General features: G+C 71.7%; 48 protein-coding genes (1 of these 48 running past the window's edge). 21 read left to right on the plus strand and 27 right to left on the minus strand.

From position 1 onward, the window contains the following. Positions 1-119: 119 nt before the first annotated feature. Positions 120-3,200 carry a hypothetical protein gene (locus tag VIS07_03970; GenBank protein HEY8514654.1) on the minus strand — a complete coding sequence of 1,027 codons (3,081 nt, stop codon included), beginning with the start codon at positions 3,198-3,200 and terminating at the stop codon, positions 120-122. Between the two features lie 285 nt (positions 3,201-3,485). Here VIS07_03970 and VIS07_03975 point away from each other — a divergent pair, with 285 nt between their 5' ends. The 3 genes from VIS07_03975 (at position 3,486) to VIS07_03985 (ending at position 6,064) form a co-directional block, all read left to right on the plus strand. Beyond that, positions 3,486-4,244 carry an SDR family NAD(P)-dependent oxidoreductase gene (locus VIS07_03975; GenBank protein ID HEY8514655.1) on the plus strand — a complete coding sequence of 253 codons (759 nt, stop codon included), beginning with the start codon at positions 3,486-3,488 and terminating at the stop codon, positions 4,242-4,244. A 115-nt stretch (positions 4,245-4,359) separates the two neighbouring features. Beyond that, positions 4,360-4,947, plus strand: a complete 588-nt coding sequence (locus VIS07_03980; GenBank protein ID HEY8514656.1) for an acyloxyacyl hydrolase — start codon at positions 4,360-4,362, stop codon at positions 4,945-4,947. 112 nt (positions 4,948-5,059) lie between these two features. Then, positions 5,060-6,064 (plus strand): hypothetical protein, encoded by a 1,005-nt coding sequence (locus VIS07_03985; GenBank protein HEY8514657.1) that lies wholly within the window; start codon positions 5,060-5,062, stop codon positions 6,062-6,064. Between the two features lie 78 nt (positions 6,065-6,142). Here VIS07_03985 and VIS07_03990 read toward each other — a convergent pair whose 3' ends face one another. Then, positions 6,143-8,473, minus strand: a complete 2,331-nt coding sequence (locus tag VIS07_03990; protein HEY8514658.1) for a hypothetical protein — start codon at positions 8,471-8,473, stop codon at positions 6,143-6,145. Between the two features lie 571 nt (positions 8,474-9,044). On the opposite strand from VIS07_03990, the gene VIS07_03995 reads away from it, so the two are divergent. Then, positions 9,045-10,058 (plus strand): NAD(P)H-dependent glycerol-3-phosphate dehydrogenase, encoded by a 1,014-nt coding sequence (locus VIS07_03995; GenBank protein ID HEY8514659.1) that lies wholly within the window; start codon positions 9,045-9,047, stop codon positions 10,056-10,058. Between the two features lie 27 nt (positions 10,059-10,085). Here the strand turns inward: VIS07_03995 and VIS07_04000 are convergent, their stop codons facing one another. Further along, positions 10,086-10,748 carry a hypothetical protein gene (locus tag VIS07_04000; protein ID HEY8514660.1) on the minus strand — a complete coding sequence of 221 codons (663 nt, stop codon included), beginning with the start codon at positions 10,746-10,748 and terminating at the stop codon, positions 10,086-10,088. A 197-nt stretch (positions 10,749-10,945) separates the two neighbouring features. Between VIS07_04000 and VIS07_04005 the strand changes: the two genes are divergently transcribed. The 3 genes from VIS07_04005 to VIS07_04015 are packed head-to-tail and all read left to right on the plus strand — an operon-like array spanning position 10,946 to position 12,815. Beyond that, the gene (locus tag VIS07_04005; GenBank protein HEY8514661.1) at positions 10,946-11,953 is read left to right on the plus strand and encodes a prenyltransferase; all 1,008 of its coding nucleotides are present in this window, start codon (positions 10,946-10,948) and stop codon (positions 11,951-11,953) included. Positions 11,954-11,955: 2 nt separating this feature from the next. Beyond that, the gene (locus VIS07_04010; GenBank protein HEY8514662.1) at positions 11,956-12,480 is read left to right on the plus strand and encodes an MmcQ/YjbR family DNA-binding protein; all 525 of its coding nucleotides are present in this window, start codon (positions 11,956-11,958) and stop codon (positions 12,478-12,480) included. Then, the gene (locus tag VIS07_04015) at positions 12,477-12,815 is read left to right on the plus strand and encodes a transporter (protein ID HEY8514663.1); all 339 of its coding nucleotides are present in this window, start codon (positions 12,477-12,479) and stop codon (positions 12,813-12,815) included. The genes VIS07_04010 and VIS07_04015 overlap by 4 nt, the downstream gene beginning before the upstream one ends. A 64-nt stretch (positions 12,816-12,879) precedes the next feature. On the opposite strand, the gene VIS07_04020 is transcribed toward VIS07_04015, so the two are convergent. From VIS07_04020 to VIS07_04035, 4 genes are all read right to left on the minus strand, one after another. Continuing rightward, positions 12,880-16,137 (minus strand): ELWxxDGT repeat protein, encoded by a 3,258-nt coding sequence (locus tag VIS07_04020; protein HEY8514664.1) that lies wholly within the window; start codon positions 16,135-16,137, stop codon positions 12,880-12,882. Between the two features lie 136 nt (positions 16,138-16,273). Continuing rightward, positions 16,274-17,398 carry a hypothetical protein gene (locus tag VIS07_04025; GenBank protein HEY8514665.1) on the minus strand — a complete coding sequence of 375 codons (1,125 nt, stop codon included), beginning with the start codon at positions 17,396-17,398 and terminating at the stop codon, positions 16,274-16,276. 13 nt (positions 17,399-17,411) lie between these two features. Then, positions 17,412-18,527, minus strand: coding sequence for a hypothetical protein (locus VIS07_04030; GenBank protein ID HEY8514666.1), 1,116 nt, complete (start codon positions 18,525-18,527; stop codon positions 17,412-17,414). A gap of 10 nt (positions 18,528-18,537) precedes the next feature. After that, positions 18,538-19,296, minus strand: a complete 759-nt coding sequence (locus tag VIS07_04035; protein ID HEY8514667.1) for a glucose 1-dehydrogenase — start codon at positions 19,294-19,296, stop codon at positions 18,538-18,540. A gap of 176 nt (positions 19,297-19,472) precedes the next feature. Here VIS07_04035 and VIS07_04040 point away from each other — a divergent pair, with 176 nt between their 5' ends. Further along, positions 19,473-21,287 carry a glycoside hydrolase family 15 protein gene (locus VIS07_04040; GenBank protein ID HEY8514668.1) on the plus strand — a complete coding sequence of 605 codons (1,815 nt, stop codon included), beginning with the start codon at positions 19,473-19,475 and terminating at the stop codon, positions 21,285-21,287. Between the two features lie 13 nt (positions 21,288-21,300). Further along, positions 21,301-22,107 carry a hypothetical protein gene (locus tag VIS07_04045; GenBank protein ID HEY8514669.1) on the plus strand — a complete coding sequence of 269 codons (807 nt, stop codon included), beginning with the start codon at positions 21,301-21,303 and terminating at the stop codon, positions 22,105-22,107. Positions 22,108-22,162: 55 nt separating this feature from the next. Here the strand turns inward: VIS07_04045 and VIS07_04050 are convergent, their stop codons facing one another. The 6 genes from VIS07_04050 to VIS07_04075 all read right to left on the minus strand — a co-directional run bounded on the left by VIS07_04050 (position 22,163) and on the right by VIS07_04075 (position 27,189). Further along, complete coding sequence (locus tag VIS07_04050; GenBank protein ID HEY8514670.1) at positions 22,163-22,540, minus strand: DoxX family protein; 378 nt, start codon at positions 22,538-22,540, stop codon at positions 22,163-22,165. A gap of 119 nt (positions 22,541-22,659) precedes the next feature. Continuing rightward, positions 22,660-22,869, minus strand: a complete 210-nt coding sequence (locus tag VIS07_04055; GenBank protein ID HEY8514671.1) for a dodecin family protein — start codon at positions 22,867-22,869, stop codon at positions 22,660-22,662. A gap of 124 nt (positions 22,870-22,993) precedes the next feature. Further along, positions 22,994-23,704: a nitroreductase family protein gene (locus VIS07_04060; GenBank protein ID HEY8514672.1), complete on the minus strand. Its 711-nt coding sequence runs from the start codon at positions 23,702-23,704 to the stop codon at positions 22,994-22,996. A gap of 6 nt (positions 23,705-23,710) precedes the next feature. Continuing rightward, on the minus strand, positions 23,711-24,730 hold the full coding sequence (locus tag VIS07_04065) for a hypothetical protein (protein HEY8514673.1): 1,020 nt from the start codon (positions 24,728-24,730) through the stop codon (positions 23,711-23,713). A gap of 51 nt (positions 24,731-24,781) precedes the next feature. Next, positions 24,782-25,651, minus strand: coding sequence for a response regulator (locus VIS07_04070; GenBank protein ID HEY8514674.1), 870 nt, complete (start codon positions 25,649-25,651; stop codon positions 24,782-24,784). After that, positions 25,603-27,189: a PAS domain S-box protein gene (locus tag VIS07_04075; GenBank protein HEY8514675.1), complete on the minus strand. Its 1,587-nt coding sequence runs from the start codon at positions 27,187-27,189 to the stop codon at positions 25,603-25,605. Before VIS07_04075 ends, VIS07_04070 begins: the two co-directional genes overlap by 49 nt. A 91-nt stretch (positions 27,190-27,280) precedes the next feature. Here VIS07_04075 and VIS07_04080 point away from each other — a divergent pair, with 91 nt between their 5' ends. The 3 genes from VIS07_04080 (at position 27,281) to VIS07_04090 (ending at position 31,423) form a co-directional block, all read left to right on the plus strand. Next, a complete protein-coding gene (locus VIS07_04080) occupies positions 27,281-27,817 on the plus strand; it encodes an ACT domain-containing protein (GenBank protein ID HEY8514676.1) in 537 nt (178 codons plus the stop codon). Positions 27,818-27,832: 15 nt separating this feature from the next. Continuing rightward, entirely contained in the window at positions 27,833-29,509 is a 1,677-nt protein-coding gene (locus VIS07_04085) for an acyl-CoA dehydrogenase family protein (GenBank protein HEY8514677.1), read from the plus strand. Positions 29,510-29,587: 78 nt separating this feature from the next. Then, a complete protein-coding gene (locus VIS07_04090) occupies positions 29,588-31,423 on the plus strand; it encodes a HAMP domain-containing sensor histidine kinase (GenBank protein HEY8514678.1) in 1,836 nt (611 codons plus the stop codon). An 18-nt stretch (positions 31,424-31,441) separates the two neighbouring features. On the opposite strand, the gene VIS07_04095 is transcribed toward VIS07_04090, so the two are convergent. Beyond that, entirely contained in the window at positions 31,442-32,431 is a 990-nt protein-coding gene (locus VIS07_04095) for a glutathione S-transferase family protein (GenBank protein ID HEY8514679.1), read from the minus strand. Between the two features lie 101 nt (positions 32,432-32,532). On the opposite strand from VIS07_04095, the gene VIS07_04100 reads away from it, so the two are divergent. Both VIS07_04100 and VIS07_04105 read left to right on the plus strand, forming a co-directional pair. Beyond that, entirely contained in the window at positions 32,533-33,117 is a 585-nt protein-coding gene (locus VIS07_04100; GenBank protein HEY8514680.1) for a DNA-3-methyladenine glycosylase I, read from the plus strand. Positions 33,118-33,170: 53 nt separating this feature from the next. Continuing rightward, positions 33,171-34,082 (plus strand): class I SAM-dependent methyltransferase, encoded by a 912-nt coding sequence (locus VIS07_04105; GenBank protein ID HEY8514681.1) that lies wholly within the window; start codon positions 33,171-33,173, stop codon positions 34,080-34,082. Here VIS07_04105 and VIS07_04110 read toward each other — a convergent pair whose 3' ends face one another. From VIS07_04110 to VIS07_04150, 9 genes are all read right to left on the minus strand, one after another. Beyond that, positions 34,083-34,940 (minus strand): heme-dependent oxidative N-demethylase subunit alpha family protein, encoded by an 858-nt coding sequence (locus VIS07_04110; GenBank protein HEY8514682.1) that lies wholly within the window; start codon positions 34,938-34,940, stop codon positions 34,083-34,085. Between the two features lie 146 nt (positions 34,941-35,086). After that, on the minus strand, positions 35,087-35,911 hold the full coding sequence (gene otsB, locus VIS07_04115; protein HEY8514683.1) for a trehalose-phosphatase: 825 nt from the start codon (positions 35,909-35,911) through the stop codon (positions 35,087-35,089). Next, complete coding sequence (locus tag VIS07_04120; GenBank protein HEY8514684.1) at positions 35,908-36,783, minus strand: glycerophosphodiester phosphodiesterase family protein; 876 nt, start codon at positions 36,781-36,783, stop codon at positions 35,908-35,910. Before VIS07_04120 ends, otsB begins: the two co-directional genes overlap by 4 nt. A 53-nt stretch (positions 36,784-36,836) precedes the next feature. Next, on the minus strand, positions 36,837-37,121 hold the full coding sequence (locus tag VIS07_04125; protein ID HEY8514685.1) for a DUF427 domain-containing protein: 285 nt from the start codon (positions 37,119-37,121) through the stop codon (positions 36,837-36,839). Positions 37,122-37,219: 98 nt separating this feature from the next. After that, complete coding sequence (locus VIS07_04130) at positions 37,220-38,506, minus strand: hypothetical protein (protein HEY8514686.1); 1,287 nt, start codon at positions 38,504-38,506, stop codon at positions 37,220-37,222. Next, positions 38,503-39,465, minus strand: a complete 963-nt coding sequence (locus VIS07_04135) for an alpha-L-glutamate ligase-like protein (protein ID HEY8514687.1) — start codon at positions 39,463-39,465, stop codon at positions 38,503-38,505. Before VIS07_04135 ends, VIS07_04130 begins: the two co-directional genes overlap by 4 nt. Further along, entirely contained in the window at positions 39,462-41,162 is a 1,701-nt protein-coding gene (locus VIS07_04140) for a UUP1 family membrane protein (GenBank protein HEY8514688.1), read from the minus strand. Before VIS07_04140 ends, VIS07_04135 begins: the two co-directional genes overlap by 4 nt. 36 nt (positions 41,163-41,198) lie before the next feature. Then, entirely contained in the window at positions 41,199-42,617 is a 1,419-nt protein-coding gene (sthA, locus tag VIS07_04145) for a Si-specific NAD(P)(+) transhydrogenase (GenBank protein HEY8514689.1), read from the minus strand. Between the two features lie 6 nt (positions 42,618-42,623). Continuing rightward, positions 42,624-43,112 (minus strand): hypothetical protein, encoded by a 489-nt coding sequence (locus VIS07_04150; GenBank protein ID HEY8514690.1) that lies wholly within the window; start codon positions 43,110-43,112, stop codon positions 42,624-42,626. A gap of 290 nt (positions 43,113-43,402) precedes the next feature. Between VIS07_04150 and VIS07_04155 the strand changes: the two genes are divergently transcribed. Both VIS07_04155 and pdxH read left to right on the plus strand, forming a co-directional pair. After that, positions 43,403-43,819 carry an NUDIX domain-containing protein gene (locus VIS07_04155; GenBank protein HEY8514691.1) on the plus strand — a complete coding sequence of 139 codons (417 nt, stop codon included), beginning with the start codon at positions 43,403-43,405 and terminating at the stop codon, positions 43,817-43,819. A 79-nt stretch (positions 43,820-43,898) separates the two neighbouring features. Continuing rightward, a complete protein-coding gene (gene pdxH / locus VIS07_04160; GenBank protein HEY8514692.1) occupies positions 43,899-44,474 on the plus strand; it encodes a pyridoxamine 5'-phosphate oxidase in 576 nt (191 codons plus the stop codon). Between the two features lie 141 nt (positions 44,475-44,615). Here the strand turns inward: pdxH and VIS07_04165 are convergent, their stop codons facing one another. Further along, positions 44,616-44,918, minus strand: coding sequence for a hypothetical protein (locus tag VIS07_04165; GenBank protein ID HEY8514693.1), 303 nt, complete (start codon positions 44,916-44,918; stop codon positions 44,616-44,618). 67 nt (positions 44,919-44,985) lie between these two features. Here VIS07_04165 and VIS07_04170 point away from each other — a divergent pair, with 67 nt between their 5' ends. Continuing rightward, complete coding sequence (locus VIS07_04170; protein HEY8514694.1) at positions 44,986-47,079, plus strand: lytic transglycosylase domain-containing protein; 2,094 nt, start codon at positions 44,986-44,988, stop codon at positions 47,077-47,079. A gap of 31 nt (positions 47,080-47,110) precedes the next feature. Here the strand turns inward: VIS07_04170 and VIS07_04175 are convergent, their stop codons facing one another. After that, positions 47,111-48,547, minus strand: a complete 1,437-nt coding sequence (locus VIS07_04175) for a sulfatase (GenBank protein HEY8514695.1) — start codon at positions 48,545-48,547, stop codon at positions 47,111-47,113. Between the two features lie 172 nt (positions 48,548-48,719). On the opposite strand from VIS07_04175, the gene VIS07_04180 reads away from it, so the two are divergent. Then, a complete protein-coding gene (locus VIS07_04180) occupies positions 48,720-51,002 on the plus strand; it encodes a hypothetical protein (GenBank protein HEY8514696.1) in 2,283 nt (760 codons plus the stop codon). On the opposite strand, the gene VIS07_04185 is transcribed toward VIS07_04180, so the two are convergent. Then, positions 50,972-52,240 carry an APC family permease gene (locus VIS07_04185; GenBank protein HEY8514697.1) on the minus strand — a complete coding sequence of 423 codons (1,269 nt, stop codon included), beginning with the start codon at positions 52,238-52,240 and terminating at the stop codon, positions 50,972-50,974. The genes VIS07_04180 and VIS07_04185 overlap by 31 nt on opposite strands. A gap of 181 nt (positions 52,241-52,421) precedes the next feature. Here VIS07_04185 and VIS07_04190 point away from each other — a divergent pair, with 181 nt between their 5' ends. The 3 genes from VIS07_04190 to VIS07_04200 all read left to right on the plus strand — a co-directional run bounded on the left by VIS07_04190 (position 52,422) and on the right by VIS07_04200 (position 56,300). Further along, positions 52,422-53,318 (plus strand): GGDEF domain-containing protein, encoded by an 897-nt coding sequence (locus tag VIS07_04190; GenBank protein HEY8514698.1) that lies wholly within the window; start codon positions 52,422-52,424, stop codon positions 53,316-53,318. Between the two features lie 178 nt (positions 53,319-53,496). Beyond that, entirely contained in the window at positions 53,497-55,860 is a 2,364-nt protein-coding gene (ppk1, locus tag VIS07_04195) for a polyphosphate kinase 1 (GenBank protein ID HEY8514699.1), read from the plus strand. Between the two features lie 242 nt (positions 55,861-56,102). Then, a complete protein-coding gene (locus tag VIS07_04200) occupies positions 56,103-56,300 on the plus strand; it encodes a hypothetical protein (GenBank protein HEY8514700.1) in 198 nt (65 codons plus the stop codon). 3 nt (positions 56,301-56,303) lie between these two features. Here the strand turns inward: VIS07_04200 and VIS07_04205 are convergent, their stop codons facing one another. Continuing rightward, positions 56,304-57,671 carry the 3' portion of a CocE/NonD family hydrolase gene (locus tag VIS07_04205; GenBank protein ID HEY8514701.1) on the minus strand. Its footprint extends 918 nt past the window's final position, so only the last 1,368 of its 2,286 coding nucleotides appear in the window; its start codon lies beyond the right edge, outside the window — the gene reads right to left on this strand; the stop codon is at positions 56,304-56,306.

Here is a 57,671-nt window from a genome sequence, read left to right on the forward strand (position 1 = left end):
CGGCACGCGGGGACGGCGGCCGTGACGGCAGTATAGGCGACCCGGGGAGCAGCGCCACCGCGTCGCGGCGCGTCCACCGCGCGCTGGCGACGCGCTCGGCGGACGAGGGTGGGACGAGCTCAGTCCGCGACGATCGTCGACGGCACGCACACCTCGGCCAGTGACACCGCGTCGAGCGCGCCGCCGCCGAGCACGTTGCCGAACAGCAGGCCGTTGCGCCGCGTGAAGCGCGGCGTCCGCGAGCTGGTCTTCGCCTGGTAGCAGAGGAGCTGCAGCGCGTGTCCGGGCGCGCTCGGATCGTGGCCGGCGACGCTCGCCGGTGTGCACAGACGCACCGGCCTGCGCAGGTCGACGGTCAGCGTGCCGAAGGCGTCGCGCACGGACACTTCGCGCACCGGCACGAACTTCGGCGCGCCGGGCGTCGGCGCGACCTTGTAGCAGGCGAGGTGGTCCGGATCGGGCGGCGTCGGTCCGCTCGGCGGGGTCTCCGTCGTGACGGCGGTCGGCACCGCGAGCCGGTCCGCCTTCTTGAGATTGACGTGCACCGCGCCGAAGCGGTTCACCACCTCGACGCCGACGCGCGGCTCGGCGCTGGGCGTCGCCGAGCGCAGCCGTAGCTGGTGGCCGGCGAGGACGTCCGGCTGCGACGGCGCTTCGGGCGCGTCGCCCGCGACGTCCGCGGGCATGCACAGCACCTGCGGCTTGCGGACGTCGACCAGCCCGGCGCCGAAGCGGTCGACGACCGGCACGCCGGGCAGCGATCCGAACGGCGCGCTGCCCTTGCTCGGCCTGCTCCGGTAGCAGACGAACGGCTCGAGCGGCCCCGGCGGCGCCGTGCAGAGCGGGTGCTCGAGCGGCGGATGGGCGGATCGGCAGCCGAGCACCGCGACGCAGTAGTCCTCGCCGGTGCACGGGTCGCCGTCGCCGCAGGCGATGGGGACGCTCACGCAGCTCCCCGCCTGGCAGGTGCCGGTGGTGCACGCGGAGCCGTCGCTGCACGGCGTGCCGTCGGCGAGGAAGGTGCAATCGATGGCGCACTGGTTGTCCATCGAGAGGCACAGCTCGACGCCGTTGCCCGCGATGCAGCTCTCCATCGTGCAGGCGTCGCCGTCGTCCGGGCACGACGGTCCGGGCGTGCACACGCCGCTGCCGTCACAGACGTCGCCGCGCGTGCAGTCGTTGCCGTCGACGCACGGCGTGCCGGGCGGCGCGCCCGCGCAGCCGCAGACGAGCGGGTCCTCCTGGTTCAGGCAGCCGAGCGCGGGATGGCACGAGTCCTCGGTGCAGACGTCGCCGTCGTTGCACTCGAGCGGCGGCCCCTGCGGCACGCACGAGCCGTCCACGCACGCGTCGCCGGTCGTGCAGACGTCGCCGTCGCTGCACGACGTTCCGTTCGGTGCGTTCTGGTATTGACAGCCGGTGCCCGGCACGCAGATCTCGCTCGTGCAGGACTCGCCGTCGTCGCAGCGCTCGTCGTCGGGCGTCGCGACGCAGCCGACGCCGGGCTGGCACGTGTCGACGGTGCACGCGATGCCGTCGTTGCACTGGCGGGGCGGGTGCACGCACGCGCCGGTCCCGCTGCAGACGTCGTTGGTGCACGCGTTGCCGTCGTCGCTGCAGCTCTCGCCGGTGCGTGGCGCGTAGACGCAGCCGAGGTGCGGCACGCAATCCGCGGTACACTCGTTGCCGTCGCTCGGGCACGCGGGCGTCGGCTCGAGGCGGCAGAGGTGCGAGCAGCCGTCGCAACCGACGCCGTTGCCGTCGTCGCAGGTCTCGCCGGGCTCGATGGTCGAGTTGCCGCAGCAGATGGCGAGCTGCGCATCGACCCGGACCTCGGCGAGCGGGCTCACCACCGCGAGCGGGTCGATCGTCGGCGTGCCGCCGCTCGTGACGAAGAGGTTGCACGGCGCGCCGTTCGGCGCGTCGCACGGCGTCGCGAGCAGGCGCGCGCTCGCCGTCACGTCGACCACGCCCGCGGTGACCGCGTTGCCGCCGGCGCGCCCGCCGCTGCCGGCGGTGACGTCGAGCGGTCCGGCGATCGACACGCGGCAGCTCTCCAAGGTGATGAAGCCACCGTTGCCGCCCGAGGCGCCGCGCGCCTCGACGGTGCCGGCGCTGACGATGCTCGAGGCGTCGCGCACCGTGATCGAGCCGCCGCCGAAGAAGCCGCCGCTCGCCTGCACCGTCTTGCCGGCCGCGATCGTCACCGTGCCGTCGCTGCGCACGTCGATCTCGCCGCCGCCCGCCGCGCTGCCGCCGGTCGCGCGCACGTTGCCGCCGAGCGTGACGTCGCCCGCCGCGTCGATCTCGATCGAGCCGCCGTTCGAGCCGCCGCCGTTGCCCTGCGCGGTGAGCAGCGCGGTCGTCTGCACGGTTCCGCCGGCGACGATCACGATGCTGCCCGCCTCGCCCTCGGGGCTCGCGCCGTCGGTCTCGACGTTGCCGGCGAGCGTGACGTTCCCGCTCTCCGCGACGAGCGCGATCGGGCCGCCGTCGCCGCCGTCCTCGAAGTCGATCTGCTCGCCGTTGGCGCGCACCGAAGCGGTGCTGGCGAGCACGAGATCGCCGGTCTCCGCGGTCAGCGTCACGCCGCCCGGGAAGTCGCCGCCGCTGACGTTCAGCGCCGAGCGGATCTCGACGCCCTGTCCGGCGAGCTCGACGTAGCCGCCGGCGCACAGGAAGTGGCCGGTCGCGCGCACCGGCGCCGCGACCAGCAGCGGACCGCTCGCGGCGCGCATGCCGACGACGCCGCCGCAGGACTCGGTGCCGGTGCCGTCCGCCTCGACGCTGCCGGAGAGGATCTCGATCGAGCCGGCGTCGAGGCGCAGGACGCCGCCGCCGGCGGCGCCGCTCACGTCGAGGGACGGGCCGGAGCCGTGCATCCGGAATGCGCCCGCGACGGTCACGGTGACGTTGCCGCCCGCGCGGCCGCTCGGTCCGACCGAGCGGATGCGGCCGCCCGACAGGGTGAGCTCGCCGGCGCTCACCGAGAACGAGCCGCCCGGCGTCTCCGCCTGCAGCGTCCCGGTCAAGACCACGCTGCGCGCGCCGAAGTCCAGGTGGCAGCCGGCGGCGACGTCGCGCGTGACCGACACCGTGCACGGGTTCGCCGCGGGCGCGCACAGCTCGGCGGCCGAGCACACCGTGACCGCGCGTGCGTCGCGCGCCGTGAGCAGCGCGATCGCCAGCGAGACGCACACGGCCCCGAGACTGCGGATCGTGGGTGGCGCGGCGCTCAGAAAGACTCCGTGGTCGACGTTGCCGAGGCTCGGACGGACTCGAGCCGGCCGCACGATAGGGCTTGCGTTGCGCGCAAGGCAACACGGTTTCGCGGTCCGACCTGCCTTTCGCGCCGCGCGCGGCCCGCATCGTCGACCCGTGCGCGGCGCGCTCGCGGCCGGCGCACCTCGCCGCGGTGGCTCGTGGCGCAGCTCGTGGAGACTGACGCGTTGCCTGCGCGCGCGACCTCGGATAGGAGCGGCGCCATGTCGCAAGCCCGCTTCGCCGGCCGCGTCTGCGTCGTCACCGGCGCCGCCTCGGGTCTCGGGCGCGCGACCGTGCTGCGCTTCGCGCGCGAGGGGGCGCGCGTCGCGGCGCTCGACGTGAACCGCGAGGGCGCGGAGCGCACCGCGAGCGACGCGGTCGCGGCGGGCGGCACGGCCCAGGCGTTCGCGGTCGACGTCGCGGATCCCGCCTCCGTGCGCGCGGCGGTCGACGCGCTGGTCGCGGCGCTCGGACGCCCGCAGGTGCTGGTGAACTGCGCCGGCATCGGCAAGTTCGCCAACACGCACGAGATGCCGTTCGAGGAGTGGTCGCGGATCATCGCCGTCAATCTCAGCGGCACCTTCCTGATGGCGCAGGCCGTGCTGCCGCACCTGCTCGAGGGCGGCGGCGTGATCGTCAACGTGGCGTCGAACGCGGGCGTGCGCGGCGCGCCGTACAGCGCCGCGTACTGCGCGTCGAAGGGCGGGGTGGTGAACCTGACGCGCGCGCTCGCCGACGAGTACGTCAAGCGCGGCGTGCGCGTGAACGCGGTGGCGCCGGGCGGCATCACGACGCCGCTGCAGGATCACTTCCGCGTCTTGCCGCCGGGCGCCGATCCGGTGCTGCTCGCGAAGCTGCGCTCGCCGCTCGGCAACGCCGAGCCCGACGAGATCGCGTCGCTGATCGCCTACGTCGCCTCGGACGACGCGCGCTACATGACGGGCTCGATCGTCTCGATCGACGGCGGCATCACGACGTAGCGGGTCGCATGCGCCCAGTCGGCGCTGGGCGTGTGGCTCTCCGCGCGCGGTGAGGACGCGCGCGTTCGACATGGCTTCGCGGAGCATCTAAGGACGTCGCTCCGGAGAAGCCTGCTTGCGTCGTCAACGATCCTTCCTCGCGCGTACGCTCGTCACGGCGGCGCTCGTCCTGCTCTGCGTCGGGGGCGCGCGTGCGGGCGACCGCAGCGGCGTGCAGGAGTTCGGCTTCTCCACCGGCTTCGGCCAGTCCGAGCGCGAGAACGTCCAGATCGTCCCGCTCTACGGGCACGTCGGCTGGCTTCTCTGGGACGCGATCGACGAGCCGCTCGCGCGCCACCACCTCGACCTCAAGATCGTCGTCGAGGGCTGGGTCGCGGGCGTGCACAACTCGCAGGACGCGATCGAGTTCGGCATCAACCCCGTGACGTTCAAGCTGTCGTACGACCGCGGGCAGACGGTGGTGCCGTACTTCCACGGCGGCGCCGGCGTCATGTACACCGGGCTGCAGGGCATCGGCCTCGGCGGACCGTTCGAGTTCAACGAGGTGGTCGGCGTCGGCGTGAACGTCTTCCTGCGGCGCGACCTGGCGCTGAGCCTCGGCTACCGCTTCCGCCACGTGTCGAACGCGGACCTGGGCTCGGAGAACTTCGGGCTCGACACGCACTTCGTGCTCGTCGGGCTCGACTGGTTTCCGAAGCGCTGACGCGTCGTCGCGCGCGCCGTCTACCGTGGTGCGCGCGGCCGTCGCGTGGCGCGACGTCGGGCGTACGGAACGTTCGCTTGTCTGCGCTCGGCGTGCGGCCTATGCACGACCGGTGACCACCGCACGCTACGTCGAGCTCGACCCGCTCCTCCCGGAGCACGAGGTCGAGCAGGTTCTGCAGATCGTCGAGCGGCACGCCCCATACCCGACCTACGGCGAGGGCCGGCGTCAGGAAGGCTTCGGCGCCGGCATCCCGCAGCGCTACGACGCGCTCCGCAACTTCCTCGAGCGCCGCGCGGGGCAAGATCCGGTGTGGAAGCTCGCGTCGCGCACCAACTACTTCCGCGACACCTTCGCCTACGAGCAGCCGCTGTTCCCGGAGATCACCTTCTTCCAGCAGCTGCCCGCGTTCGTCGAGGCGGCGCGCTACGTGACCGGACGCAACGTCGTGCGTCCGGCGATCGTCTACCTGAACGTCCTCGTGCCGGGGCAGGAGCTCGCGATGCACACCGACGTGCCCGAGTTCCGCGGCGCGAACCGCACGCGCGAGCCCGAGTGGCTGCTGGTCGCGATGCACCACTCGGGCCTGTTCGAGCGCTGGCGACGCCACATCGCGACCGGCGTGAGCTGGTACCACGACTGCGAGGGCGGCGAGTTCACCTTCCATCCGGACGGTCCGGACGCGCCGCCGCGGCGCCTCGCCGTACGCCGGAACACGGCGATTGTGCTTGACACGGACTCCGTGTTCCACGGCATCGATCCGCTCGCGCTGCGCGACGTCGAGCTGCCGAAGATCGAGCCCGGCGCGCGTCTGCACCGCGATCCCGACGGCCGCTGGAGCGTGCGCGCCGGCGACGAGGTGCGTGCGCGCTACGCGTGGGACGAGCTCCGGCTGTCGATCTCGTGGAAGGCCTGGTGCTTCGCCGACGAAGAAGAGGCGCGCATCAACGACGAGCACACCGACGACCTCGACCTCGCGACCATCCTCGACACCTTCGTCGCGGATCTGAAAAAGCGCGGCCGCATCGTCGCCCGACCGGACGACGAGCGGCTCGCGCGCCTCATCCTCGACGAGTACATCCGCTTCCCCGCGGAGCCGGTGCGCGCCAGCGCCTGACGCGACGGCGGCGCAGCACGCGACGCGGGAGCAGCCCGCCGGACCCGCAGCCGTCGTGCGGGTCCGGCGAGCCTTCGGTCAAGGCAGCACCAGCGACGGCACGCAGAGGTGGTCGCGGGTCAGGAGCGCCACCACGTCCTGGCCGAAGTGGTTGGCGACGGTCACCGTGCGCGGCTGGAAGTGCTTGTGGCGGCCGTGATGGTGCTTGTCGTCGATGCGGTAGCAGACCAGGTGGGCCGAGGGGTGCAGCACGCCGCTCTCCTCGATGCTCGCCGGGTTGCACAGCATCTCCACGCGGTCGACGCGGACCTGCACCGTGCCGAGCTCGTCGGTCAGCGTCACGACCAGCGGATCGGGTCGCTCGTGGTGCTTCTTCGGCTTCTTGTGCTTCGCGTGGTGCTTCTTCTTCGGGTCGTGCCGGCCGTGGTGGTGCTTCGCGTGCTGCGCGCTCGCCAGGCCCCACGCGTGCGCCTTGCCGTGGTCCTTGCCGCCCTTCTCCGACGCCTCGTAGCACTTGAAGCTGTCGAGCCCGGGCTCGAGCGGCGGGTTCGGCGCGCCGGTCGGCATGCAGAGCTGCACGGGCTTGCCGATCTTGAGCACCTCGGTCTCGAACGCGTTCTCGATCTCGACGGTCTTCGGCTTCTCGTTGCGCCAGGTCTTGGCGTGCTTCATCCGCACGCACACCATGCGCGACGCGTCCTGACCGTCGGCCGCGCCGAGCGCCGTGCACATCTGGCCGGTCGAGCCGAGGTGGTAGAGCGCCTCCTCGAAGAGGTCCTCGACCAGCACCTTGCCGGACGCGTGCCACGACTTCGACTTCTTCTTGCTCTCCGCGCCGTAGCACTGGAACGGCGTCAGGCAGGCCGACGGGTCGAGGTCGCCGGGCTCGCACACGCCGTCGAGGCACGAGTCCTCGACGGTGCAATCGTCGCCGTCGTCGCACGGGCTGCCGTCGGGCAGCGCGCCGCCGACGCACTCGCCGGTCGCCGGATCGCAGGTCGCGGCGGAGCCGCATTGGCCGGATCCGTCGGTGCCGCCGGCGCCGCAGACGACCGGATCCGAGCCAACGCAGGCTCCGGCCGCGTCGCACGCGTCGCTGCGCGTGCAGAGGTTGCCGTCGTCACACGCGCTGCCCTCGGGCTCGAGCGTGCAGCTCGACGAGCAGCAGTCGCCGTCCTCGAGGTTGCCGTCGTCGCAGGTCTCGCCGACGTCGAGCGTACCGTTGCCGCACGTGTCGACCCAGACGAAGATGTCCTGCAGGAAGTTCGTGTCGTCGGGCACGAGGTTGGTCGCGAGGCTCGCGAACGCGACGACCCGCGCATCCGCCGACACGCTCGGCCACAGCGTCGACGGGCCGTCCGCCTCGCTGCCGTCGGCCGCGACGTTGACGCGGATCGTCTCGCCGGTCACGCGATCGTGCAGCATCACGTCGACGACGTTGTTGGTGTCGTCGGGCACGAGGTTGTCCGCGCCGCTGGTGAACGCGACGTAACGTCCGTCGGCGGACAGCGCCGGCGGATCGACGAAGCCGCTGCGGTTGTTGCCCTCGACACCGTCCGGCCCGACGCTGACGCGCTCGGTGATGCCGCTCGCGAGCTCGTGCACGAACACGTCCGTGCGCCCGTTGAAGTCGTTCGGGACGAGCGTCGAGGCGTCGCTGTCGAAGGCGACGAAGCGACCGTCGGCCGACACCGCGGCGCCGACGCTCTGCTGGTTGCCTTGCGTGCCGTCGGTCGCGACGCTGACGCGCACGGTCTCGCCGGTCGCCATCAGACGCGCGAACACGTCGGCGACGTTGTTCGTGTCGCCCGGGACGAGGTTCGACGCGAAGCTGTGGAACGCGACCACCGAGCCGTCGCCCGAGATGCGCGGCGACAGGCTCAGGCTGTTGCCCTCGGTGCCGTCCGACGCGACGCTCACGCGCACCGTCGTCTGCGCGAGACGGTCGCGCACGAAGATGTCGAACGAGCCGTTGGTGTCGCCGGGGACGAGGTTCGACGCGGCGCTGGCGAACGCGACGTAGCGCCCGTCCTCCGAGATCGAGGGCGAGATGCTGTCGAAGTTGCCCTCGCTGCCGTCCGACGCGACGCTGACGCGCTCGATCGTGCCGGCGACGCGGTCGCGCACGAAGACGTCGAAGGCTCCGTTCGAGTCGCCGGGCACGAGGTTCGTCGCTGCGCTCGCGAAGGCGACGTAGCGGCCGTCGGCCGAGAGCGACGGCGTCGCGCTCTGACCGTCCGCTTCGGTGCCGTCGGCGGCGACGCTGACGCGCTCCGTCGTGCCGGTCAGGCGATCGTGCACGAAGACATCGAGCATGAAGTTGGTGTCGTCGGGCACGAGGTTGGTCGCGCTGCTCACGAAGGCGACGAAGCGACCGCCTGCGGAGAGCGCCGATGCGGTGCTGCTCATGTCGCCCTCCGCGCCGTCCGAGGCGACGCTGACGCGCTCGATCGCGGCGGCGTGAGCATGGGGCGCGGCCATGGCGAGCAAGACGAGAACCGCGGTGAGCGTCGCCGCCAGGCGGACGAGCCAGGCGACGTGTGCGTGGGAGACGAGCCGAGGAAGCGCTTCGGCGGACCACATGACGTGCATGGTGAGGTCCTCCCTGCTCGGTCGCGGAACGAAGGTGCCGGATGAAGCTTCGACCGGTCCCCCCGGACCGCGGTCGAACGGTCTGCGGGGCGAGCGCGATGCAAGTCGAGGACCGGCACGTCGCGATGACGCGAAACGCGGGCGAAGCGCGGGCAGAGCGGCCGCGTCGCCGCGTCCCGCGCGGACTGCGCAGCAAGATTTGGCTTGGCGCGTGGGAGGTCCCGAGGCGACCGAACGTTCGGCAGCGGCGTCCGTGCGACGGCCTGCGACGCCGGAGTGACGCTCGCACCGCAACGCGGCCCGAGTTGCACGCGGCCGCCGCATGCACGACGATGCTGCACTCGCCCGTTCGACCGCACGGCGAAGGGCGCGGCCAGGAGAAACGCAGATGGCGAAAGTGGCAGTCGTCGGATCCGGCGCATGGGGCACGGCGCTCGCAGCGCATGCCTCGCGCCTCGAGCACACGGTGCGTCTGTGGGCGCGCGAGCCGCAGGTGGTTGCGGACGTCAACGAGCGTCACGAGAACCTCCTCTTCCTGCCTGGCATCGAGCTGCCGGCCGACCTGCGCGCATCGAACGATCTCGAGGAGGTCGTGCTGGGCGCCGATCTCGTGATCCTCGTGCCGCCGTCGCAGTACCTGCGCTCGGTGTCGAGCGAGGTCGCGCCCTACGTCGGCGAGGACGCGGTCGTCGTCGTCGCGTCGAAGGGCATCGAGGAAGAGCAGCTCGAGCTGATGAGCGAGGTGCTCGGCGACACGATGCCCGACGTCGGCGAGGAGCGGGTCGTGTTCCTCTCCGGACCGACCTTCGCGCGCGAGGTCGCGAGCGGGCTACCGACCGACGTCGTCGCGGCGTCGAAGGGCATGCACGCGGCACGGCGTCTGCAGCCGTGGCTGCACTCGCCGACCTTCCGCGTCTACACGAGCGGCGATCCGATCGGCGTCGAGGTCGGCGGCGCGCTGAAGAACGTGATCGCGGTCGCCGCCGGAGCGAGCGACGGTCTCGGCCTCGGCGCGAACGCGCGCGCCGCGCTGATCACGCGCGGGCTCGCGGAGATGACGCGCCTCGGGGTCGCGCTCGGCGCCGATCCGCTGACGTTCCTCGGCATGGCGGGCGTTGGCGACCTCGTGCTCACCTGCACGGGCGACCTGTCGCGCAACCGCCAGCTCGGCATGAAGGTCGCTGCGGGCTTCGATCCGGAAGCCTACCTGGCGAGCCAGCGGACGGTCGCCGAGGGCTACTACACCGCCGCGGCGGCGTGGGCGCTCGCGCAGAAGCACGGCGTCGACATGCCGATCACCGAGCAGGTGTACCACGTCCTGCACCGTCGCCGGCCGCTGCTCGAGGCGCTGCGCATCCTGCTGACGCGCGAGTACAAGGAAGAGCTCGTCGGCATCAAGTAGCGCGCGTGAAGCGGAGCGCGCGCGGGCTCACCGGCGCGCGCTCTGCGCGTTGCGCGGCTCGATCGGCGTGACCTCGGACTCGGTGGTGAACGGACCCGCGGTGACGTGGATCACGTCGCCCTTCTTCACCAGCGAGTCGATGTCGATGCAGCCGAGCAGCGTCACCTCGGCGCACAGGCCGTCGATGTTCTCGAGGCGTCCGTGTGCCGGGGTCGCGAGCGCGATGCGCGACGCGAGCTGGAAGTCGCGCTCCTCCTTCTCGTTGCGGTAGACGATGGCGTCGCGGTCGTAGACCGCGAGCAGACGCCCGTTGCCGGCGAGCATCGCGATCATCGCGAAGTCGCGGCCGTGCTGGTCCTGACCCTGCACGCGGGTGACGAGGTCGAGCTCGAAGCGGTCGTCGACGCTGCGCAGCACGTCCTGCGAGAGGTAGACCGTGCACGGCTCGCGGAAGGCGTCGCCGGTGAGGAACTGCACGCTGCCCCAGCCGGCGTCGGAGGCGCGCTGGAAAAGCTCGAGCGCGGTGTCCTCGGGCAGGACGTGCAGCGCGCCGTCGCCGAGATTGGGATCGAGCTGCGCGACCCAGTCCCGCAGCTCCGGGGTCGCCTTCGGAAGCTCGGCGCAGAACGACTCCGGGAAGACCGGCGGCGTCGCGGCGAGCACCGCGAGGACGAGTAATTCGTGGATCATCGTTGCAAGAACCGCTGCGGGCCGCGGCGCGGCGAGCGCCGCCCGCCGTCGATGTTGGGGCTCATCGACGGCTCGAAGCGGTACGTCTCACGACGCAGCAAGCCGCATACCCGAGGGCGACGGGGAAAGCGACCGTCGTTGCGACGCCGCACCCGCGCATCTATCGTGCCCGCGTCCAGACACCGGGGAGAAACGCCATGAACGTCGCGATGTGGGGCAAGGCCGTGCGGGTGATCCCGCGCGTCAGCAAGGACGAGTGGGACGCGCTCGACGTCGTCTCGCGCTGGCTGATCGCGACGCGCTCGGCCGTGCTGGTGATGACGTTCAACTCGGCGGCGATCGCGGGTCTGCTGGCGCTGCGCGACGGCGCCTTCCACCTGCTGCCGTGGCTGATGGTCACCGTCGGTCTGCTGTTCGCGCACGCGACCAACAACCTGATCAACGACTTCACCGACCACCTGAAGGGCGTCGACAAGGACAACTACTTCCGCTCGCAGTACGGCCCGCAGCCGCTCGAGCACGGGCTCATGACGCGCGGCCAGCTGCTCGCGTACATCGCGGTGACCGGCGCGATCGCGCTCGCCGCCGGGCTCTACCTCGTCTCGGTGCGCGGTGAGGCGACGCTCGCGCTGCTCGCGATCGGCGCGTTCTTCGTCCTCTTCTATACCTGGCCGCTCAAGTACATCGGCATGGGCGAGGTGGCGGTGATCCTGGTGTGGGGACCGCTGATGGTCGGCGGCGGCTACTACGTCGTCACCGGCGCGGTGAGCTGGGACGTCATCCTCGCGAGCCTGCCGTGCGCGCTCGCCGCGACCACGGTGCTGTTCGGCAAGCACACCGACAAGCTCGAAGCCGACCGTGCGAAGGGCATCCGGACGATGCCGGTGCTGCTCGGTGAGCGCAACTCGCGCATCGCGACGATCGGCATGATCGTGCTGCAGTACGTGCTGGTCTTCTACCTGATCGCGATCGGGTACCTCTCGTGGCTGATGCTGGTCGTGCTGTTCGCGGGCCAGTGGGCGTGGCGCGCGATCCGCGCGTACTCGCACCCGCGTCCGGCCGCGCCGCCGCCCGAGCTGCCGCCGGGCGTGTGGCCGCTCTGGTACGCGGCGTTCAGCTTCCAGCACACGCGTCGCTTCGGGCTGCTGTTCCTGCTCGGGCTCGTGCTCGACGTCGTCGCGCGGAGCATCGGCCTCGTCGGCTAGCGGTGGCGCACCCCGTCAAGCTGCCGAAGAGCGCGGCCGAAGCGCGCGCCATCGAGCGGCTGCGCCGCATCTGCCTCGCGCTGCCCGACGCGACCGAGAAGATCGCCTGGGGCGAGCCGACGTGGCGCGCGGGGAAGATGTTCGCGCTGATGGACACGCACCATCACGGCGCCGAGCACCTCGCGGTTTGGCTACCGATGCCGTTCGGCATGCAGGAGGCGCTGGTCGAGGAGCACCCCGACCGCTGCTTCGTGCCGCCCTACCTGGGCGGCAAGGGCTGGGTCGGCGTGCGCATCGACGGCAAGGCGGACTGGAAGATGATCGCAGGGTTGGTGGAGGAAGCGTATCGGATGGTGGCGCCGCCGAAGTCGGTGGCGAAGCTCGACGCGGGCGCGTCGGCTGCGGCGCCTGCGTCGCGGGCGTCGCGGCGTTCGGGCGCTGCTGCGGCGACGACGACGTCGCCGTCGGCGGAGGCGCGCAAGGCCGCGTCGCGCCGGAGCGCGAAGCCCGGGGGACGCGCGCGATGAGCCAGACCACGCTCGCGATCCTCGTCACGATGCTGTTCAGCGCGATTGGCGTCGTCGGCGACTCGTTCCTCAAGATGGCGAGCGAGCAGGCCGTGCCCTGGCGCAGCCGCTGGTTCGCGATCGGCTTCGCGATCTACGCCTCGACCGCGTTCGGCTGGGTCTTCGTGATGAAGCACCTGAAGCTCGCCACGATCGGCGTCTTCTACAGCGTCGCGATGATCGTGCTGCTGACGCTGGTCGGCGCGCTCTTCTTCGGCGAGCGCGTGTCGGCGTGGGAGGCGCTCGGCATCCTGATGGGCATCGGCTCGCTGGTGATTCTGGCGCGCTTCGCCTGACCGCGTCGCTTGACGCGCCTCGCCGGACGCGTGCTTGACGGGCGGGGCCGCGGCGCGTCGAGCGTCACCGCACGCACCTGAGCCCGCGCGGCGTCGGGGTGCAGCGCGCGAGGTTGCCCGTACGGTCGATCTGCGCGCCGTGCGTGATGGTCGCCTCGAGCGGACCCGTGAACGGCCCCGTCAGCGCGCGCCCTGCGAGCTTGACGCGGAAGAAGAGGCGCGGCAGCCCCGTCGCGTCGCGCCCGGCAGGGCGGAAGCGGACGACGGCATCCTTGCCGGCGTTGCGGCAGTGGATGACGCCCGCCTTCGTCGTCCGACAGGACGCGGCGTCCCAGGTCGCGGCCTCGGCGAGCCCCGCGGCGTCGCGCACCGTGACCGTGATGCCGTCGGCCGGGTCGAGCACGTCGCCGCGCGCCGGGTCGAAGCTCAGGTGACCGTCAAGCACAATCGTCCCGTCGACGCGCGGCGTCGGCGCGTCGGCGCGCACCTGTGCTCGGCGGAGGTCGAGCGTCGCGTCGACGGGGTCGCAGCGGTCGCCGATGCCGTCGCCGTCGAGGTCGTCCCGATGGAGCGTGCAGAGCGCCGTGCAGCAGCTCGTCGGCGTGCCGTTCAGCGCGCCCTCGTCGCACTCCTCGCTCTCGTCGAGGAGGCCGTCGCCGCAGCTCAGCGCCCAGAGCTCGGTGCCGTGCACGCCGTCGTCGGCGACGAAGAACAGGCGCCCCGCCGCGTTCGTCAGCGCCCACGGTTCCGCGTCGCCGGTCGGGTTGAGGTCGTCGACGAGCCGCGTTCCTTCCTCGGTGCCGTCGGTCACCCACAGCTCCTCGCCGTGCTCGTCGGTGGTCGCGACGAAGTAGAACGCGTCGCCGACCGCGACGCCGCTGCGCGGCCGCGAGGATGCCTTCCCGGGGTTGATGTCCTTGACGAGCACGGTGCCGGCCTCCGTCCCGTCGGTGCGCCAGAGCTCCTGGCCGTGCTCGCCGTCGTCCGCGGACAGGTACATCCAGCGACCCGCGATCCCGAGCAGCACCGGGCGGGACTCGGACGGGCCGGGCCGGATGTCCTTGACGCGGACGGTCCCGGCCGCGCTACCGTCGGAGCGCCAGAGCTCGAGGCCGCTCGCGCCGTCGTCGGCGGCGAACAGCACCAGGTCGCCGAAGGCCCGCGGACGGAAGTTGACCGGCAGCGCGCCGAGCTGGCCGGGACGGATGTCGCGCACGCGGAACGTGCCCTCGGGCGTGCCGTCGCTGCGCCACAGCTCGCGGCCGGTGCTGGCGTCGTCGGCGACGAAGTAGACGACGTCGCCGACGGGGGTCAGGTACGCCGTCGCCTCGCCGAGCCCGGAGGCGAGGAAGCCGGGACGGATGTCCTTCACGAGCCGCGTTCCTTCCTCGGTGCCGTCGCTCACCCAGAGCTCGCGGCCGTTCGCGGTGGCGGCGGAGAAGAACGCGCGCTCGCCTGCGACGACCAGCTCGCGCGGCTCCGAGCCGGCCGCGCCGGGGACGATGTCGCGCACGAGGCGCGTACCGCTCGGCGTGCCGTCGGTGAACCAGAGCTCGGCTCCGGTCGACGACGTCTCGCCGGCGAAGAAGAAGCCGTCGCCCGCGACGGCGTACTCCTGGTCGAAGCCGAGCGGGGGAGCGGGCGTGACGGCGAGCTGCGTGCCGGCGTCCGTGCCGTCCGTGCGCCACAGCGCGTTGCCGGCGAAGAAGTAGGTCCGCGTCGCGGCCTCGATGAAGAGATAGCTGCCGACGTACCAGTCCTCCGTGCCGGGCACCGGCGCCGTTCCGGCCTCGGTGCCGTCGCTGCGCCAGAGGCCCTTCGCGAGCTGGCTCGGGTGCTCGCCGCTTCCGCGGCCGAACAGCACCACCGAGCCCGCGGGCGACAGCCGCGGGAAGGTCTCGTCGAACGCGCCGATGCTGCCCGGGTACACGTCGGCCACGATCTCCGTTCCCTCGGGCGTGCCGTCGGACTTCCACAGCTCACGCCCGTGCAGGCCGTCGCTCGCGCGGAAGAACAGCGTCGAGCCGACCGCCGTCAGGCTCGCCGGACGCGAGCCGCCGTTGCCGGGAAAGATGTCCTTGACGAGCTGCGTGCCCTCGGCGGTGCCGTCGCTCGTCCACAGCTCGCCGCGGTCCTTGCCCTGGTTGGCGCGGAAGAACAGGCGGTCGCCGACGACGATCGGAGGGCCGAACTCGGCGCTGCACGGAAAGACGTTCAGGTCGGCGATGATCTCGGTGCCGGCTGCGGTGCCGTCGGTGCGCAGCAGCACCGCGCCGCCGATCGGATCGAAGCCGACGAAGTACGCGTTGCCGCCCATCGCGACGGCCTCGCGCGGAACGTACGGATCGAAGTGCGGCACGAAGCTGACGACGAGCTGCTCGTCGCCGGGCTCCTCGCCGGTGCGCCAGACCTCGCTGCCGAGCGAGGGGTGCGACACGCGGAACAGGATGCCGTCCTCGAGCGCGACCAGCGGCTCGAGCTCCGCGTCGAGCCCTTCGAGGTCGACGTCGGCGACCAGCGTCACGCCGTCGAGGTCGGCGCGCCACAGCGCCCATTCCCCGGCGTCGTCCACGGCGCCGAAGTAGACGGCGTCGCCGACCGCCAGCATCCGACCGGGCTGCGAGCCCTCCGGGCCTTGGCGCAGGTCCGCGAGCAGGAAGGTGCCTTCGTCCGTGCCGTCCGTGAGCCACGGCTCGGGGCCGTGGACGCCGTCGTCGGCGACGAAGAAGACGAGCCCGCCGGCCGCGGTGAGCCGCGACGGCGAGGACGACTCGGGCCCGGGGTTCAGGTCGGCGACGCGGCGCGTGCCCTCGGGCGTGCCGTCGCTCGCCCACAGCTCGACGCCGCCCTCGTCGTCGCGCGCGGCGAACAGCAGCTCGTCGCCCAGCGCGACCAGCTCGTGCGGCAGCGAGCCCGTGGGTCCCGGGACGACGTCGAGGACGTGCGTGCCCTCGGGCGTGCCGTCGCTCACCCACGGCTCGATGCCGTGCACGCCGTCGTCGGCGACGAAGAACACGCGCTCCCCGACCGCGGTGAGCGAGTGGAGCCGCGAGCTCTGCGGTCCGGGACGGACGTCGGCGACGAGCACCGTGCCGTCCGCCGTGCCGTCGCTGCGCCAGAGCTCCGGACCGTGCTCGCCGTCGTCGCCGGCGAAGTAGAGCCGGTCGCCGACGGCCACGAGGTGGTCGACGCCGCTGCGCTCCAACGGGTCGCGCACGAGGTCCGCGACCATCCGCGGCCGTCCCTGCGCGGCGGCGAACGACGGTGCGAAGGCGAGCGTCGCGGCGAGCGCGACCATCCAAGCAACCCTGGCGCGTGGCATGATGACGACTCCTGGTCTCGACGATCGGGAGTCAGCGGGAGGGATGCTGCGGGAGGCGGTACCGATCGATTCGCCGGGGCGATCTGCCAGGTGCGTCGCGGCGTACGCAAGCGAGAAATTTGGGTGACGCGACTTTCTACTTCGCGGGGTCGAGGAACTCCGTGAAGCCGTAGCGCGGGTACGCGCCGAGGGCGAACTGCTCGAGCACGCCGATCCCCTGCTCGCCGTCCATCGTCGCGCGCACGACCTGCTGGATGTGCTGGTTCTCGAACGCCATCTCGTCGAGGTCGGCGGTCTTCCAGCTCTCGCCGTGGATCGCGAGCTCGTCGTGCCAGTGGCCGTGGCCCCAGGTCGGGTGCGTGTAGCCGATCCCCTTCATGCGGAAGGCGAGGAGCGGCTCGAGCTCGATCGTCTTGCGCGATCCATCGACGGCGACGAGCGCCAGCTCGGCGCGCTTCGCGCGCCGCGTGCCGGGCACGTACTCGAGTTTGTGCTCGACGCGCGGGAAGCGCTCGGTGCGGGGATCCTCGGGGCAGGGGATCTTCTCCGGATCCGCGTAGCAGGGGACGATCATCGCCTCCTGGTGCTGCGGCCAGCCGCGCGAGTCCTCGAAGGTGAGCGCGTGCGTGCAGCGGTCCGCGAACTGCAGCGGCGCCCACAGGAAGAAGAGCTGCGGCAGCTCGGTCCCCGGAGCGCCGGCCGGATCCGCCGGTCCGACCGGACGCACGCCCCACGAGCGGTCCTTCGTGCCGTAGACGCGCGCGGGGTCGACCTCGACGAGCTTGCCCGCGTAGCGGATGCGGCCCTGCCAGCGTCCCATCTGCGTGAAGCGCGTCGCGTCCATCAGGATGCGGCCTTCGCGGCGCAGCGTCTGGCGTCCCTCCTCGATGCACGCCGTGCGCGCCGTGAACTCGAGGTCGGCCGTGACGCCGGTCTCGTTGTCGTCGAGGCGCACGCGCAGGCGCTGCATCGGCTTCACGATCTCGATGCGGAACGGCCCGACCTGCGTCTCGCTCGGATCGCGCGGCGCGCGTCGCGACGCGAAGAAGCAGTGCTGCTCGCCGTCGCGCACGATCGAGAAGGCGCCGTCGAGGATGCGCAGGTTCGGGTAGAGCGCCATCGCGACCCCGAAGTAGAACTCGCCGTCCGCCGCGTAGCCGTTGAACCAGTAGCGGTCGTACGCGTTGCGGTCGCTGGTCGCGACCTGCGCGATCGGCTCGGGCGTCTGGTGAATGGGATAGTCGTCGAAGCGCGACAGCATTCGTCGTTCCTCCTCAGGGCTCGAGCACGCCGAGCGCGTCGGGGAAGTCGAGCCCGGAAGCCATGATCTCCGGCGAGAGCGGCACGCCGTCGGCGGTGAAGCGGATGCGGCGCACGGTGCCGAGCCCCGGCCCCGGCCCGATCGTCCCGCCGCGGACGACGAGCCCGAGGTCCGCGTAGTACAGCGTGCCGCTCGCGTCGACCGCGATGCCGAGCGGCGTGCCGGTCGAGATCGGCTCGGGGCCGAGCGTCTCGCCGGCGGGCGGCGCGAGCACGTGGCGCACGAAGCTTCCGCTCGCGTCGAACTCCGCGATGACGCCGGCGACGACGCTCGAGACGTAGAAGCCGCCGCCCGGCGCGCCGGCGACGCCGTTCGCGGTCGGCAGGTTCGCGTCGGTGCGGATCAGCAGCTCGCGCACGACGTCGGTCGCGAGCGGCGCCCCGGTGACGTCGCGCGCGCCGCAGCCGCCTGCGGCATCGTCCGACGTCGGCAGGTTCGTGTAGCGCAGCACGCCCGGCGTGACGCGCGAGCTCGCGACGTGCACGCGGTCTTCCGCATCGACGTACACCGTCCCCGCCGTACCGACCGCGACGTCGAGCTTGCAGTAACTCGGCCCTGCGACGTCGAGCGGCGGAAACCAGAGGATCACCTGACCGTTCGCGGGCCCGGTCGCGTTGTCGCCGATGTCGGTGGTGACGAGCCGGCCGTCGGACAGAAAGCCGCAGCCGAACGGGTCGGGCGCATCCGAGCTCGGCTGGTAGGTCGGCACGAGCTTGCCGATCTGCGTCGCGGAGAGCTCGCCGACCGCGTCGCCGGTGAGCCGGAAGACGCCGAAGCCCGCGGGCGAGGTCGGCTGCCCGGTGTCGTCGCCGGCGACGAAGGTGCGCGAGCCGTCGGGCGCGAAGCAGACCTGGCCGTTGATGTCGCGGCCGCGCGGGGCGTCCTTCGCGTTGCGGATGACGGTCTGCGCGACGACCGTGTCGCCGGTCGAGTAGGCGTCGAGGTCGTTGCCGGCGGGGGCGAAGAGGATCGCCTCGCGCGCGCCCGGATCGGCGTCGGAGCACGCCGCGCAGCACGCGAGCGCGTAGCCGACGACGGCCGCGAGGCGACGATCCGAGCGCAGCCGCACGGCGCGACCGTCAGCCGGGCATCACCGGACCGGCCGACATGCCGCCGTCGACGGCGATCGCCTGGCCGGTGATGAACGAGGCGTCGTCGCTCGCCAGGAACAGCACCAGGCGCGCGACCTCGATCGGCTCGCCGATGCGCTTGAGCGCGTGCGCGCGGCCGAACTGCTCGATCGCCTCGGGCGTCACCTCGAAGCCTTGCATCAGCATCGGCGTGCGGATGATCCCCGGGCAGACGGCGTTCACCCGGATGCCGAGCGGGCCGTACTCGAGCGCCGCGTCGCGCGTCAAGCCAACGACCGCGTGCTTCGACGAGCAGTACGAGCCCAGCATCGGCGTGCCCATGATCCCGGCGACGCTCGCGGTGTTGATGATGCTGCCGCGCGCGGGGCCGGGGTTCTGCGACATCGCGACGATCCCGTGCTTGAGCCCGTAGAAGACGCCGTTCACGTTGACGTCGATGATGTTGCGGTGGATCTCGTCCTCGGTCGCGGCGAGCGGCGCGTGCGCCTCGATGCCGGCGTTGTTGAACAGGACGTCGAGCCGGCCGAACTCGCGCACGGCGCGGTCGATCAGCGCTTTCACGTCCTCGGAGCGCCGCACGTCGGTGCGCTGGTAGATGCCGCCGATCTCGCTTGCGATCGCGCTGCCGTCCTGCAGGTCGCCGATCACCACGCGGGCGCCGGCCTCGGCGAACAGCCGCGCGGTCGCGGCTCCGATCCCGGACGCGCCGCCGGTCACGACGGCGATCTTGTTGGCAAGCGAGCTCATCGAAGGTCCTCCTCGTGCTGCGACGGCCGGACGAGGGCCCGGCAGGACGCCGACACTACGCGACCGTGCCGGCGCACGCCAAGAGCCGACGCCGAAAGGCTCGCGCTGGCATTCCAGCGGGCCATCGGCCATCCTCGAAGGACTTGCGGCCCCGTCGCGCCGCGACCGAGACCCGCATGGCGTATCAACCGATCGAAAACTACGCGATCATCGGTGACCTGCACACGGTCGCGCTGGTCGGCATGGACGGCTCGATCGACTTCCTGCCGTTCCCGCGCTTCGACTCGCCGACCGTGTTCGCGGCCCTCCTCGACCACCGCAAGGGCGGACGCTTCAAGATCGCGCCCGCCTTCGCCGACGCGCGGCAGAAGCAGCTCTACCTGCCGGACACCAACGTCCTGCTGACGCGCTCGCTGTCCTCGGAGGGCGTCGCCGAGGTCACGGACTTCATGCCGATCGAGGAGGAAGGGCACCCGCACGCGCTGATCCGCCACGTGACGACCGTGCGCGGCGACGTCCGCTTCCGCATGCGCTTCGAGCCGCGCTTCGACTACGCGCGGGCGGGGCACCGCTTCGAGGTCAACCCGGGCGAGGTGCTGTTCCTCTCCTCGGGGAGCGATCGCACGGCGCTGCGTCTGCGCACGCCCGTACCGGTGCGCATGGAGCACGGCGCGGCGATCGCGGAGTTCGAGCTGCGCGCCGGCGAGTCGCTCGACTTCGTGCTCGAGGAAGCGCGTCCGGGCTGCGAGAGCGGGGCCGCGTCGCCCGAGTGGTGCATGCGGATGCTCGAGGAGACCACGCAGTACTGGCGTCGCTGGGTGGGGCGCTCGACGTACCGCGGCCGCTGGCGCGAGATGGTGCACCGCTCCGCCCTGACGCTGAAGGTGATGACGTCGCGCACCTTCGGCTCGATGGTCGCCGCGCCGACGCTCGGTCTGCCGGAGGAGATCGGCGGCGTCCGCAACTGGGACTACCGCTACACCTGGATCCGCGACAGCGCGTTCATGGTCTACGCGCTGATCCGCCTCGGCTACACCGACGAGGCCGCGGCGTTCATGCGCTGGATCGAGCAGCGCTGCACCGAGCTCGGCCCCGACGGCTCGCTGCAGGTGATGTACGGCATCGACGGCCGGCACAAGCTCGACGAGGAGATCCTCGACCACCTCGAGGGCTACCGCGGCTCGAAGCCGGTCCGCGTCGGCAACGGCGCCTACGACCAGCTGCAGCTCGACATCTACGGCGAGCTGATGGACGCCGTCTACCTGTACGACAAGTACGGCGAGACCATCTCGTACGAGATGTGGCGCAACCTGACGCGCCTCGTCGAGTGGGTCTGCAACCACTGGCAGCTCCCCGACGAGGGCATCTGGGAGGTGCGCGGCGGGCGTCAAGAGTTCCTCTACTCGCGCCTGATGTGCTGGGTGGCGATCGACCGCGCGATCCGGCTCGCGTGGAAGCGCTCGCTGCCGGCGCCGTTCGACCGCTGGATCGCGACGCGTAGCGCGATCCACCGCGAGATCCACCACGAGTTCTGGAACCAGGAGCGCGGCTGCTTCGCGCAGGTCAAGCACGGCAGCGCGGTCGACGCGTCGTGCCTGCTGATGCCGCTCGTGCGCTTCATCGGTCCGACGGATCCGCGCTGGCTGTCGACGCTCGCCTGCGTCGAGCGCGAGCTGGTGTCGGACTCGCTGGTCTACCGCTACCAGGGCGACATGGCCGCGCCCGACGGCCTCACCGGCAAGGAAGGCACGTTCACGATGTGCTCGTTCTGGTACGTCGAGTGCCTGGCGCGCGCCGGCATGCTGCGCAAGGCGCGGCTCGCGTTCGAGAAGATGCTCGGCTTCGCGAACCACGTGGGTCTCTACGCCGAGGAGCTGGGCCCCGAGGGCGAGCACCTGGGCAACTTCCCGCAGGGCTTCACGCACCTCGGCTTGATCAGCGCCGCGCACTTCCTCGACCGTGCGCTCTCCGGCGCCGGCATGGACGGGTGACGCAGCCGTGGAGATGACCGCGACGCGTGGCGCGCAAGCGCGCGCCGGACGGACCCTACGCCAGACCGCGGACGGCTTGACGCTGATCCGCACCGCGATCGGCGGGCCGCGCGAGATCGGCGGCAAGCTCGTGCGCCTGGTGCGGACGCTGCGTCTCTACTTGAACCCCGCGGAGATCGACCGTCGGCTGAGCACCCTCGAGCGCAAGGGCTACATCAAGGAGCGTCCGACGCGCCTGCAGATCTTCTTCGGCGGGCTCGACATGCTGCGCTTCGTCATCGAGCCCGCGGCGCGCGACTACTACGCGCAGAAGGGCATCTCGTTCGGCTTCCACCAGCTCCTGCGCGTGCTCGACGACCCGGTGTCGATGATCGACCCGACCGGCTTTCTCTCCGACCGCGACACGATCGTCGGACACGTCATGCAGGTCGTGCACCTGAACCCGGTCTACGACCTGCAGCTCATCCAGATGTTCGACGACGGGCTCGAGGACTTCGAGCGCCAGGTCGAGCAGATGGTCGCGGGGACGCATCCGCGCGCGCGCACGATCGGCGCGATCATCGAGGATCCGACGTACCACGCGCGGCTGCTCGACTACGTGCGCCGCTTCCGCCAGGACCCGCACACGCCGCCGCCGGTGCGCGAGGAGCAGACGCTGCGCGCAGATCCCCACTTCGCCGCCGCCGAGCGCACCTTCGCCGCGCTGCCGGGCTACATCGAGTACTGCAACAAGCTGCCGCGCGACCTGCCGACGCTCGTCCGCCGGCTGCTGACCGTCAAGCGCTTCCCGCTCGAGCTCGCGATCCGCGACGCGGCCTGAGCGGACGCGGAACCGAGCGGACGCGACCCGAGCGAACGCGGCGCGAGCGCGGACGTCACTCCGGCTTGACGGCGAACGGCCCCGAGCCGCGCGCCGCGATGTACAGGAACACGAACGCGAACAGCGCGGCGAGCTCGCCCTGGTTCTGGATGGGCAGCAGCCCCTGCGGCTGGTGCGCCATGAAGTACGCGACCGCCATCATGCCGCTGCAGAGGAACGCGACCAGGCTCGTGAAGAGCCCGATCATGATCAGAATCCCTCCCCCGAGCTCGAGGACCATCGCGGTCCACAGCATCGCCGGCGGCATCGGGATGTCCGCGCCCGAGACGATGCCGATCAGCTTCTGCGCACCGTGGCAGGCGAAGAGAAAGCCTGCCACGATGCGCAGCAGCGCATAGATGGTGTCCGCGTACTTGCCGAGAACGCCTTTCATCTCTCCACCTCCCCGACGGCGTCGGCCGCCGCATGCCAAGGCGGGAATTCCTTAGCACGGACGCCGCGCCAACCCTCGCCCCGCGCGTCGCTCGCGCGGGCAGCGCTCCCGGCGCGAGCTCAGTCTTCGTACTTGAACGAGACGTGCACCTTCGCGCGGTACGCCCGCACGTGGCCGTCCTCGATCTGCAGGTCGAGCTCCTTCACCTCGGCGATGCGGAGGTCGCGCAGCGACTTGGACGCCTTCTCGACGGCCGCCGCGGCGGCGCGCTCCCACGACTCGGTGCTGGTGCCGACCAGCTCGATCACCTTGTAGACGCTCTCGGCCATCGTTCTCTCCTTTCGCCTACGGACTCGATCGCAGCGGACCTGGAGAAGAAGCGTGCGGAAGCGGTGGCGATGCCGTGGCTCGACGATACTCCGGTCGCGGTGGGGAGCCAATACGGCGCGTGCGCTACCAGCGCTCGTCGTGCACGACGTCCGCGACCTTGCGCCGCTTCTGCGGACCGGGCGTCTCGGCGGGATGGCCGACCGGCACGACGGCGAGCGGGTGCACGTCGGCGGGCAGCGCGAGGATGCGCTTCACCTCGGCGTCGTCGAAGGCGCCGACGAAGCACGCGCCGAGCCCCTCCTCGACGACCGCGAGCAGGATCAGCAGCGAGGCGAACGAGGTGTCGATCGTTGCGTAGCGCTCGGCGCGCTCGCCGTAGCGCTCGCGCGCACGCGCCGGCACCGCGCATGGCACGATCACGACCGGGGCCTCGGCGACGAACGTCTGCCCGAGCGCCGCGCGGGCGAGAGCCATGCGGCGCTCGGCGTCGCGCACGACGACGAAGGCCCACGGCTGCAGGTTGCCGGCGCTCGGCGCGCGCGTACCGGCGTCGATCAGCCGACGGACGACCGCGTCGTCGACCGGCTCGTCCGTGAAGCGCCGCACCATGCGGCGGCGGTCGAGGAGCGCGTCGAGCGAGCACGCGAGCCGCGCTTCGCCCGGGCCCGCGCTCGCGCGGCGCGCGACGTTCGTGCTCGAGCCGGGCGCATCGCTCGCGTGCGCGGCGCCGCCCTCGAGCGCGAGCGCGCGTCCCGCGCCGGCGGCGCCCGCGACCGTCAAGCCCGCCGCGGCCGCCCGTGCGAGGATCGCTCGCCGTGTCGTCGACCGCGCCATGCGGCGCTACGCCGCCTCGCGCGCCTCGAACTCCTCGAGCAAGCGCGCCCCGTCGGGGTGCTCGAGGATGCGCCGGTGCAGCACCGCGCGCTGCGCCTCGCGCGTCAAGCGCGGATTCTCGACTGCGTGCCAGTGGACGAGCGTCGCCCACATCGGATCGATCACCTCGGCGCCGGGAACGAGCCCGCCGTCGACCGCGCGGAAGGTGAAGCCACGCATCTCCGACAGCACGAGCTGCAGGTAGGCGACGTGGATCGCCTCGTCGGCGCGGATCCGGTCGACGAGCTCGTGGGCGAGACGCGCCTCGGCGCGCCGGTCGGTGAACAGCTCGGGGTCGGCGAGGAGCTGCTGCACGAAGTCGAAGGCGAGCTCGGCGCGCACCTCGATCATCAGGACGTTCATCAGCAGCGACAGCAGCTGCTCGTAGGGCAGGGGCAGCGCCGGCGCGAGGCGCTCGGAATCCGGGCGCGCGATGCTCGCCGGCACCTCGGGCAGCGGGTAGGCGTTCTTGCCGAACAGCAGGTCGCGGATCGCGAACCACATCGCGTCGTGCGCGCCGAGACGGCTCCGCGGGTCGCCGCCCTCGTCCATGCCGTGCGCGGCGAGCAGGCCGCGCTCGAGGTGTCCGGTCGCGGTCTCGGTCAGATCGTCGACCACGACGTGGCGGAAGTCCGGAATCGGCAGATCGATCAGCAACCTTCCGCGCGCCTCGATGACGCCGGTGATGGTGAGCATGTTCCACAGCGTCTGGCCGAGGCCGTGGCGCAGGAGCAGCTTCTGCTGCGCGAAGCTGGGATAGGGGCCGCTCGAGAGCAGGCGCGTCGTCGCCTCGATCAGCGGCAGCCCGCGCGCGCGCAGCGCGTCCTGCCAGGCGCGCACCGCGGGCCAGCGGTGCAGCGTGCGCGGCGAGAGGTACGCGCCCTGCGCGTCGAAGCCGCCGTGCAGCGCGTAGCCGGCGGCCTCGTGCGGACGCGCGTACGCGTGCTCGGCGAGGAGCTCGTCGCGCGAGTAGACGAGTTGCGGCATGCGGCGACTCTCCGCGACCGGCCGCACCACGTCAAGCGTGACGCGACTCGCTCAGAACGCGGCCGGAGCGGGCTCGGCGAGGCGCGGCGCGCGCAGCGGCTCGTCGGTGCCGAACACCACGTCGCCGCGCGTGAGCCAGCGCTGCAGGACGCGGTCGAGCGCGGCGGGCTGCACGGGCTTCGCGATGTAGTCGTCCATCCCGACGACGAAGCAGTGCTCGCGGTCGCCCTGCATCGCGCTCGCCGTCATCGCGATGATCGGATGGTGCGCGCGCACGCCCTCGCGCCGGCGGATCTCCGCGGTCGCCTCGAAGCCGTCCATGCCGGGCATCTGGCAGTCCATCAGGATCAGGTCGTAGGGCTCGCGCTCGAGCGCTTCGAGCGCCTCGGCGCCGTTCGCGACGACGTGCACCTGGTAGCCGAGGCGCTCGAGCGTGAGCACCGTCACTTTCTGATTGACGACGTTGTCCTCGGCGACCAGGATGCGCGAGCCCTGGCGACGCACGCTGGCGAGCGAGCTGCCGCCCGCGACCTGCGTCGTCGTCTCGGGCGCGCCGTCGCGCGGCAGCACGCGTCGCAGGCAGTCGCGCAGCGCGGCGGCGCCGACCGGCTTCGTCAGGTAGCCCGCGATGCCGGCCGCGCGCGCCTCCTCCTCGTGGCAGCGCTCGGCGAAGCCGGTGACCATCACGAGCGGCAGCGTGCGCAAGCACGGCTCCTTTCGGATCGCGCGCGCGAGCTCGAGGCCGCTCATCCCCGGCATCTGCAGGTCGAGGAGCACGACGTCGATCTTCTCGCCGCGCGCGTGCGCGGCGCGCAGCCACTCGAGCGCCGCCGCGCCGCCGGCGACGGCGTGCGCGTCGACGTTCAGGGCCTTCAGCTTGAACACCAGGTCGGTGCGCACCGTGAGGCTGTCGCCGACCACGAGCCCTGCAGCACGCGCGGGGTGTCGGCCACGGCGGGGACGGCGATCTTCTGGGCGCGGATCGTGAACCAGAACGTGCTGCCCCCGCCGGGCGTGCTCTCGACGCCGATCTGCCCGCCCATCAGCTCGGTGAGCTGCTTCGAGATCGCGAGCCCGAGGCCCGTGCCGCCGTAGCGACGGCTCATCGAGCCGTCCGCCTGGCTGAAGGGCTGGAACAGGTGGCGGCGCGCCTCCTGCGAGATGCCGATGCCGGTGTCGGCGATCTCGAAGCGCAGCACGATCTCGTCCTCGGTCTCCGACGAGGTCGCGACGCGCAGCGTGACGCCCCCCTGCTCGGTGAACTTGATCGCGTTGCCGACGAGATTGAGCAGCACCTGGCGCAGCCGCACCGGATCGCCGCGCACCATCTCGGGAACCGCGGGGTCGACGCGCGATTCGAGCGCGAGACCCTTGTCCCGCGCGCGCGGTCCGAGGAGCTGCAGCACGCCGTCGACCGTCTGCCGCACGCCGAGGTCGATCACCTCGAGGTCGAGCTTGCCCGCCTCGATCTTCGAGAAGTCGAGGATGTCGTCGATGATCCGCAGCAGCGACTTGGCGGACTCCTGCACGGTCTCGGCGAACTCGCGCTGCTCGGGCGTCAAGTCGGTTTCGAGCAGCAGCGTGTTCATGCCGATCACGCCGTTCATCGGCGTGCGGATCTCGTGGCTCATGTTGGCGACGAACTCGGACTTGAGCCGGGAAGCGCGCAGCGCCTCGTCGCGCGCCCAGCGCAGCTCGCTCTCGGCGCGCCGGCGGGCGGTCATGTCCTGCACCTGCGACACGAAGTAGAGCGGCTCGCCGCGCGCGTCGCGCACCAGCGAGACCGAGAGCAGCGCCCACACGACGTGCCCGTCCTTGTGAATGTAGCGCTTCTCCATCTGGTACGACGCGGCCTCGCCGGACAGCACGCGGTGCAGCTGCTCGACGTCGGCGGCGAGGTCGTCCGGATGGGTGAGCGACTGGAAGTCGCTCTGCAGCAGCTCCTCCGGCGTGCGTCCGAGCAGCGCGCCGAGCGCGCGGTTCACCTTGAGGAAGCGTCCGGTCGGCGACACCAGCGCCATGCCGATCGCGGCGAAGTCGAACGCGCTGCGGAAGCGCTCCTCGCTCTCGCGCATCACCGCTTCGCTGTGCTGGCGCTCGGTCGCGTCCTCGAAGCCGACCAGCAGTAGCGTCGCGTCGGCCGCGCGCCGCAGCGTGCGTCCCTCGACCAGGAACGTGCGCGTGCTCCCGGGCAGCGGCAGCTCGAGCTCGAGGTCCTCGAACTCGCGACCGGTGCGCGCGAGCTCGTCGAGGGCGCGCAGCAGCGTGGGGTCGGCGAGCTTGCCTTGCTGCACGTCGACGAGCGCCATGCCGCGGAGGTCTCTCGGCGGGAGCAGCAGCGCGCGGTGGAACGCGCGGTTCGCCGCCTGCACGCGCAGCGCGCCGTCGAGCACCAGCAACGGCTGTCGCATGGCTTCGAGCAGACACGCGCCCGTTGCCGGGTGATCGAACGCCCCCATCCCCTCTCCTCGTGTTGCATCGGCCGTGTCGGGTGGGGGCTTGAGGTCACGAGCCGCGGCGCATATCGCTGACCACAAGGAGGACGCCTGCATGGAGGGCCAGCGCAACTACGTCGTCTTCACCGCCGTGGGCCCGGATCGCCCGGGATTGGTGAACGAGCTGTCGGCGCTGATTCGCGAGGCCGGCGCCAATCTCGAGGACAGCCGCATGGCGATCCTCGGCGGCGAGTTCGCGATGATCATGCTGATCTCGGGCTCGGAGGAGGTCGTCGAGCGCGTCAAGCAGATCGGCGCGCGCGTCGAGAACGACCTCAAGCTGCGCTGCATCCTGAAGGAGACGAGACGCGTCGCGCCGCCGTCCGACTACCTGCCGTACCGCATCGACGTCCGCGGCGCGGACCGTCCGGGGATCGTGCAGGCGGTCGCCTCGATCCTCGCGAGCCGCGGCATCAACGTCGCGTCGCTCGAGTCGCGCGTCACCTATGCGCCGGAGAGCGGCACGCCGCTGTTCGACCTCGAGGCCGTCCTCCACGTGCCCTCGAAGATCGTGCTGTCCGAGCTGCGCAGCGAGCTCGCCGCGACCTGCGAGAAGGAAGGGCTCGACTTCACGCTCGAGCCCGCCGCCTGAGGAAACGGAGAGCGCATGTCGTCACGCAGTCCCCTCACCGAGCTCCCGACGCACAGCGTGCACAACCAGGTGCCGCCGCTCGAGAACTTCAACCTCTACGACGCCGATCCTGCGCTCGGCGAGGCGCTGCGCCGTGAAGGCGCCGCCTGGGCGGAGGAGCACGTGCGCGCCTTCGGCGCGCTGCTCGGCAGCGAGCGCGTGATGGCGCTCGGCGTCGCGGCCAACCGCTTTCCGCCCGAGCTGCGCAGCTTCGACCGCTACGGCCAGCGCATCGACGAGGTCGAGTACCATCCGGCCTACCACGAGCTGATGCGGCTCGCCGTCGAGCACGGCATGCCGTCGCTGCCGTGGACCGAGAAGCGTCCCGGCGCGCACGTCGCGCACACGGCGATGCTCTACCTGCTGTCGCAGGTCGAGGCCGGCGTGTGCTGTCCGCTGACCATGACCTACGCCGTCGTGCCCGCGCTGCGTCGCCAGCCCGAGGTCGCGGCGGAGTGGGAGCCCAAGGTGGTGGCGCGCGTCTACGACCCGCGCTGCGTGCCGGCGTCGGAGAAGCAGGGCGTCACCTTCGGCATGGCGATGACCGAGAAGCAGGGCGGCTCCGACGTCCGCACCAACACGACGCGCGCGGTCCCGCTCGGCGCCGGCGGTCCGGGCGGCGAGTACGAGCTCACCGGGCACAAGTGGTTCTGCTCGGCGCCGATGTCGGACGCCTTCTTGACGCTCGCGCAGACCGAGCGCGGCCTGTCGTGCTTCCTGGTGCCGCGCTGGCGACCCGACGGCACGCGCAACCCGTTCTTCGTGCAGCGGCTCAAGGACAAGCTCGGCAACAAGTCGAACGCTTCGTCGGAGATCGAGTACCTCGGGACCTGGGCGCGCATGGTCGGTGAAGAGGGCCGCGGCGTGCGCACCATCATCGACATGGTGCACCACACCCGGAACGACACCGTCGCGGCGCCGGCGTCGTTCATGCGTCAAGCAGTGATGCAGGCGGTGCACCACGCGAAGCACCGCCACGCGTTCGGCAAGCGGCTCGTCGAGCAGGACCTGATGCGCAACGTGCTCGCCGACCTCGCGCTCGAGGCCGAGGCGGCGACGGCGCTCGCGATGCGCATCTCGCGCGGCTTCGACGACGCGGTGAACGGCGGCGACGAGGCGCGCGCCTTCTCGCGCATCGCGACCGCGGTCGCGAAGTACTGGCTCAACAAGCGCGCGCCGGGGCACGTCGTCGAGGCGCTCGAGTGCCTCGGCGGCGCGGGCTACGTCGAGGAGACGATCATGCCGCGCCTCTACCGCGAGGCGCCGCTCAACGGCATCTGGGAGGGCTCGGGCAACGTGATCTGCCTCGACGTGCTGCGCGCGATGGGGCGCGAGCCGGAGTCGCTCGAAGCGTTCCTGCACGAGATCGACCAGGCGCGCGGCGGCGACCGTCGCCTCGACGCCGCCGCGGCGAAGCTGCGCGACGAGCTCGCGGACCACGGCGACATCGAGCTGCGCGCCCGGCGGGTGACCGAGCGCATGGCGCTGGTCCTGCAGGCGTCGCTGCTCGTGCGCCACGCGCAGCCGGCGATCGCGGACGCCTTCTGCGCGACCCGGCTCGACGGCGAGCACGGCCAAGCCTACGGCACGCTGCCGCGGGGCACCGACCTCGAGGCGCTGATCGCCCGGGCGGATCCGCTGCGCGGCGCCTGACGGCCGCCGCCGGCGGCGCGGATTTTCGCCGCCGTCGCCCTGCTCTCAAAGCCGCCGTCCGCCGATAAGATGTCAACTATGAGGTCTCAGGCAGACGCGCGGCTCGGCGACCGCGACGGCGTCGCCGCCGAGACCGACGACCGCGACGTCCTCGCGCGTCGCTTCTGGACGGGCGGCGTCGTGATGCTCGGCGCGTCGCTGCTCTTTCTCCTCATCGACCTGCTGTACGTGAAGGAGCACCTCGCGGCGCTGGTCGCGGTGAAGGTGATCCAGTGCGCGATCCTCGCGGTCGCCGTGCTCGCGGCGCGGCGCGCGAAGGACCTCGACGCGCTCCTGCGGCTCGGCGCCTACACGGTGTGCGGGCTCTACGTGACTACCGCCGCGCTCGCCGTGCTGCGCGGCGAGTTCGTCGCCAGCAGCTTCATCTTCATCGCGACGGCGATGGCCACCGCGAGCTTCGTCCCCTGGGGACCCTGGATGCAAGCGCTCACCGTCGTGGCCGCGAGCGTGGCGATCTTCGTCGCCCGCATGCTGCAGCCGCAGCCGGTGGACGCCAGCATGGCCTACCGCGCGCTCGCCGTCGGGTTTGCGCTGTTCGGCTCGGTGTGGGTCGCGCGCGAGCACGACGTCCAGCGCCGCAAGCGGCGGCTCGCCGAAGCGCAGGTCGCGGAGGAGTCTCGGATCTCGGCGGCGCTCGCCCGCGCGGGCGAGGAGATGATCCGCTGCGAGAGCACGCCGGTGATCCTCGACCGCGCCTGCCCGCTGGTCGTCGAGCTGCTGCGCTGCGACGCCTGCTCGCTCGTGCTGAAGGACGCGGGCGAGAACGTCTTCATCCCGCACAACGCGTTCAGCCACCGCGATCAGGACTGGCAGGCCATGCGCGAGATGCGCGTGCCCGCCCGGATGGTGGAGCCGCTGATCGCGCACCTCGCGTCGTCCGGCGTGGCCCGGCTCAAGACGAGCAAGATGCAGAACGCGCGGGCGCGCGAGCTGCACCAGCGCTACCACATCGGCACGAGCCTCTACGTCCCGCTACGGCGCGGCGGCGAGATCATGGGCGTCATCTCCGCGCACTACAAGGACGAGGCGCGCCGCTTCGACCGCGTGCAGGAGCGCATCGCCGTCGGCATCGCGCACCTCGCGTCGCTCGCGCTCGAGAACACGCGCCTGCTCGAGGAGCTGCGCGAGGCGAACCGCATCAAGGCGGAGTTCGTCTCGACCATGTCGCACGAGCTGCGCACGCCGGTGAGCGTGATCCTCGGCTACACCGAGATGCTCGACGACGACACCATCTCGCGCGACGAGCGCTCGCGCATCCTGCAGCGCGTGCGCCGCTCGGGCATCGAGCTGCTCGAGCTGATCGAGGAGACGCTCAACCTGAGCCGGCTCGAGGCGGGACGCGATCCGCCGCGCTACGAGCGCGTGCGTCCACGCGAGCTGTTCACCGATCTCGTCGCGGAGTTCGCGGCGATGGTGCCGCTCGAGGACGTCGAGCTGCGCTGGGTCGGTCCGGACGACGTCGAGCTCGTGACCGACCCGCGCAAGCTGCGCATCATCCTGAAGAACCTGATCGGCAACGCGCTCAAGTTCACGCCGCGCGGCGAGGTGGTGCTCGCCTGCCGCGACGAGGGCGACGTCGTGCGCTGCACGGTGCGCGACACCGGCATCGGCATCGCGCCCGAGCACCTGCCGATCATCTTCGACATGTTCCGTCAGGTGGACAGCTCGGACGCGCGCGCCTACCGCGGGGCGGGGCTCGGCCTGCACATCGTGCAGCGCCTCGTGCACCAGCTCGGCGGCGAGATCAGCGTGACGAGCGAGCTCGGACGCGGCAGCGCCTTCGAGCTCACGCTGCCGCGGGGAACCAGCGCGCAAGAGTCCCCGACGCAACCGTCGGCAGATCCGCTTTCCTGAGCCCTCGCGCGCGAGCCGTCAATCGATGCTTCGGAAGCGCTGCGGATCGCCGCGGTGGTGCGGCGCTCCGAGGTCCTGCTCCGGTCCGAGCGGCACGATGCCGGTCGGATTGATGGTCTTGTGGCTCTGGTAGTAGTGCCGCTTGATGTGCGTGAAGTTGACGGTCTCGGCGACGCCCGGCACCTGGTAGAGGTCGCGCAGGTAGCCGCTCAGGTTCGGGTAGTCGGCGATGCGGCGCAGGTTGCATTTGAAGTGCCCGTAGTAGACCGCGTCGAAGCGCACGAGCGTCGTGAACAGACGCCAGTCGGCCTCCGTGATGCGATCGCCGAGCAGGTAGCGGCCGCGCGCGAGGCGCACGTCGAGCATGCCGAGCGTCTCGAACAGCTCGACGAAGGCTTCCTCGTAGGCCTCCTGTGAGGTCGCGAAGCCGCAGCGGTAGACGCCGTTGTTGACCTTGGCGTAGACCACCGCGTTGAGCTCGTCGATCTCGCGCCGCAGATCCTCCGGGTAGAAGTCGAGCGTGTCGTCGCCGAACGCGTCGAACTCGGAGTTCAGCATGCGGATGATCTCCGCCGACTCGTTGTTGACGATCGTCCGCCGCTGCTTGTCCCACAGGACGGGCACGGTGACGCGTCCGGAGTACTTCGGCGACGCCGCGAGATAGACCTCGTACAGGTAGCGCGCGCCGTTGACGGTGTCGGGGATGGTGCCCGGCACCTCGCCGTCGACGTCGAACTCCCAGCCGTTCTCGCCCATGAACGGGTGCACGACCGACAGCGAGATCACGTCCTCGAGGCGCTTCAGCTTGCGGAAGATCAGCGTGCGGTGCGCCCACGGACAGGCGAGCGACACGTAGAGGTGGTAGCGGCCCGGCTCGGCGGGGAAGCCGGACGAGCCGTCCGCGGTGACGCGGTCGCGGAACGCGCTCTCCTGACGCACGAAGCGTCCGCCGGTGGATTTGGTGTCGTACCAGTCGTTGCGCCAGACGCCGTCGACGAGCAGCCCCATTGCCCGATCTTGCGCGCTCACGCGCGCTGCGGCAACGGAGGTCATCCGCGGCGAGCGCGGCAGCGGCGACGGAGGCAGGCGTGGCACGAACGAGCGATGCAGTGCAGGACGGACGCAAGCGCTGCCCGTGGGCTGAGCGCTCGCCGCACGAGCTCGCCTACCACGACGAGGAGTGGGGGGTGCCGGTGCGCGACGACCGGCGCCTGTTCGAGTTCCTGATCCTCGAGGGCGCGCAGGCGGGGCTGAGCTGGTCGACGATCCTCGGACGTCGCGACGGCTACCGGCGCGCGTTCGCGGGCTTCGATCCCGCGCGCGTCGCGCGCTTCGGCTCAAAGGACGTCGAGCGGCTGCTCGCCGACCCCGGCATCATCCGCAACCGCCTCAAGGTCGAGGCGGCGATCGTCAACGCGCGCGCCTTCCTCGAGGTGCAGGGCGAGCACGGCTCGTTCGCGCGCTACCTGTGGGGCTTCGTCGACGGCAAGCCGATCGTGAACCGCTTCCGCGCGATGTCCGAGGTGCCGGCGTCGACCGAGGTGTCCGACGCGCTGAGCCGCGACCTGCGACGGCGCGGCTTCAAGTTCGTCGGCACGACGATCTGCTACGCGATGATGCAGGCGGTCGGGATGGTCAACGACCACCTCGTGAGCTGCTTCCGCCATCGCGAGCTCTCCGGCGTGAAGCGCTGACCAAGCGCGCGTCGCCTCGGGACGTCGCGACGCTCGGTTGCTAAGAAGCGGCGATGGCCAGAAGAGAGGAGTCTCGCGTGCTGCGCCGCACGACCGGCAAGCGCGCCCTGTCACGACGTGGAGCGACGCCGTTGCGCGTCGCGCGGCGCCGTCCGACGCGCGCCGAGCGCGCCGATCCGTTCAAGCTCTACGAGCGCTCGGTGCAGATCCCCGAGGACGACGTCGCGTTCTTCTCCGACACCTTCCGCAAGCTGCGCGGCCGCCAGGCGAAGATCCTGCGCGAGGACTTCTGCGGCACGGCGAAGCTGTCGCTCGTCTGGTGCACGAGCGCGCCCGGACGGCGCGCGATCGGCGTCGATCTCGACGGTCCGACGCTCGAGTGGGCGCGGGAGCACAACGTCGCGCCGCACGCGCGCAAGCTTCGCGGCCGGCTCGAACTCGTGCAGGGCGACGTCCGCGACGTGCGCACGCAGCCCGTCGACATCACGTGCGCGATGAACTTCAGCTTCTGCGTGTTCAAGGAGCGCGCCGAGCTCGCGCGCTACCTCTCCGCGGCGCGCGACAACCTCAAGGACGACGGGCTGCTCTTCCTCGAGCTCTACGGCGGCACCGGCGCGATCGAGCCCACCAAGGAGAAGCGCGAGCTCGGGACCTTCACCTACGTCTGGGAGCAGAAGCGCTTCAATCCGGTGACCAACGAGACGCTCTGCTACATCCACTTCCACTTCCCCGACGGCTCGCGTCTCGAGCGCGCCTTCACCTACGACTGGCGGCTGTGGTCGATCCCCGAGCTGCGCGACCTGCTGCTCGAGGTCGGCTTCCGCGGCGTGCGCGTCTTCTGGGCGACGCTCGACGAGGACGAGGTCGACGACGACGGCATGATCTACGGCAACGGCGAGTACGTCGAGGTGACCGAGGCCGAGCAGCAGTACAGCTGGCTGGTCTACGTGGTCGGCGAGAAGTAGTCAGCGGGCGAGCATCGCGCGCACGAGGTCGCGCACGGAGTCGAGCCCCTTGTAGCGGGCGACGTGCTCCGGCATGAGCTCGAGCGCGCGCGCCAGGATCTCGCGCTGCTCGGCCGTCAAGCTCGAAAACGGATAGAGGTAGACGCGGATCAGGAACAGCGCCGCCTCGTGCTCGCGGAACGGCACCGTGGTCTGCCGCTCGACGCGCAGGAAGCCCGGACCGTCCGCGCGCCACGGCTCGCGCCGGCCTTCCTCCGGGTGGTGGTCGAGGTGATCGTCGGCGCTCACCGTCCAGACGAAGCGCACGTACGGCCCGCGCTCGACCATCGCGTCGACCATCGAGCGCTCGGCCTCGGCGCGCTTCGCGAAGTCCGGCACCGGCGCGTGGATCCCGCCGAAGCTCACGCCGTGGATGCGCTCGGGACGCCAGCCGCTCGGGGACGAGACGTGCACCCCGATCGCGGCGCTGCCGCCGTCGGGGAGCCGCCGGATGACCACCAGGTCCTCCTGCACGACGCGCGCGACGTCGAACAGCCCGGCGCGCTCCGGAGCGACGCCGAGCTCGGCGACGGCGGCAAGGCGCTCGGGGTGCTCGCGTCCGAGCGTGTCGCGCAGCCAGGCGTCGACCGCGGCGTGGATCGCGCGCTCGGCGTCGTCGCGCGCGAGCAGAGCATGCCGGCCCGGCGGGACGCGGCGCTTCGCTTCGAGGTAGCGCGGCAGCTCGTCGTCGACCTGGAAGAAGAGCTCGTCCGCAGGGCCGTTGCCGAGGTCGGTGCCGTGGCGGATCAGCCCGGCCTCCATGCGCAGCGGGATCGGCTTCACCGGGAAGTAGCGCGCGGGGCGGGGCAGCGACGCCATGCCGCCTGTGTAGCGGGCGGCCGCGCGGCCTGCAGCGGCGCTCGCGGCGTCGGCGCGCGCGGTCGCGGCGGCATGGCTCGGCCGCAGACGCTGCGCGCGAATCCGCTGCTCGGGCGAACGCGCCGCTGCGCGCGAGCCGCCGCGCTCTAGGCGCGCGCGCGGCCCGTCGTGCGCGCGCGCAGCAGCACGACCATCTGCCGCAGCAGCTGCTTGACCTCGTCCGGGTTGCGCAGGCGGAAGCGCGCCGCGGTCTCGCGGTCGTCCTCGCCGACGAAGATGCCGACCCCGCGCTCCGCGAGCACGGCGAAGACCGTCTCGTCGGTGATGTCGTCGCCGACGTGGAACGCGAGGCCGTCCTCGAGCCCGAGCGCCTCGAGCAGCCAGAGCACCGCCTTGCCCTTGTCCCAGGCGACGTTCGGCTGCACCTCGATCACTTCCTTGCCGGGCTCGCGACGCAGGTTGGGGAAGCCCGAGAGCACCTCGTCGACGAGGGCGTGGATCCGCGGCACCTCGTCGCGCGCGACCATGCGGTAGTGCATCGCGACCGTGAAGCGCTTGCGCTCGACGAGCGCGCCCTCGATCCCCGCGCTGCGCTGACGCAGCAGCGCCTCGACGGCGTCGAGCGCGGGCAGGTAGGGCTCGCCGAGCTGCAGCGAGACGTCGCTGCCCTCCGGCCCGACGATGTCGAAGCCGTGGCTGCCGACGTAGTACGCCTCCGGCACGGCGACCAGGCGCGCGACGTCCTCTCGGTCGCGCCCGCTGACGATCGCGGTCGGAACGAGCTCGGCGAGCTCGCGCACGACGTGACGCACGTCCTGCGAGAGCAGCGCGATCTCCGGACGCACGACGATCGGCGTCAGCGTGCCGTCGTAGTCGAGCGAGACCAGGACGCGCCGCGCCGAGGCCAGCAGCGGCTCGACGACGTCGAGCGCCGAGGGCAGCTCGGTGGTGCGGCTCTTCGCCGTGGTCATCTCGCGCCGCGTCGCTCCGCGAGCACCTCCACCAGGATCGCGGGCTCGTCCGTGATGATCGCGGTCGAGCCCTTGTCGATGCTCTCGTTCATCGCCTCGGGGGTGTTGACGGTCCAGAAGTTCGCCTGCAGCCCGGCCGCGAGCGCGCTCTGGGTCGACTCCTGGTCGATGATGAAGAAGGGGTGGATCGCGTCGAGGCCGAGCTCGAGCGCGAGCGCGATCTTCTCCGCGGGATTCAGGCTCGACGCGACGTCGATCAGCAGCGCCGAGTACGCGGTCGGCTCGATCTGCTTGACCGCTGCGGCGGCGTGCTCGTCGAACGAGGAGAAGAAGCTCCGGTCGAGCACGCCGAGCGCGCGCACCTCCGTGACCGCGGCCTGCGCGAGCGCCTCGGCGCCGGTGGTCGGGGTCAGGCAGTCGCGGCCGTAGACTTTGAGCTCGACGTTGACGAGCGCGTTCGGCGGCAGCGCGGCGTAGGTCTCGGCGAGCGTCGGCGGGTGCTCGTCGGTCGGCTGGCCGTCGCCGTCGAGCAGCAGGCAGGCGCGCACCTCGTCGAGCGTGTAGGCGCTGACGCAGCCGGTGCACGTGGTCGTGCGGTCGAGCGTGTCGTCGTGCATGACGATCAGCCCGCCGTCCGCGGTGATCTCGACGTCGAGCTCGATGCCGTCCGCGCCCTGGCGCATCGCTTCGAGGAACGACGAGATCGAGTTCTCGGGGAAGGGATGTCCCGGACGCGTGTGGCCGGTGCCGCGGTGGCCGATGTTGGCGGAGGGAGCGAGCGCCGCGATGCGCTCGCGCACGATCCCGGCGCTGAGGGAGTCGGAGTCGCTGCAGCCGCCGGCGAGCACGGCGAGCGCCGCCAGCGCGAGCACGGTCCCTGCGAGCCTGGTGCGCGGACGCCGGGCGCCCGGCACGGCCGCGGGGCTCAGGGCTGCACCTCGACGCCGCGCCAGAACGCGACGTGGTCCTTGATGTTGCTCGCCGCCGGCTTCGGGTCCGGGTAGTACCAGGCGGCGTCGCGATTGACGTCGTCTCCGACCACGACGTCGTAGTAGCGCGCGGTGCCCTTCCACGGGCAGACGCTGGTCGTCGCGCTGTCGCGCAGGTGCTCGCGTCGCACCCGATCCGGCGGGAAGTAGACGTTTCCCTCGACGGTCTCGAAGACCTCGCTGTCGGCGATCACGGCGCCGTTCCACGATGCGCGTGCCATGTCTCCTCCTGCTCGCTGATCTGAAACGCGTTCGGCCTCGCAGGGCAAGGGGCCGCGGCGCGCGGACACGGGAAAACCCGCTCGCCCTGCGCGCGGCGTCACGCTTTCGCCAGGTTGAGCGCGGGCAGCCGGTCGCGCGGAACGCCCGTGACCTGGGTGACGAGCGCGCGAAACGACTCGGTCGAGAGCTCGATGCGCTCGCTCGCGAGCGCGCGCAGGACGTCGTCGAGGCTCTTGCGGTCGTCGCTGTTCGCGCGGATCTCGTCGTCGAGCTGCGCGAGCACGCCCACCGCGCGCGCCGTGACCTCGCCGCTCGCGCGCGCGGTCCGCAGCCTCTCCGCCTTGCGGCCGCGCTTCTCGAGCCGCGCGAGCGACGTCCGGTAGCGCTCCTCGCTGATCGTGCCCGAGCGCAGCAGGAGCTGTAGCGCGTAGTACTCGGCGAGGCCCTCGACGACCCAGTCGCCGTCCTCGACCGAGCGCGCGTTGGTCGCGACGTGCACGACCTCGTGCAGCAGCGTGCTCGTGCCGTCGGACGAGATCAGCGGTAGCGCGGAGTGCAGGAACAGCGATTCCGGACCCGACAGCCCGCCGCGCCACATCGGGTCGTTGGCGCCGACGATCAGGAGGCGCGGCGGCAGCTTGCCGACGATCTGCGCGAGCGTCGGCAGCGTCCAGCGCAGCATCGCGAGGATGTCGAAGCGCCGCAGCCCCTGTCCGGCGGGTCCGGCGATCGTGACGTCGGTGCCGACGATGCGCTCGCGCGTCACGTCGAGCTTGCCGACCAGGATCCAGCCCGTCGGCCGGTCGAGGAAGCGGTGCGCCTGGTCGACGGAGTAGGTTCCGTCGTCGCGCTTCGGAAAGCGCGTCTCGATCTCCCAGCCGACCGGCACGCGCAGACGCAGCGTCGCGAGCGAGCGTGCGCCGGGTCGCGTCTCGGAGCTGATCGGCGGCACCAGGTCCTCGCCGCGGAACAGCGCCCACTTGTCGGTGCAGCGCGCGTCGTAGCCGACCGAGTCGTGCAGGTGGTCGAGGCGCACGCTGTAGCGGAGCTGCGACGTGCCGTTCGCCGGACGCCAGGTGACGCGCTCGTCCTCGAGCTCGATCGTGCCGTCGCCCTCGAAGCGGAACTGCCGCTGCGGGTCGATGCGCATCCGTAAGAAGTCGAGGAGCCCGTTGTTGCGCGCGACCTCGATGGTGACGCGCGCGACGCGCTCGGTCGGCACGATGCGCGCGTCGTAGCGCAGGTCGTAGGTCGGAGCGGGGGAGGGCGCCGGGCTCGCGGTCGCGGCGTGCGCGCGCGGCGCGCGGACGAGCGCGAGCGGGTCGGCGGCGAGGCCGAGCGCCGTCACGACGGCGCCGCGCACGAACCTTCTTCGGGTCGTCACGCGAGCGCTTCCTCGCGCACCTCGCGCGCGATCCGCATGCCGAGGGCGACGCGCTCCTCGACCGACATGCCGGCGCGCACGCAGCGCTCGATCGCTTCGAGACGCGGGACGAGGCCCGCGCGGTTCGCGAGCTGGATCGCGAGACCCGGTCGCGCGTTCGCTTCGAGCACGACCGGTCCGCGGCGCGGATCGACGACCACGTCGACGCCGACGTAGCCGAGGCCGGTCAGGGTGCCGAGCTCGACCGCGATGCGCAGCACGGTCGCGAAGTCGGGGATCGCGAGACCGACCACCGGGCGCTCGGTGTCGGGGTGCAGCTCGACCGGACGTCCGCCGTGGATCGCGTGCACCGTGCGTCCGCTGTCGAGGTCGATGCCCGCTCCGACCGCTCCCTGGTGCAGGTTGGCGCGGCCCGCGGACGCTCGCGTCGGCAGGCGCACCATCGACATCACGGGGACGCCTCTGTAGACGACCACGCGCACGTCGGGAACGCCGCCGCTCGCAGCGCTGGCGAGCATCGGGTGCACCTCGAGGCGCTCCTCGATGATCACGCGGTCGAGGTGGCCGGCGAGCGCGTAGAGCCCGGACAGGATCTCGGCCGCGTGGAAGCGGACGTCGTCGAACGTCACCCGGCGGCCGCCCGAGCGCAGCAGCATGTCGCCGTCGCGCCCTTCCACCACGATGATGCCGTTGCCCATCGCGCCGCGCGCCGGCTTGACGACGAACGAGTCGTGCCGTGCCGCGATCTCGGCGAGCCGGTCGAGCTCGAAGTGGTGCTCGATCGCTCCGAGCAGCCTCGGCACCGGGACGCCCGCCGCGGCGCACATCCGCTTGGTGAGGAGCTTGTCGTCGACCTTCGGATAGAGGCGACGCGGGTTGGTGCGCTGGATGAGCTTGACGTTGCGCCCGTTGATGCCGAGCACGCCGGCACGGCGCAGCGCCGCAGCGAGGCCGATCAACGCGCGACCTCCCGGCGCTCCGGCTCCTCGCTCGGCGGCAGCGACGCGGCGATCTCGTCGCCGATCGCGAGCGACGACGGCGCGGCGAGCAAGCGGAAGCGCACGAGCTCGGCGAGCCGGTAGCCGGTGTAGCCGCCCATCAGGACGAGCAGGCCCATCACCACGAACACCAGCTCCGGGAAGCTGAACATCAGGTGCTCCGCCGTCGCGCTGCGGAACACCGGGTAGACCGCCATCGCCATCAGCGTCGACGAGCCGGCCTTCCACAGCGCTTGCCCGATGCCTTCCTCCGCCATGGTGATCGAGAAGCGCTCGATGAGCATCGTCAAGATCACGATTGGAAACAGGATGCCCGTGTACAGGTCGCGCTGCTCCAGGCCGTGGCCGAGGAGCGCGAGCCCGGCGACGGCGAGCACGACCACGCAGAGCAGCAGGGCGAGCCGCGGCACGACGAGCAGCCGCAGCCGCTCGAGCAGCAGGCGCGTCACGATCCCGACGGCGAGCACCATCGCGACCAGCGCGAGTCCGCGCGCGAGCCCGGTGCCGCGCAGCGCGAGCGCGATCAGCACCGGCATGAAGGTGCCGTAGCTCGGCATGCCGACCACGTTGCGCAGCAGCGCCACCGCGAGCGCGCCGAGCGGCAGCAGGAGGAGCAGACGCAGCGCCGCCTGCTGCGGCACCGAGAGCTGGTAGAGCGAGAAGCGCGCGAGCCCGGGGCTCGGGGGCACCATGAGCGTGCCGAGCTCCTCGGGCGAGAGCTGCTCCTCGCGTGCGGTCAGCGTGTAGCCGGACGCGGCGAGGCCGGTGCCCTCGACGAGGTCGCGGTCGTCCGAGCGCAGCGTCAGCAGCTCGGGCGGCAGCTCGCCGAAGAAGCCGGCGGTGGTCGACATCGGCACCCAGCGTCCGCCGAGCCACGCCTCGGTCCAGACGCGCGGCCGCGGCGTGCCGGCGCCGAGCTGCAGACCTTGCACGATGCGCGCCGGAACCCCGCTCGCGCGCAGCAGCGTCACGAGCAGCCGCTCCTTGCCGCGCGGGTTGCCCTCGCGCTCGGCGAGCGTCAGGAGCGCGTCCGAGCTCGCCGTGTCGACGGTGTCGATCTCGTGCGTGACCGCGGAGTAGACCGCGCGCACGCGGGCGTCGGTGTCCTCGAGCGGCGGCAGGTCGAGCTGTGCGAGGTGCGCGCGGATCTCGTCGGCGCCGACGGGAAGATCGGTGGTTGCGCGCAGCGCGGCCTCGCGGACCTCCTTGTCGAGGGTCGCCGCGCCGTTGTCGCCGGGGCGCGCCGGCTTGCCGGACGCGCCGGACGTGCTGGAGGCGCCGGACGCGGTCGCGCTGTTCGCGGACGCCGGCGCCGGGAACAGGTCGACGCGGAACTCGTAGACGATCCGGTGCACGCCCTTCATGCGACCGCTCCAGATCCCGGTGCGGCCCTCGGGGCCCGAGCGGATCGAGAAGCGCAGCCCGTCGCTCGTCCAGCGCTCGCCGAACACCCGCTGCCCCGGACCGGACGAGGGCAGGGCGGCGCGGATGCTGCCCTCGCCGCCGTTGCCGCGCGCCGTGATCTGCATCTCGACCTGCCAGAGGCCGCCGGGCTGCGTCGGCGTGAGCGGCAGGTCGAGGACGAACGCCTTCCAGGCGAAGACGGCCAGCCCGAAGGCGATCAACAGCGAGCCGGCGACGGCGACACGGCGATTCATGGGGGTGCTCGGGCGCCCCCGGTTTCTATCGGATCCTCAAGCGCAGCGCAGCTTGTTGCGTGCGTTGAAGGCGGCGACTTTGTAGCACTCGGCGAGCGTCGGGTAGTTGAACACCGTGTCGATGAAGTACTCGACGCTGCCCTTGAGGCCCATCACGGCCTGGCCGATGTGCACCAGCTCGGTCGCCCCGGTGCCGATGATGTGCACCCCGAGGATCGCCTCGGTCTGCTGGTGGACGAGCAGCTTCAGCATGCCGCTCTCGTCGCCCAGGAGCTGGCCGCGCGCCGTTTCCCGGTAGTGCGCGATGCCGGTCTCGTAGGGCACCGCGGCGGCGGTGAGCTGCTCCTCGTTGCGGCCGACCATCGAGATCTCCGGGATCGAGTAGATGCCGAACGGCAGCAGCTCCTCGACCGACTCCGTGGGCACGCCGAAGATGTGGCACGCGGCGAGCCGACCCTGCTCCATGGCCGCCGAGGCGAGCGCCGGGAAGCCGATCACGTCGCCGCACGCGTAGACGTTCGGCACCGCGGTGCGGAACTGCGCGTCGACCTGGATGCGGCCGCGCTCGTCCGCCCGGAGCCCGATCCGGTCGAGCTGCAGCGCCTCGGTCGCGCCCTGACGGCCGCCGCAGTACAGCAGGCAGTCGGCGTGCAGCGTCTTGCCGCTCGCGAGCGTCGCCTCGACGCACTCGCCGGGCCGTCCGGTGGGCGTGGTCTGCACGCGCCGGATGCCGACCACCTTCTCGCCGAGGCGCAGCGTCATGCCGGCCTGGCGAAGGTGGTACTGCAGCGCCTCGATGATCTCGCCGTCGGCGAACTCGAGCAGGCGCTCGCGGCTGTCGACCAGCGTCACGTGCACGCCGAGCGCCGACAGCATCGACGCGTACTCGGTGCCGATCACGCCGCCGCCGACGACGATCAAGGACGACGGCAGGTACCTGAGCCGCAGCAGCTCGTCCGTGGTGACGACCTTCTCGTCGTCGAAGGGGACGTCCGAGGGGCGGGCCGGCGTCGTGCCGGGCGCGAGCAGGAAGGCGCCGGCGCGGATCGTCTCGGTGGTGTACGCGCCCTCGACGACGATCGTGTCGGGGCCGGTGAACGACGCCTGGCCGTGCACGAGCACGATGTCGTTGTCGGCGAGCTGCCGGCGCACGACCTCGGTCTCGGCGTGGATCACGCGCTGGCAGTACTCGACGAGCAGCGACAGCTCGCGCGTGCGGTCGGGCGTCGCGCCGACGTTCTCGGCGTGACGGCGCGCCGCGAGGATCGCCAGCACCGCTTCGCGCAGCGCCTTCGACGGGATCGTCCCGGTGTGGATCGCGACCCCGCCGACCGTCTCTCTCTGCTCGACCACGCACACCGAGCGGCCGAGCTTCGCCGCCTGGATGGCGGCTTTCTGCCCGGCTGGGCCGCTACCGATGACGCAGAGGTCGAAGTTCCGGCTCTGCACGCTCACCCCACGTCACCTCGAGACGGTCACCTCGACGTGGTCACCGGGTCCGACGGTCGTCTCCGCCCAGAGGATCCGCTCGCGCGTGAGGCCGTCAGGTTCCTTCCACGCCACCGGGCATGTCAAGTAGTAGCTCCCGGCCGGAAGCGCCTCGAAGCGGAAGCGGCCCTGCGCGTCGGCCTCCTCGAGCCACCACACCGCCTCGGGGTCGGGCGACCAGTTGTCGGTGCTGCCACCCATGACCTTCTGCATGTACGCGGTCGATTCGGTGGTGACCGGGAGCAGCGCCACCTGACACCCGGCGCCGACGAGCGTCTGGCCGGTCGACAGCACGTGCGTCACCTGGCCCGTGATCACCGCGTTGCCGGGCAAGCGGTACGGCGCGTACTCGCGCAGGTTCATGATCTCCTGCTTCTTGTGCGAGCAGGCGACGAGCGCCGTGCACAGTCCGACAACCAGACCGACGGCGATGGTCGCAGCTCGCCGCTTCGCGTCCGCCATCGCAGCTACCTCCTCTCGCTTCCGCGCACCGCGCATGCCGACGCGTGGCGCTCCTTCCGGTGCGCTCTGGGAGAGCGCCGTCTCGATGTCAACCATCGGCCGAGGTCGCAAGGACGTTTGGCCGGTCGTCATCGATCGACATGGCGCGCGGCCGATTGCAAGCCTCGTGCCGCGAGCCTTGCTAGTGGCCGTGCACGCACGCGTCGCGCGACGCCATGGCGGCTGCGCGAGGACGCGCCACCCGCGAACGGGAGTTTGACACCGTTGCCACGTCGTTGTCGTCTCGCTCCGTGCCGGTTCCGGTCGCCGCAGGCTGCCTCGTGCGCGCCCGCTTCGACGGCGAGTGGCGCTACCTCGTCGTGCACCCGAGCGGCGGCTACAACCGCCGCGCGCCGTACTCGATCCCGAAGGGGCTGGTCGAGGCGGGCGAGACGCCGGAGGAGACGGCGCTCCGCGAGACGAAGGAAGAGACCGGTCTCGCGTGCCGCATCCTCGCGCCGCTCGGCGAGATCTCGTATACCCGGTCGCGCAAGCGGGTGATCGCCTTTCTCGCCGAACCCCTCGAGCCGCCGACCGCGACCGTCCTCGAGCCCGCCGACTGGGAGATCGACCGCGCCGAGTTCCACCCCGCCGACCAGGCGCGCGCGCTCCTGCACCCCGACCAGGCGCCGTTCATCGACCGCGCACGCGCCCTCGAGGATGCTTGACGCCGGCGGTTGGCGTCGCGACGCGGCCGGCGTCGCGGCGCTGGCGCCGTCCGCGGGCGAAGCTACACTGCGCCGCGCCATGACCGACCCGATCGTTCGCTTCCGGCGCTGGTTCCGCGAGGCGGAGCGCGCCGGCGCCCCGCAGCCGGAAGCGATGGCCCTCGCGACCTCCACCCGCAACGGCGTGCCGTCGCTGCGCTTCGTGCTGCTCAAGCAGGTCGACCCGCGCGGCTTCGTCTTCTTCACCGACGCGCGCAGCCGCAAGGGACGCGAGCTGCGCTCGAACCCGCGCGCCGCCGCGACGTTCTACTGGAACGCGCTCGGACGCCAGGTGCGGATCGAGGGCAAGGTGGTCGAGCTCGGCGACGCCGAGGCCGACGCCTACTGGGTGACGCGCCCGCGCGGCAGCCAGCTCTCCGGCGCGACCTCGTACCAGAGCCGGGCGCTCGCGAGCCGCGCGCTGCTCGTCGCGCGGCGCAGCGCGCTCGCGCGCCGCTACGAGGGGCGCGACGTGCCGCGTCCCGCCGAGTGGCGCGGCTTCCGCATCGAGCCGGACGCGATCGAGTTCTGGACGCACAAGGACGACCGGCTGCACCACCGCCAGCTCTTCCGCCGCACGGGGCGCGGCTGGCGCGCGACGCTGCTCGAGCCGTAGCGGCGGTCGCGCCGTTCGCGGACGCGTCTCATCTGCTTCGGATGCGCGCCGCGAGCCTCGGCAGAGACGGCGCGCGACGTCCTCGCCGCGCGCGCCTCGCTGGTCGCGTCTCGCTGCGCGAAGCAGCAGGCAGCGTCCGCGTCAGCCGACCGTCTTGCTGATCCAGCGGCTCACGCCCGGGATCGTCGGCAGGTACGACTGCGCCTTCTGCACGAAGCTGCTGACGCTCGAGCTCGGGCTCTTGCCCGTGCTCTTCTTGGCCGGCTTCGCCGGCTTGGTGCCCTTGGCGGTCGCGACGAGGCCCTTCTTCTTCGGCTTGAGCTCGCTCGTCGTGCGCGCACCGCCGCGCGCTTGGGTGCTCTTGCGATTCGACGTGGCGCTCTTCTTCGCCACGGTCGACTTGGTGCTTGACGTTTTCTTCTTGCTCGCTCCGCGTGGAGCCATAGATTTCCTCTCCGGCGCCGACTGCTTCGTCTTGCGCCCGCGTGCGAGCGATACCATGAAGGATTGCATGTGGAAACGCCGCCGGCGCCGCGCGACGCACGTGAGCGCGCTCGTGCTCGGCGTCGTCGTCGCGAGCGTCGCGAGCGTGGACGCGCGCGAGGTGAGCTTTCCCATCAAGCTCGACGAGCGCTTCCTCACGAGCGAGCTCGTGCGCAACGTGTACACCGACTCCGGCAACACCGCGCGCGTGTTCGACGACGGCTCCGGCTGCAACTCGCTCGTGCTGTTCGATCCGACCGTGCTCGCCGAAGACGGCGTGCTGCGCGTGCGCACCGCCGCCGAGGCGCGGATCGGCGTCGCGGCGGGCGAGCGCTGCCTGCTGCCGATCTCGTGGAACGGTCTCGTCGAGCTGATCGAGGAGCCGCGTCTCCATCCGCGCGCGCCGATCGTCCGCTTCGTCGTGGTCGACTCGCGGCTGCTCGATCGCGACGGCGAGCCGGCGACGGTGTCGTCGACGGTGTGGAGCTGGGTGAAGGACCACGTCCAGCCGCGCCTCGAGACGCGCATCGACCTGCAGCGGCCGGTCGACGAGCTGCGCGCGCTGCTGCCGGCGTTCGGCGTCTCCGCGCGCGGCGACACCGTCGATCGGGCGCTCGCCTCGCTGTCGCTCGCGGGGGTCGCGGTGCGGCCGGGGACGGTCGAGGTGCGGGTGCGCATCGAGGTCCCCGAGCCGCCGCGGCCGACGCAGGTCGCGCTCGCGCCCGACGCGAGCGCCGCTCCGGCGACGCCGACGCCGGCTGCGGCGCCAGCGTCGCCTGCGGACGAGGCACCTGCGGACGAGTCCCCCGCGGAAGAGTCGTCCACGGACGAGGCGACGGCGGACGCGGCGAGCGCGTCACCCGAGGATGTGTCGCCCGAGACCGCGGCGCCCGACGCGGGCGCGACGCCCGACGCCGTGGCGCAGGCGCCCGACGCGTCGCCGCCGCCCGAGCCCGAGCCGCCGCTCACCCCGGAGGAGCTGCTGCGCTGGCAGACGGCGCTGCAGCAGTGGGACGCGTTCCTCACCTTCGTGATCAAGGTCACCGGACGCGACGCCAAGGCGGTCGAGCTGCGCAAGACGCTGCTCGAGATCCTGCTCGACGAGCGCTACGCGCTGCTCGACGCGCTCGCCAACCCCGAGCCCGCGCAGCAGGATCCGGTGCGGCCGATGTTCCTCCGCACGTGGACGCGGCTCGCGCCCGTGCTGCGTCAGGTGAGCGACCGCCTGCCGGCGGACGAGGCGCTGCGCTACCTGGCGTTCGTCTCCGCCGGCGACGCGCTGCAGGCGCTCGACCAGCTCGGTCCGGACTACGGCATCGAGATCTCCGCCGACGGTCTGCGTCGCTTCGCGCGTCTGGTCGCGCCGACCACGATCGAGGACCCGCTGACGTACGGCATGGAGGTCGACCCGCAGCTCCGCGAGCTCTTCGGCTTCGGTCCGCCGATCGCGCCGCCGGAGGAGAACCCCGAGGTCGAGCCGACGAGCTGGTGGTTCGGCTTCGGCTCGACGGCGTGGGCCGCCGAGCCGCCGGATCGCGAGCTGCTGCGCCGCCTCAACTCCTGGGCGCCGACGCGCAAGGACATCGAGGAGTACGTGCCGCTCGCCTACCGCCTGCTGCAGAGCGTGACCGACGGCCTGATCGAGAAGCACCACGTCCCGACGGAGCACGAGGAGGTGTTCCGCGCGCTGGTGCCGGCGACGGCGTGGAAGGAGAGCTGCTGGCGGCAGTTCGTCAAGCGCAACGGCAAGCTCGTGCCGCTCACCTCGCCGGTCGGGTCGATCGGCATCATGCAGGTGAACGTCAGCGTGTGGCGTGGCTTCTACGACGTGCAGGGTCTGCGCCGCGACATCGGCTACAACGCGCGCGCCGGCGGCGAGATCTTGACGCGCTACTTCCTCGACTACGCGGTCGCGCGCGGCGAGGACCGCAAGGGCGGCGGTCCGGACGCGCTCGCGCGCGCGACCTACGCCGCGTACAACGGCGGGCCGAGCCAGCTCACCCGCTACCGCCAGAAGGGACGCTCGCAGCGCGAGCGGCGCGTCGATCGGGAGTTCTTCGCGCAGTACCAGCGGATGAAGACGGGCGACGTGCGGGGCGTCGTCGAGTGCTTCACGGAGTGACGCCCCGCACGCGTCGCGTGCGCGCGCCGGGTCAGTCGATGTAGCCGAGCGCGCGCAGGCGCCCGGCGTGCTCCTCGTCGAGCTGCACGGGCTTGGCGAGCATCGCCTGGTCGCGCCAGTGCGCGTGCCACGCCGCGTGCGCCTGCTCGAGGCGCGCGAGTCCCTCCGGCACCGGCGAAGCGCCGACCAGGTTCCGCGTCTCGCCGGGATCGGCCGCGAGGTCGTAGCGCGCGTGCGCGACGCGCTGGCGTCCGATCGCGATCGTCTTGAGCTGCGGCGTGCGCGCCGAGTAGAGCGGACGGCCGCGCAGGCTGAGCTCGCTGAACGCGATCAGCTCCGGCAGCTCCGTCTGCGCCGTCGACGGCGCGAGCCACGCGCGCAGGTCGCGCTCGCGGTGCTCGACGTCGCCGGCGCCGAAGCCCGGCGGCGCCGCAACCCCGGTGAAGCCCAGGATGGTCGGCGCGACGTCCATCAAGCGGACCTGCTCGTCGACCACCGTGCCCGCGGCGATCCCGCGCGGGTAGCGCATCACGAGCGGGATGCGGATCGTCTCGTCGTAGAGCGCCTTGCCGTGTCCCTTCTGGCCGTGCTCGAAGAACTCCTCGCCGTGGTCGCTGGTGACGATCACCAGCGTGTCGTCGAGCACGCCGAGTTCGCGCAGCTCCTCGAGGACCCGGCCGAGGTGCTCGTCGGTGTAGCGGATCTCGCCGTCGTAGAGCGCGATCACGTGCTGGAGATCGCGCGGGTCCATGTCGCGGTGCACCTGGTTCCCGAGCTCGAAGTTCCGCCCGTTGACGCTGCCGCGGTAGCCGGGGTCGAACATCGCGTCGTAGGGCGGCGGCGGGTCGAAGTCGTAGTGCACGTCCCACATGTGCAGGAAGACGAAGAACGGCCGGTCCGCGCTCTCGTCGTGCCAGCGGCGGATCCAGCCGTTCACCGCCTCGACCAGCGTCGGCGAGGTGACGCCGCGGTGCGAGTCGAGGTTGCCCTTCGCGGCGAGCCGCTCGTCGTAGACCTCGAAGCCGTCGGCGTAGCCGTAGAGCGAGCGCAGGAACGGCGCGGCGACGAACGCCGCCGTTCGGTAGCCGGCGTCGTGCAGCGCGCGCGCCAGCGTCGGCGTGCCTGCGGCGAGACGCGTGTTCGCGCGAACGACGCCGTGCTGCTCGGGCGGCTTCGCGGTGAGCAGCGTGACGTGCGACGGCAGGGTCCACGACGACGGCGCGATCGCCTGACGAAAGAGCGCGCCCTCACGCGCGAGCGTGTCGATCGTGGGGCTTGTGTCGCGCTCGTAGCCGTAGCACCCGAGATGGTCGTGGCGCAGAGAGTCGATCGAGACCAGCAGCACGTTCGGCTGGCGCGGGGCGCGCCTCCACGATGACACGACGAGCAGCAGCGCGCCGACGAGCCCGATCGCGCCCGCGATGCCCAGCAGCACCTTGCGCGTGTTCGTTCCCTGCCGATCGCTCATCGTGGGCATCAGGCAAGAAATGCTCGCCCGTGGCACAAGCATTCGATACTAGGCGCGACCGTTCGCGGCGCACAAGCGTCCGTGCGTCGAAGCTTGCGAGCCGGAGCGACGCACCACGACCGTCCATCTCGTCGAGGCTCGGCCGTCATCCGTGCAACCCTCTCGAACGATCGTGACCGCTGACGCGGCGCCGTCGCGCGAGCCGGAAGCGACACGCGGAGCGCGCGGCGTCGGGCTCTCGAGCGCGGTCTGGTCCTTTCTCGTCTACACGGCGCTGTTCGCCGTCTTCGCGGCGCCGTGGCTGCTGAACGCGCACCGCGGCGCGCCGCAAGGCTACATCGGCAACGCGGCCGACGAGCGCCTCGTGGTGTGGATCCTGGCGTGGGTGGCGCACGCGCTCGCGACGGATCCGACGAGCGTCTTCGATGCGAACATCAATCACCCCGCACCGGCGCAGCTCACCGGCAGCGAGCACCTCGCGAGCGCGCAGATCCTGTTCGCGCCGCTCTACGCGCTGACGGACAACGCGCTGCTCGCCGCCAACTTGACGGTCTTCCTGACCTATCCGCTGGCGGCGCTCGCGATGCAGCGGCTGCTGCTCGCGCTGGGCTGCGGCTTCTCCGTCGCTTCCGTCGTCGGGCTCGTGTTCGCGCTCGGCCCGTACCGCCTGCCGGGGCACCTCCACCTCCTGCAGTACACGAACCTCTTCCTGCCCTGGGTGGCGCTCGCCGTGACCCGGCTGCGCGGCGCTCCGGACGCTCGTCATGCGCTGCTCCTCGCTCTCGCGCTCGGGGCCGCCGCGCTGAGCTCGTACTACATGGCGGTGTTTGCCGCCGTCGTCGCTCTCCTCTGGTTCTCGTTCGAGGTGGCGCGGCCCGGCGAGCGGCGCGCGCGCTTCGTCGTGCTCGCCGTGGTCACGGCGGCCGCGGTGGCGCTCGTCGTCGTGCTGGTGTCGCTGCCGTACCTGGCTCGAGCCGAGGCGGAGGTGGCGGATGGCATCGCGCCCTACAACCGGACGCGAGAGCTCATGCTCGGGACGTTCGCGAGCCGGGCGATCCAGTCGAGCGGCAGGCTCGCGCTCGTCCTGGCGGGCGTCGGCTTGGTCGGCTTGCTCGTGCGCGACGTCGCGGCACGGACGTGCGCGCTGCGCGGGCTCGTCCTCACCGTGCTCGCGCAGGCGACTGCGGTCGGCGCCTACTTGACGCTCGACGGCGTCGCAATCCCGACGCCGTTTGCGCTGATCGCGGCCTCCCCGCTCAAGTTCTTCCGCTACCCGTTCCGCTTCGCGGTGGTCGTCGGATTCGGCGTCGCGCTGCTCTGCGCCGCGTTGCTGCAAGCGATCGCCGCGCGGCTCGGTCGGCGCGTCGGCCGTCTCGCCGCGCTCGCGCTCGGCGTCGTCGTGCTCGCGACGGGAGCGGTGCGTCTTTCCGGGACCGGCATCGCCGAGTTCAGCGGCCAGACGGATCCGATCTACGACGAGGTGGACCGCATCACCCGCATCCGCGGACGGGGACCGCTGCTCGAGCTTCCCATCGTCGATCCGCTCGCCGACGCGCGCGGCGGCGTGCTCGGCACCGAGGTCGAGTCGATGCTGGGCAGCACGCGCCACTGGCTGCCGCTCGTCGCCGGCTTCACCGGCTATCCGTCGTCGCACCGCAAGCTGGTGCTCCGCCAGGCGCAGGATCTGCCCGACGAGAACGCGCTGCAGAACCTGGTCGACATGACGCACGTGAGCTGGGTCCTCCTGCAGCCGAAGGAGCGCTGGCCGGAGAGGATGCGGGCGCAGCGCCGCCAGATCCTCAAGTCGCCGTCGTTCGAGCGCGTCAAGGTCGCCGACGGCTGGGCTCTGCTTCGCGTCAAGACCAAACCGCGGCACGGGAAGTGGTACCGCGCGCTCGCGGCGGGCGAGCGCCCCGGGCAGACGCTGCTCGGAACGCCGCTCGCGCCGATTTCGGAGGAGGCGGCGGTCGCGCGCGTGACGGGCGACGTCCCGTCGCCGGTCTTTGCCGGCAGGGCCATTCCCGCGAGGCTCGAGGTCGCCAATCGTGGCCTGGCGGCGTGGCCCGTGAGCGCGCCGCGCGGCGACGATCGCGGCACGCACCTCGTCGGCCTGGTCTCCGAGTGGTGGCCCGCCGGCGGCGACCGCAAGGGCGTCCCCGTTGCGACCCGAGCGTACGCGCTGCCCCTCGACGTCGAGCCGGGAGCGACGGTGAAGGTCGCCCGCTGGCTTCGCGCCCCCGAGACCCCCGGCGAGTACGACTTGACGGTCCGCGTCCGGCAGTGGGGCGGCGCGCGCTTCACCGCGCCGGGAAACGAGCCGCTCACGCGCCGCGTCCGCGTCGATCGCGCGCCTCCGGACGCGGACCAGAAGACGGAGGCGAAGGCGGCGAAAGCGAAGGGCGTGTCCAAGCTGCGGCGCGCGCGTCAAGCACGCCGCGGCGCGAGCACGAAGTAGAGCAGCGCCGCGAGCACGAGCACGCCGGCCATCCGCGCGTACGCCGCAAGCGGGAAGCGCACGCCGAGCACGACGCACAGCACGAGCCCCGCGACCGGCGTCCACGCGGGCGCGGTGAAGATCTCCGGATCGTCGACCGGCGCGCTGCGCTTCAGGCGCAGCAGTCCGACGTGCAGCACGGCGAACACCGTGACCAGCAGCAGGCTCGTCGTCTGCGCGAGCACCTGCACGCCGCCCGAGACCGCGAGCCCCAGCGCGAGCGCGAACGCGACCAGCACCGCGACCCACGGCGTCGCCCGCACCGGGTGGACGCGCGCGAGCGCCGACGGCAGCAGGCCCTCGTTCGCCATGCCGTAGCCGAGGCGCGACGCCATGATCAGGTTCAGCAGCCCGGTGTTGCAGATCGCGAGCAGCGCGACCACCGAGAACGCGCCGCCGGGCGGCTCGAAGCCCGCCGCGCGCAGCACGTCGAGCAGCGGCGCCTCGGAGCGCGCGAGCACGTCGGCGGGCAGCGTCAGCAGCGCCGCCACCGTCACGCCGACGTAGATCAAGCACGAGGCGCCGATCGCGCCGAGGATCGCGCGCGGCATGACGCGCCGCGGATCGCGCACCTCCTCGGCGACGTTCGCCGTGTCCTCGAAGCCGATGTACGAGTAGAACGCGACCGTCGCGCCGCCGAGCACCGCGGCGACGCTCGCGTCGGGCAGGATGCGCTCGAGCTTGACGCTCGCCTCGAGCCCGCTCGCGAACCAGAAGCCCACCGCCAGCACCAGGAGGAGACCCGACACCTCGGCGATCGTCAGCACGATGTTGACGTTCGAGGACGTCTCCATGCCGCGGTAGCTGATGAAGGTCATCAGGCCGAGCAGCACGACGCTGCCGAGGAGCGGCGGCACGGTGACGAACGGCGCGAGGTAGCCGGAGAAGGCGAGCGACACCGTCGCCGCCGAGGTGATGCCGCTCGCGAGCACGAGCATGCCGACGACGAATGCGATCGCCGGGTGGGCGAACGCGCGCTTGCAGTATGCTGCGGCGCCCGCCGCGACCGGAAAGCGTGAGCTGAGCTCGGCGTAGGTGAAGCCGGTCAGCACGGCGAGCAGGGCGGCGACGCCGAACGACAGCCACGCCGCCGTTCCTGCTTCGCCAGCGACCTTGCCGACCAGCGCGTAGATGCCGGCGCCGAGGATGTCGCCGACCGCGTAGAGCGTGAGCGCGGCCGGGCCGAGAACGCGCTTCAATGCGGGCGGGTTGCTTTCGGGCACGCTGCGCGTTGCCACGCGGTGCGCCGAGCGGTCAAGGGATGCGGCGCGCGCGCGAGGCGGGCATCACACGGGTTCGGCCGACGGTCGAGCGGCGCGCGAGGTGCGATCGGGCCGCGTTTGACAGGGCGCTGCTCGGAGCACGACAATCCGCCGGCCGATGACGATCGACGACGACGACCGGACCGTGCTCGCCACGGTGCCGGGCTGGCAGGAGGCCGAGAGCCACCGCCTGCCGGTCCTCGTCGTCCTGCGCGGCGCGCAGCTCGGACGTCGCTACCTGCTGAACGAGAACCGCTTCGTCCTCGGGCGTCGCGACACCGTGTCGACGCTGATCATCCGCGGCGACTCCAAGGTCAGCAGCCGGCACTGCGAGATCGTGTACGACGCCGAGCGCGACACGTGGGTCGTGCGCGACGTCGGCTCGACCAACGGCACGCGTCTCAACGGCAAGCCGATCGAGAGCGCCGACCTCGCCGAGGGCGACAAGCTCCTGCTCGGCGACACGGTGCTCAAGTTCACCTTCCACGACGAGATCGAGAGCGAGTTCCACCACGAGGTGGACCGCCTGATGAACATCGACGAGCTGACCGGGCTCGTCGTGCTGCGCGTCTTCCGCGAGCGCTTCCACGCTGCGTTCGACGCTTGCACGCGCGGTCGCCGCCCGCTCGCGCTGCTGATGATGGACCTCGATGGTCTGAAGAAGATCAACGACACGCACGGCCACCAGGCGGGCGCGATGACCATCTCGACGGTCGGGCACATGCTCGGCGATCTGATCGGCAACACGGGGCTCGTCGCGCGCTTCGGCGGCGACGAGTTCATGGCGGCGTTCCCCGACCACGACCGCGCGGCGGGCGTCGCGCAAGGCGAGCGCATCCGCAGCGCGCTCGCCGCGCAGAAGTTCGTCTTCGGGGACACCGAGCTGCGGCCGACGATCAGCATCGGCGTCGCCGCCGTGCCCGAGGACGCGACCACCCCGGAGCGCCTGACGCGCGTCGCCGACGAGGCGCTGTACCGCGCCAAGGCGGCGGGGCGCGACCGCGTCAGCATCTGAGCGTCGTCTACGTCCGCCGCGTCGCGTCGCGCGGCGCTAAAGCACTCGCGCAGAGAGTCCGCTGTCCATACCGCAAGCGGCGTGGTAATCCGCTCGCGTCACGGTCTCGCGTGCGTGGGGGCTCGGCCGGCATCGCGTCCGGACGTGGGCTACGATGCACGCAGCACCCGGAATGAGCATGGTCGAAGAGGTGGACAGCGGGCGGTCGGCGGCGGAGCCGGCGTCCGCGAGCGGCGCCGCAGCGCGCGCCAAGCGCAACGACGAGCAGGGCATCGTCCGCGAGCTGAGCAAGACCGTCCGCAAGCGCGTCCGCGTCACGCCGCGCAAGGCGGTCGCGGCGATCGCCGCGGGCGCGAAGGGCCACAAGGACGCGAAGGGGAAGGAGAAGGCGCCGCCGCTGCCCGACTTCCCGCCCGAGCTCTACCTCAACCGCGAGCTCACCTGGCTCGAGTTCAACTGGCGGGTGCTGCACGAGGCGGAGGACAAGCGCGTGCCGCTGCTCGAGCGCGTCAAGTTCCTCGCCATCGTCAGCTCGAACCTCGACGAGTTCTTCATGAAGCGCATCGGCGGCCTGAAGCAGCAGGTCGCCGCGGGCGTGCGCGAGCCGACCGTCGACGGACGCACGCCGCAGCAGCAGATCCACGACTGCCTGAAGGTGGTCGCGGCGCTCGACGAGCGGCGCCAGGAGCTGTTCGTCGAGCTGATCCACAAGCTGCGCCAGCACGGCATCGTCCTGACCCACGTCCACAAGCTCGACGACAAGGACCGCGCGCAGCTGCGCGAGTGGTACGTCAAGAACGTCTACCCGCTGGTCACGCCGCAGGCGATGGACCCCGCGCACCCGTTCCCGTTCGTCTCGAACCTGTCGCTCAACCTGCTGGTGACGGTGCGCTACCCGAAGGACCCGCAGATCTCGCTCGCGCGGGTCAAGGTGCCGGTCGGCGCCGGCATCCCGCGGCTCGTGCGGGTCGGCGACCGCGACGTCTTCGTCACGCTCGAGGACGTCATGGCGGACAACCTCGACCTGCTGTTCCCGGGCATGGAGGTCGTCTCCACCGAGCTCTTCCGCGTGACGCGCAACGCCAACACCGAGCGCGACGAGGAGGACGCGGACGACCTCGTCGAGCTGATCGAGAACGAGCTGCGCGACCGCAAGTTCGCGCCCATCGTGCGCCTCGAGGTGGGCAAGGGGATGTCGCGCATGCACCGCGGCATGCTCGCCGCGGAGCTCGGTCTGCAGGAGGAGGGCGACGTCGTCGAGCGCTCGGGTCGGCTCGGGCTCGGCGACATGATGGAGCTCGCGACGCTCGACGTGCCGGCGCTGCGCGACCCCAAGCACCACCCGATCGACAACCCCGAGCTGACGCGCGGGCGCAACATCTTCCACGTCATCCGCGACGCGGGCTCGATCCTGCTGCAGCACCCCTACGAGTCGTTCACCTCGTCGGTCGAGCGCTTCCTCGCCGAGGCGAGCGAGGACCCGAAGGTGCGCGCGATCAAAATGACGCTCTACCGCACGTCGTCGGAGTCGCAGGTCATCGAGCACCTGATCAACGCGGCGTCGAACGGCAAGCAGGTCGCGGTGGTGGTCGAGCTCAAGGCGCGCTTCGACGAGGGCGCCAACATCCAGTGGGCGAACCGGCTCGAGGAGGTCGGCATCCACGTCACCTACGGCGTCGTCGGGCTGAAGACGCACTGCAAGGTGATCCTGGTCGTGCGTCAAGACTACGACGGGCTGCGGCGCTACAGCCACATCGGCACCGGCAACTACCACGCCGGCACCGCGCGCATCTATTCCGACCTGGGCCTCCTCACCTGCAACGACGAGATCGGCCAGGACCTGACCGAGCTCTTCAACTACTTGACGACGGGCTACAAGCCGCGGCGGAGCTACAAGAAGCTCCTCGTCGCCCCGACCGGCGTCAAGCAAGGACTGCTCGAGAGGATCCAGCGCGAGATCGCGCACCAGGCGGCCGGTCAGCAGGGGCTGATCCAGCTCAAGATGAACGCGCTCGAGGACGTCGACATCACGCGCGCGCTCTACCTGGCGTCGCAGGCGGGCGTGAAGGTCGACCTGATCGTGCGCGACACCTGCCGGCTGCGGCCCGGCATCCCGGGCGTGAGCGACAACGTCCGGGTGATCAGCATCGTCGGACGCTTCCTCGAGCACTCGCGGATCTTCTACTTCCGCAACGGAGGCGCGCCGGAGTACTACATCGGCTCCGCCGACGCGATGAAGCGCAACCTCGAGAGCCGCGTCGAGGTGCTCGCTCCGGTCGAGGACCCGCGTCTGCAGAAGGAGCTGCGCGCCATTCTCGATCTGCATCTCAACGATCAGCGCAACGCGTGGGAGATGCTGCCGGACGGGACGTACAAGCAGCGGCGCAAGCCGGGCAAGGAGCTCGGCTCGCACGAGCTGCTCATCGAGCGCGCGGAGCGCCGTCAGCGCGAGGCGACGCGGCTCAAGAAGCGCAAGCCCAAGGGCATCGCGCGCCGCCTCGCCGCCGCCGATTCGACGCAGGACATCTTCATCCTGCGGTAACGGCGACGCCGTTCGCGGTTCATCGCGGACGGCTACGACCCGGGCATGCGCTCGGGCCGCGAGCAGTGCTGCTCGCTGCGCCGGCAGAGCAACGGGCGCGCGCGCCGAAAAGCGACCGCGCCGCTTGACGCTCTTCCCGGGGCACGACCCTTGCTGTGCGTCGCGTCGACGCCGGACGCGACGCGCGCATCGCGGCCGTCGCGCCTCCGGCGTTCGGGGTGAATTTTATGATGGTACTCGACATGACCGAGCAGCTCGCGCCCGCGGTCTGGGCGCTGCTCGCGCTGTTCGCGCTCTCGGTCGTGGTGATCGCGTTCGCGGTCGCCGCGGCGCGTGGTCCGCGGATCGTGTGGCGGAGTGGGCAGGGGCAGGTGCCGCGCAGGCGCACGCGCCGTAGCGAGCGCGTGCGCCTGCGCGACGTGTCGTTGTCGCGCGCTTGAGCGTCAGCCAGGCGTGTTGCTGACCTCCTCGTACGGCCGGCAGGGCTGCGCCCGCAGCGACGGACACTGCGGCAGCGGCCCGATCGCCTCGAGGCCGGGCAGCACCGGCAGCACCACGCGCGAGGGCATCGCGCCGCCGCGCGCGATCGTGTTGATCACCTCGCCTTCTGCGGGCAGCGCGCGGAACTTCCAGAGCGCGCGGTCGCCGCCCGGCGCGCTGATCGAGATGCGGATGCGCGATCCGGCGCGGAAGGCGTGCGCGAAGGGGAAGAGCTCGACGCGCGCGAGCACGAACTCGCCCGGCACGAGCGGCGCCTCGTCCTCCTCGCGGTGCGTGTGCACCGGCCGCAGCTCGGTCGACTCCGGCGACTCGACGCGACGGCTCGCCCGCAGCCAGCCGCTCTGCACGTAGGTCTCGAAGCCGTCGGGGCGGATCTCGCTCAGCGTCACCTGCACGTCGGTGTCGATGGCGGTCGACGTCAACCACAGATCGATGCTGCCCGAGCCCGCCATGAGGACGTCCTCCTCGAGCGGCTCGGTCGCGTACGCGAGCGCGCGGCCGTCCGGCAGCGGCTGCCAGTGCCAGTCGGGGAGCGTGGTCCACTCGGTGCCCGGCGTGCGCAGCGACGTGCGCTGCGACGACGACGGATCGTAGATCCACGAGTCGGTGCCTTCCTGCGCGGGCGGCTCGGACACCAGGCGACCGCCCTCGTCGAAGTACCACGCGGTCGGCACGAGCTCCGGGATCGGCCAGGCGTCGAACTTCGCCTCGAACTGCGGAACCGGCGCGCCCGGCTCGTCGCCGCCGGCGCCGTTGTCGAACACGATGCGCACGCGCGGCTCGCTCTCGAACAGCGCCAGCGCCTCCTCGTAGCTCGACACGCCGGCGAAGCGGTCGGGCTCGAGCTCGAGCTCGCCCTCGGCGCGGAAGACCGAGTCGTTGATCGCGTCGAGGATCACCGGCAGCGCCGGCGAGCGCTGCGGCACGCGGCGCGCGACGTAGAGGTCGAGGAACTCCATCCAGCGGGAGAAGATGAACGGCGCGAGCGGCTCGGTGTGTCCGCCGTTGGTGATCGTGATGAACACCTTGTCGCTGCCGAAGCGGTCGAGCATGTTCGCGAAGTAGGAGCCGGTCTGCTCGTCCTGCCAGGCGCCGGCGAGGAACACCGGCACCTCGATGCGGTCGACGAACAGCGCCGGCGTCACCGGGTCGGCGACCTCCGGATGGTAGAACGAGTTGTCCTCGATCATCTGGATGATGTCGGGGGACTGATCGCGCAGCCGCTGGTTCGCGATGCAGATCTCGTCGCCCTCGTCCATGCGGCGCTGCGCCCAGCGCTGACCGCCCGGACGCGCTTCACGCTGACGCTC

It is taken from the genome of Candidatus Binatia bacterium (genome assembly GCA_036563615.1).
Classification (GTDB): Bacteria; Desulfobacterota; Binatia; order UBA12015; family UBA12015; genus DATCMB01.

Excerpts from the sequence above, each read along its gene's own strand:
- VIS07_04090 (HEY8514678.1), top strand. The coding sequence starts at position 29,588 with ATGAGGTCTCAGGCAGACGCGCGGCTCGGCGACCGCGACGGCGTCGCC.
- VIS07_03990 (HEY8514658.1), bottom strand. The coding sequence starts at position 8,473 with ATGAGCAGCACCGCATCGGCGCTCTCCGCAGGCGGTCGCTTCGTCGCC.
- VIS07_04200 (HEY8514700.1), top strand. The coding sequence starts at position 56,103 with ATGACCGAGCAGCTCGCGCCCGCGGTCTGGGCGCTGCTCGCGCTGTTC.
- otsB (HEY8514683.1), bottom strand. The coding sequence starts at position 35,911 with ATGACCACGGCGAAGAGCCGCACCACCGAGCTGCCCTCGGCGCTCGAC.
- VIS07_03975 (HEY8514655.1), top strand. The coding sequence starts at position 3,486 with ATGTCGCAAGCCCGCTTCGCCGGCCGCGTCTGCGTCGTCACCGGCGCC.
- VIS07_04015 (HEY8514663.1), top strand. The coding sequence starts at position 12,477 with ATGAGCCAGACCACGCTCGCGATCCTCGTCACGATGCTGTTCAGCGCG.
- VIS07_04075 (HEY8514675.1), bottom strand. The coding sequence starts at position 27,189 with ATGGGGGCGTTCGATCACCCGGCAACGGGCGCGTGTCTGCTCGAAGCC.
- VIS07_04190 (HEY8514698.1), top strand. The coding sequence starts at position 52,422 with ATGACGATCGACGACGACGACCGGACCGTGCTCGCCACGGTGCCGGGC.
- VIS07_04080 (HEY8514676.1), top strand. The coding sequence starts at position 27,281 with ATGGAGGGCCAGCGCAACTACGTCGTCTTCACCGCCGTGGGCCCGGAT.
- pdxH (HEY8514692.1), top strand. The coding sequence starts at position 43,899 with ATGACCGACCCGATCGTTCGCTTCCGGCGCTGGTTCCGCGAGGCGGAG.
- VIS07_04125 (HEY8514685.1), bottom strand. The coding sequence starts at position 37,121 with ATGGCACGCGCATCGTGGAACGGCGCCGTGATCGCCGACAGCGAGGTC.
- VIS07_04165 (HEY8514693.1), bottom strand. The coding sequence starts at position 44,918 with ATGGCTCCACGCGGAGCGAGCAAGAAGAAAACGTCAAGCACCAAGTCG.
- VIS07_04140 (HEY8514688.1), bottom strand. The coding sequence starts at position 41,162 with ATGAATCGCCGTGTCGCCGTCGCCGGCTCGCTGTTGATCGCCTTCGGG.
- VIS07_04040 (HEY8514668.1), top strand. The coding sequence starts at position 19,473 with ATGGCGTATCAACCGATCGAAAACTACGCGATCATCGGTGACCTGCAC.
- VIS07_04105 (HEY8514681.1), top strand. The coding sequence starts at position 33,171 with ATGGCCAGAAGAGAGGAGTCTCGCGTGCTGCGCCGCACGACCGGCAAG.
- ppk1 (HEY8514699.1), top strand. The coding sequence starts at position 53,497 with ATGGTCGAAGAGGTGGACAGCGGGCGGTCGGCGGCGGAGCCGGCGTCC.
- VIS07_03995 (HEY8514659.1), top strand. The coding sequence starts at position 9,045 with ATGGCGAAAGTGGCAGTCGTCGGATCCGGCGCATGGGGCACGGCGCTC.
- VIS07_04055 (HEY8514671.1), bottom strand. The coding sequence starts at position 22,869 with ATGGCCGAGAGCGTCTACAAGGTGATCGAGCTGGTCGGCACCAGCACC.
- VIS07_04170 (HEY8514694.1), top strand. The coding sequence starts at position 44,986 with ATGTGGAAACGCCGCCGGCGCCGCGCGACGCACGTGAGCGCGCTCGTG.
- VIS07_04085 (HEY8514677.1), top strand. The coding sequence starts at position 27,833 with ATGTCGTCACGCAGTCCCCTCACCGAGCTCCCGACGCACAGCGTGCAC.
- VIS07_04020 (HEY8514664.1), bottom strand. The coding sequence starts at position 16,137 with ATGCCACGCGCCAGGGTTGCTTGGATGGTCGCGCTCGCCGCGACGCTC.
- VIS07_04095 (HEY8514679.1), bottom strand. The coding sequence starts at position 32,431 with ATGGGGCTGCTCGTCGACGGCGTCTGGCGCAACGACTGGTACGACACC.
- VIS07_04035 (HEY8514667.1), bottom strand. The coding sequence starts at position 19,296 with ATGAGCTCGCTTGCCAACAAGATCGCCGTCGTGACCGGCGGCGCGTCC.
- VIS07_04045 (HEY8514669.1), top strand. The coding sequence starts at position 21,301 with ATGACCGCGACGCGTGGCGCGCAAGCGCGCGCCGGACGGACCCTACGC.
- VIS07_04050 (HEY8514670.1), bottom strand. The coding sequence starts at position 22,540 with ATGAAAGGCGTTCTCGGCAAGTACGCGGACACCATCTATGCGCTGCTG.
- VIS07_04065 (HEY8514673.1), bottom strand. The coding sequence starts at position 24,730 with ATGCCGCAACTCGTCTACTCGCGCGACGAGCTCCTCGCCGAGCACGCG.
- VIS07_04110 (HEY8514682.1), bottom strand. The coding sequence starts at position 34,940 with ATGGCGTCGCTGCCCCGCCCCGCGCGCTACTTCCCGGTGAAGCCGATC.
- VIS07_04005 (HEY8514661.1), top strand. The coding sequence starts at position 10,946 with ATGAACGTCGCGATGTGGGGCAAGGCCGTGCGGGTGATCCCGCGCGTC.
- VIS07_04175 (HEY8514695.1), bottom strand. The coding sequence starts at position 48,547 with ATGAGCGATCGGCAGGGAACGAACACGCGCAAGGTGCTGCTGGGCATC.
- VIS07_04025 (HEY8514665.1), bottom strand. The coding sequence starts at position 17,398 with ATGCTGTCGCGCTTCGACGACTATCCCATTCACCAGACGCCCGAGCCG.
- VIS07_04150 (HEY8514690.1), bottom strand. The coding sequence starts at position 43,112 with ATGGCGGACGCGAAGCGGCGAGCTGCGACCATCGCCGTCGGTCTGGTT.
- VIS07_04060 (HEY8514672.1), bottom strand. The coding sequence starts at position 23,704 with ATGGCGCGGTCGACGACACGGCGAGCGATCCTCGCACGGGCGGCCGCG.
- VIS07_04000 (HEY8514660.1), bottom strand. The coding sequence starts at position 10,748 with ATGATCCACGAATTACTCGTCCTCGCGGTGCTCGCCGCGACGCCGCCG.